The 56,090-nt window shown below is 72.3% G+C and carries 57 protein-coding genes and 1 tRNA gene (2 of these 58 only partly in view); 33 read left to right on the forward strand and 25 right to left on the reverse strand.

Features of this window, described 5'->3' with window-relative positions:
• Positions 1-619: the 5' portion of a glycosyltransferase family 4 protein gene (locus tag FHS29_RS26480; protein WP_184695046.1), read on the reverse strand. 1,862 nt of this gene lie to the left of the window's left edge; 619 of the gene's 2,481 nt are visible here — the first part of the coding sequence; its start codon is at positions 617-619; its stop codon lies off the left edge, out of view.
• Positions 612-1,772, reverse strand: a complete 1,161-nt coding sequence (locus FHS29_RS26485; protein ID WP_184695048.1) for a flagellar basal body-associated FliL family protein — start codon at positions 1,770-1,772, stop codon at positions 612-614. Before FHS29_RS26485 ends, FHS29_RS26480 begins: the two co-directional genes overlap by 8 nt.
• Positions 1,773-2,049: 277 nt before the next feature.
• Here FHS29_RS26485 and FHS29_RS26490 point away from each other — a divergent pair, with 277 nt between their 5' ends.
• A complete protein-coding gene (locus FHS29_RS26490; RefSeq protein ID WP_184695050.1) occupies positions 2,050-3,756 on the forward strand; it encodes a hypothetical protein in 1,707 nt (568 codons plus the stop codon).
• A gap of 146 nt (positions 3,757-3,902) precedes the next feature.
• Complete coding sequence (locus FHS29_RS26495; RefSeq protein ID WP_184695052.1) at positions 3,903-5,015, forward strand: hypothetical protein; 1,113 nt, start codon at positions 3,903-3,905, stop codon at positions 5,013-5,015.
• Here FHS29_RS26495 and FHS29_RS26500 read toward each other — a convergent pair.
• From FHS29_RS26500 to FHS29_RS26515, 4 genes are all read right to left on the reverse strand, one after another.
• Complete coding sequence (locus FHS29_RS26500; RefSeq protein WP_184695054.1) at positions 5,002-5,412, reverse strand: hypothetical protein; 411 nt, start codon at positions 5,410-5,412, stop codon at positions 5,002-5,004. The genes FHS29_RS26495 and FHS29_RS26500 overlap by 14 nt on opposite strands.
• A 106-nt stretch (positions 5,413-5,518) precedes the next feature.
• Entirely contained in the window at positions 5,519-5,947 is a 429-nt protein-coding gene (locus FHS29_RS26505) for an OsmC family protein (RefSeq protein WP_184695506.1), read from the reverse strand.
• Positions 5,948-6,022: 75 nt separating this feature from the next.
• Positions 6,023-6,095, reverse strand: a tRNA-Gly gene (locus tag FHS29_RS26510).
• A gap of 27 nt (positions 6,096-6,122) precedes the next feature.
• The gene (locus tag FHS29_RS26515; RefSeq protein ID WP_184695056.1) at positions 6,123-6,521 is read right to left on the reverse strand and encodes a DUF7674 family protein; all 399 of its coding nucleotides are present in this window, start codon (positions 6,519-6,521) and stop codon (positions 6,123-6,125) included.
• Positions 6,522-6,769: 248 nt separating this feature from the next.
• Between FHS29_RS26515 and FHS29_RS26520 the strand changes: the two genes are divergently transcribed.
• The 4 genes from FHS29_RS26520 to FHS29_RS26535 all read left to right on the forward strand — a co-directional run bounded on the left by FHS29_RS26520 (position 6,770) and on the right by FHS29_RS26535 (position 11,026).
• Complete coding sequence (locus FHS29_RS26520; RefSeq protein WP_184695058.1) at positions 6,770-8,104, forward strand: sigma-70 family RNA polymerase sigma factor; 1,335 nt, start codon at positions 6,770-6,772, stop codon at positions 8,102-8,104.
• A gap of 99 nt (positions 8,105-8,203) precedes the next feature.
• Positions 8,204-8,638: a DUF983 domain-containing protein gene (locus tag FHS29_RS26525; protein WP_184695060.1), complete on the forward strand. Its 435-nt coding sequence runs from the start codon at positions 8,204-8,206 to the stop codon at positions 8,636-8,638.
• Between the two features lie 58 nt (positions 8,639-8,696).
• Positions 8,697-9,560, forward strand: coding sequence for an Fpg/Nei family DNA glycosylase (locus tag FHS29_RS26530; RefSeq protein ID WP_184695062.1), 864 nt, complete (start codon positions 8,697-8,699; stop codon positions 9,558-9,560).
• 206 nt (positions 9,561-9,766) lie between these two features.
• On the forward strand, positions 9,767-11,026 hold the full coding sequence (locus FHS29_RS26535) for a sensor histidine kinase (protein ID WP_184695064.1): 1,260 nt from the start codon (positions 9,767-9,769) through the stop codon (positions 11,024-11,026).
• 496 nt (positions 11,027-11,522) lie between these two features.
• Here the strand turns inward: FHS29_RS26535 and FHS29_RS26540 are convergent, their stop codons facing one another.
• Complete coding sequence (locus FHS29_RS26540; RefSeq protein WP_184695066.1) at positions 11,523-11,690, reverse strand: hypothetical protein; 168 nt, start codon at positions 11,688-11,690, stop codon at positions 11,523-11,525.
• Positions 11,691-11,743: 53 nt separating this feature from the next.
• On the opposite strand from FHS29_RS26540, the gene FHS29_RS26545 reads away from it, so the two are divergent.
• The 8 genes from FHS29_RS26545 (at position 11,744) to FHS29_RS26580 (ending at position 19,503) form a co-directional block, all read left to right on the forward strand.
• The gene (locus tag FHS29_RS26545; protein ID WP_184695069.1) at positions 11,744-12,610 is read left to right on the forward strand and encodes a S49 family peptidase; all 867 of its coding nucleotides are present in this window, start codon (positions 11,744-11,746) and stop codon (positions 12,608-12,610) included.
• Between the two features lie 64 nt (positions 12,611-12,674).
• On the forward strand, positions 12,675-13,529 hold the full coding sequence (locus FHS29_RS26550) for a LytR/AlgR family response regulator transcription factor (RefSeq protein ID WP_184695071.1): 855 nt from the start codon (positions 12,675-12,677) through the stop codon (positions 13,527-13,529).
• Positions 13,526-13,966 carry a hypothetical protein gene (locus FHS29_RS26555; protein ID WP_184695073.1) on the forward strand — a complete coding sequence of 147 codons (441 nt, stop codon included), beginning with the start codon at positions 13,526-13,528 and terminating at the stop codon, positions 13,964-13,966. The genes FHS29_RS26550 and FHS29_RS26555 overlap by 4 nt, the downstream gene beginning before the upstream one ends.
• Positions 13,963-15,762, forward strand: coding sequence for a sodium/solute symporter (locus FHS29_RS26560; RefSeq protein WP_184695075.1), 1,800 nt, complete (start codon positions 13,963-13,965; stop codon positions 15,760-15,762). Before FHS29_RS26555 ends, FHS29_RS26560 begins: the two co-directional genes overlap by 4 nt.
• A gap of 444 nt (positions 15,763-16,206) precedes the next feature.
• On the forward strand, positions 16,207-16,563 hold the full coding sequence (locus tag FHS29_RS26565; protein WP_184695077.1) for a DUF485 domain-containing protein: 357 nt from the start codon (positions 16,207-16,209) through the stop codon (positions 16,561-16,563).
• On the forward strand, positions 16,560-18,149 hold the full coding sequence (locus FHS29_RS26570; RefSeq protein ID WP_184695080.1) for a monocarboxylic acid transporter: 1,590 nt from the start codon (positions 16,560-16,562) through the stop codon (positions 18,147-18,149). Before FHS29_RS26565 ends, FHS29_RS26570 begins: the two co-directional genes overlap by 4 nt.
• Positions 18,150-18,290: 141 nt before the next feature.
• A complete protein-coding gene (locus tag FHS29_RS26575) occupies positions 18,291-18,599 on the forward strand; it encodes a rhodanese-like domain-containing protein (protein ID WP_312865110.1) in 309 nt (102 codons plus the stop codon).
• 1 nt (position 18,600) lies between these two features.
• Positions 18,601-19,503 (forward strand): DUF4328 domain-containing protein, encoded by a 903-nt coding sequence (locus tag FHS29_RS26580; RefSeq protein WP_184695084.1) that lies wholly within the window; start codon positions 18,601-18,603, stop codon positions 19,501-19,503.
• A 130-nt stretch (positions 19,504-19,633) separates the two neighbouring features.
• Here the strand turns inward: FHS29_RS26580 and FHS29_RS26585 are convergent, their stop codons facing one another.
• From FHS29_RS26585 to FHS29_RS26600, 4 genes are all read right to left on the reverse strand, one after another.
• Positions 19,634-20,041, reverse strand: coding sequence for a hypothetical protein (locus FHS29_RS26585; RefSeq protein ID WP_184695086.1), 408 nt, complete (start codon positions 20,039-20,041; stop codon positions 19,634-19,636).
• Positions 20,042-20,136: 95 nt separating this feature from the next.
• A complete protein-coding gene (locus tag FHS29_RS26590; protein WP_184695088.1) occupies positions 20,137-20,595 on the reverse strand; it encodes a hypothetical protein in 459 nt (152 codons plus the stop codon).
• On the reverse strand, positions 20,588-21,097 hold the full coding sequence (locus tag FHS29_RS26595) for a SigE family RNA polymerase sigma factor (protein ID WP_184695090.1): 510 nt from the start codon (positions 21,095-21,097) through the stop codon (positions 20,588-20,590). Before FHS29_RS26595 ends, FHS29_RS26590 begins: the two co-directional genes overlap by 8 nt.
• 65 nt (positions 21,098-21,162) lie before the next feature.
• Entirely contained in the window at positions 21,163-21,405 is a 243-nt protein-coding gene (locus tag FHS29_RS26600) for a hypothetical protein (RefSeq protein ID WP_184695092.1), read from the reverse strand.
• 90 nt (positions 21,406-21,495) lie between these two features.
• Between FHS29_RS26600 and FHS29_RS26605 the strand changes: the two genes are divergently transcribed.
• The 3 genes from FHS29_RS26605 to FHS29_RS26615 all read left to right on the forward strand — a co-directional run bounded on the left by FHS29_RS26605 (position 21,496) and on the right by FHS29_RS26615 (position 23,682).
• On the forward strand, positions 21,496-22,323 hold the full coding sequence (locus tag FHS29_RS26605; protein ID WP_184695094.1) for a helix-turn-helix domain-containing protein: 828 nt from the start codon (positions 21,496-21,498) through the stop codon (positions 22,321-22,323).
• The gene (locus FHS29_RS26610) at positions 22,320-22,532 is read left to right on the forward strand and encodes a DUF397 domain-containing protein (protein WP_376774472.1); all 213 of its coding nucleotides are present in this window, start codon (positions 22,320-22,322) and stop codon (positions 22,530-22,532) included. Before FHS29_RS26605 ends, FHS29_RS26610 begins: the two co-directional genes overlap by 4 nt.
• A gap of 136 nt (positions 22,533-22,668) precedes the next feature.
• A complete protein-coding gene (locus FHS29_RS26615; RefSeq protein ID WP_184695096.1) occupies positions 22,669-23,682 on the forward strand; it encodes a glycerophosphodiester phosphodiesterase in 1,014 nt (337 codons plus the stop codon).
• 89 nt (positions 23,683-23,771) lie between these two features.
• On the opposite strand, the gene FHS29_RS26620 is transcribed toward FHS29_RS26615, so the two are convergent.
• A complete protein-coding gene (locus FHS29_RS26620) occupies positions 23,772-25,001 on the reverse strand; it encodes a cytochrome P450 (protein WP_184695098.1) in 1,230 nt (409 codons plus the stop codon).
• Between the two features lie 93 nt (positions 25,002-25,094).
• Between FHS29_RS26620 and FHS29_RS26625 the strand changes: the two genes are divergently transcribed.
• The 6 genes from FHS29_RS26625 (at position 25,095) to FHS29_RS26650 (ending at position 28,929) form a co-directional block, all read left to right on the forward strand.
• Positions 25,095-25,802 carry a glycerophosphodiester phosphodiesterase gene (locus FHS29_RS26625; RefSeq protein WP_184695100.1) on the forward strand — a complete coding sequence of 236 codons (708 nt, stop codon included), beginning with the start codon at positions 25,095-25,097 and terminating at the stop codon, positions 25,800-25,802.
• Positions 25,803-25,818: 16 nt separating this feature from the next.
• Positions 25,819-26,763 (forward strand): DUF5926 family protein, encoded by a 945-nt coding sequence (locus FHS29_RS26630; protein WP_184695102.1) that lies wholly within the window; start codon positions 25,819-25,821, stop codon positions 26,761-26,763.
• A gap of 66 nt (positions 26,764-26,829) precedes the next feature.
• Complete coding sequence (locus FHS29_RS26635; protein ID WP_184695104.1) at positions 26,830-27,156, forward strand: DUF952 domain-containing protein; 327 nt, start codon at positions 26,830-26,832, stop codon at positions 27,154-27,156.
• 81 nt (positions 27,157-27,237) lie between these two features.
• Positions 27,238-27,777, forward strand: a complete 540-nt coding sequence (locus FHS29_RS26640) for a SigE family RNA polymerase sigma factor (protein WP_184695106.1) — start codon at positions 27,238-27,240, stop codon at positions 27,775-27,777.
• Positions 27,764-28,408, forward strand: a complete 645-nt coding sequence (locus FHS29_RS26645) for a hypothetical protein (RefSeq protein WP_184695108.1) — start codon at positions 27,764-27,766, stop codon at positions 28,406-28,408. Before FHS29_RS26640 ends, FHS29_RS26645 begins: the two co-directional genes overlap by 14 nt.
• Entirely contained in the window at positions 28,405-28,929 is a 525-nt protein-coding gene (locus FHS29_RS26650; protein WP_184695109.1) for a hypothetical protein, read from the forward strand. The genes FHS29_RS26645 and FHS29_RS26650 overlap by 4 nt, the downstream gene beginning before the upstream one ends.
• 66 nt (positions 28,930-28,995) lie before the next feature.
• Here FHS29_RS26650 and FHS29_RS26655 read toward each other — a convergent pair whose 3' ends face one another.
• Both FHS29_RS26655 and FHS29_RS26660 read right to left on the reverse strand, forming a co-directional pair.
• The gene (locus FHS29_RS26655; RefSeq protein ID WP_184695111.1) at positions 28,996-29,553 is read right to left on the reverse strand and encodes a ferritin; all 558 of its coding nucleotides are present in this window, start codon (positions 29,551-29,553) and stop codon (positions 28,996-28,998) included.
• Positions 29,554-29,647: 94 nt separating this feature from the next.
• On the reverse strand, positions 29,648-30,895 hold the full coding sequence (locus FHS29_RS26660) for an arginine deiminase (RefSeq protein ID WP_312865111.1): 1,248 nt from the start codon (positions 30,893-30,895) through the stop codon (positions 29,648-29,650).
• Between the two features lie 214 nt (positions 30,896-31,109).
• On the opposite strand from FHS29_RS26660, the gene FHS29_RS26665 reads away from it, so the two are divergent.
• Together FHS29_RS26665 and FHS29_RS26670 are read left to right on the forward strand one after the other, a co-directional pair.
• A complete protein-coding gene (locus FHS29_RS26665; RefSeq protein WP_184695113.1) occupies positions 31,110-31,472 on the forward strand; it encodes a hypothetical protein in 363 nt (120 codons plus the stop codon).
• Between the two features lies 1 nt (position 31,473).
• Complete coding sequence (locus FHS29_RS26670) at positions 31,474-33,543, forward strand: caspase, EACC1-associated type (RefSeq protein WP_184695115.1); 2,070 nt, start codon at positions 31,474-31,476, stop codon at positions 33,541-33,543.
• A gap of 4 nt (positions 33,544-33,547) precedes the next feature.
• On the opposite strand, the gene FHS29_RS26675 is transcribed toward FHS29_RS26670, so the two are convergent.
• The 4 genes from FHS29_RS26675 to FHS29_RS26690 form a co-directional block, all read right to left on the reverse strand.
• Positions 33,548-34,207, reverse strand: a complete 660-nt coding sequence (locus FHS29_RS26675) for a GOLPH3/VPS74 family protein (RefSeq protein WP_184695118.1) — start codon at positions 34,205-34,207, stop codon at positions 33,548-33,550.
• A 25-nt stretch (positions 34,208-34,232) separates the two neighbouring features.
• On the reverse strand, positions 34,233-35,486 hold the full coding sequence (locus FHS29_RS26680; protein WP_184695120.1) for an alpha/beta hydrolase family protein: 1,254 nt from the start codon (positions 35,484-35,486) through the stop codon (positions 34,233-34,235).
• 106 nt (positions 35,487-35,592) lie between these two features.
• Positions 35,593-36,351, reverse strand: coding sequence for a CPBP family intramembrane glutamic endopeptidase (locus FHS29_RS26685; protein ID WP_184695122.1), 759 nt, complete (start codon positions 36,349-36,351; stop codon positions 35,593-35,595).
• A 9-nt stretch (positions 36,352-36,360) separates the two neighbouring features.
• Entirely contained in the window at positions 36,361-37,119 is a 759-nt protein-coding gene (locus FHS29_RS26690; RefSeq protein ID WP_184695124.1) for a DUF2470 domain-containing protein, read from the reverse strand.
• A 154-nt stretch (positions 37,120-37,273) separates the two neighbouring features.
• Between FHS29_RS26690 and FHS29_RS26695 the strand changes: the two genes are divergently transcribed.
• Complete coding sequence (locus tag FHS29_RS26695; RefSeq protein ID WP_312865126.1) at positions 37,274-37,753, forward strand: hypothetical protein; 480 nt, start codon at positions 37,274-37,276, stop codon at positions 37,751-37,753.
• 138 nt (positions 37,754-37,891) lie between these two features.
• Entirely contained in the window at positions 37,892-38,368 is a 477-nt protein-coding gene (locus tag FHS29_RS26700; RefSeq protein WP_184695126.1) for a hypothetical protein, read from the forward strand.
• A gap of 31 nt (positions 38,369-38,399) precedes the next feature.
• Here the strand turns inward: FHS29_RS26700 and FHS29_RS26705 are convergent, their stop codons facing one another.
• The 6 genes from FHS29_RS26705 to FHS29_RS26730 form a co-directional block, all read right to left on the reverse strand.
• Positions 38,400-39,575: a VWA domain-containing protein gene (locus tag FHS29_RS26705; protein WP_184695128.1), complete on the reverse strand. Its 1,176-nt coding sequence runs from the start codon at positions 39,573-39,575 to the stop codon at positions 38,400-38,402.
• A gap of 289 nt (positions 39,576-39,864) precedes the next feature.
• The gene (locus FHS29_RS26710; protein WP_184695129.1) at positions 39,865-42,048 is read right to left on the reverse strand and encodes a DUF5682 family protein; all 2,184 of its coding nucleotides are present in this window, start codon (positions 42,046-42,048) and stop codon (positions 39,865-39,867) included.
• Positions 42,048-43,130 (reverse strand): ATP-binding protein, encoded by a 1,083-nt coding sequence (locus FHS29_RS26715; RefSeq protein ID WP_184695131.1) that lies wholly within the window; start codon positions 43,128-43,130, stop codon positions 42,048-42,050. The genes FHS29_RS26710 and FHS29_RS26715 overlap by 1 nt, the downstream gene beginning before the upstream one ends.
• On the reverse strand, positions 43,127-44,797 hold the full coding sequence (locus FHS29_RS26720; RefSeq protein WP_184695133.1) for a DUF5691 domain-containing protein: 1,671 nt from the start codon (positions 44,795-44,797) through the stop codon (positions 43,127-43,129). Before FHS29_RS26720 ends, FHS29_RS26715 begins: the two co-directional genes overlap by 4 nt.
• Positions 44,798-44,858: 61 nt before the next feature.
• Entirely contained in the window at positions 44,859-46,127 is a 1,269-nt protein-coding gene (locus FHS29_RS26725) for an SWIM zinc finger family protein (RefSeq protein WP_184695135.1), read from the reverse strand.
• A 39-nt stretch (positions 46,128-46,166) separates the two neighbouring features.
• Entirely contained in the window at positions 46,167-47,342 is a 1,176-nt protein-coding gene (locus tag FHS29_RS26730) for a homogentisate 1,2-dioxygenase (RefSeq protein ID WP_184695137.1), read from the reverse strand.
• A 69-nt stretch (positions 47,343-47,411) separates the two neighbouring features.
• Here FHS29_RS26730 and FHS29_RS26735 point away from each other — a divergent pair, with 69 nt between their 5' ends.
• The 3 genes from FHS29_RS26735 to FHS29_RS26745 are packed head-to-tail and all read left to right on the forward strand — an operon-like array spanning position 47,412 to position 50,134.
• Positions 47,412-48,278, forward strand: a complete 867-nt coding sequence (locus FHS29_RS26735; protein WP_184695139.1) for a hypothetical protein — start codon at positions 47,412-47,414, stop codon at positions 48,276-48,278.
• Entirely contained in the window at positions 48,275-49,453 is a 1,179-nt protein-coding gene (locus FHS29_RS26740) for a fumarylacetoacetate hydrolase family protein (RefSeq protein WP_184695141.1), read from the forward strand. The genes FHS29_RS26735 and FHS29_RS26740 overlap by 4 nt, the downstream gene beginning before the upstream one ends.
• A 9-nt stretch (positions 49,454-49,462) precedes the next feature.
• Positions 49,463-50,134: an IclR family transcriptional regulator gene (locus tag FHS29_RS26745; protein ID WP_184695143.1), complete on the forward strand. Its 672-nt coding sequence runs from the start codon at positions 49,463-49,465 to the stop codon at positions 50,132-50,134.
• A 136-nt stretch (positions 50,135-50,270) separates the two neighbouring features.
• On the opposite strand, the gene FHS29_RS26750 is transcribed toward FHS29_RS26745, so the two are convergent.
• Entirely contained in the window at positions 50,271-50,867 is a 597-nt protein-coding gene (locus FHS29_RS26750) for a TMEM165/GDT1 family protein (RefSeq protein ID WP_184695145.1), read from the reverse strand.
• A 327-nt stretch (positions 50,868-51,194) separates the two neighbouring features.
• Between FHS29_RS26750 and FHS29_RS26755 the strand changes: the two genes are divergently transcribed.
• The 3 genes from FHS29_RS26755 to cydD all read left to right on the forward strand — a co-directional run.
• Positions 51,195-52,802, forward strand: a complete 1,608-nt coding sequence (locus FHS29_RS26755) for a cytochrome ubiquinol oxidase subunit I (protein WP_312865112.1) — start codon at positions 51,195-51,197, stop codon at positions 52,800-52,802.
• A 9-nt stretch (positions 52,803-52,811) separates the two neighbouring features.
• Complete coding sequence (cydB, locus tag FHS29_RS26760; RefSeq protein ID WP_184695147.1) at positions 52,812-53,813, forward strand: cytochrome d ubiquinol oxidase subunit II; 1,002 nt, start codon at positions 52,812-52,814, stop codon at positions 53,811-53,813.
• 159 nt (positions 53,814-53,972) lie between these two features.
• Positions 53,973-56,090, forward strand: the 5' portion of a protein-coding gene (gene cydD / locus FHS29_RS26765) for a thiol reductant ABC exporter subunit CydD (RefSeq protein WP_184695149.1). Its footprint extends 1,320 nt past the window's final position; only the first 2,118 of its 3,438 coding nucleotides appear in the window; it begins with the start codon at positions 53,973-53,975; the stop codon falls past the right edge of the window.

A 56,090-nucleotide genomic window follows, 5' to 3' on the forward strand; every position in this document is an offset into this window, starting at 1 on the left:
AGAGGGCGGCGGCATCGGCGGCCCAGCCCTCCGGCGACCCGGCGAGCAGGTCGGCGCGGGTGCGGTCGGCCCAGAAGTCGACGAAGGCCTCGGTGTCGAAGGATTCGCCGCTGCGGCCGACCGCGACGAAGTTCTCGGTGAACCCGCCCACGCGCGCCGGGTGCCTGCCGTCGTCGGGGAGGGGGTGGAGCAGTTTCGGGACGAGGGTGAGGCCGTCGCCGAAGTCGGGCAGCGGGGCGAGCACGACGGAGTCCGCGCCCAGGTGCACGACCAGGTCGTGGGTGGCCAGCAGGCGGCGGACGAGCAGCGGGGCGGCGGCCTGGACGAGCTGTTCGGACGTGCCGCAGGTGGCCAGGCGCAGGTAGTCGTCCGCCGGCAGGCCGAGATCGCGTGCGGACAACACGGTGACCGCACCCGGCTCGAAGCTCCCCGTGAGCCCCGCACTCGCCGTGGGTTCGGAATCGCCCGCGGTTCCCGCGGCGAGATCCCAGACGTCCGCGACCAGGACGACGAAGGCGTGGTCGGGGTGGTGCCGCAAGTAGGAGCGGGCCAGGACGCTCGCCGCGTCCGGCCCGCCGCCGACTACTGCTGTGCTGCCCGCGGTCCGCCGGTCAGGCATCCGCGGGGAGTTGTTCGAGCTGGGCCAGCATGATCTCGTCGAACGCCTTCGTCAGCTGCGCCATGTCCTTGCCCGCCACCTGCACGCGGACCACGACGTCCTTCGTCACGTAGTGCCCGCGCACCGCGCCGAGGCTCTCGCCGGCCGGCGCCACCTGGAACGCCGTCACGCCCGCCGGCGTGGTGCCGGTGTAGGGCTGCATCGCGTACTTCGCCTGGAGCACGCCCAACGCGTCGCGGGCGGTCTTCGCCTCGACCACGCCGTTCGTCTTCACGGTCAGGATCTGGGTGTACATCGCGCCGCCCGACACCACGGAGCCGGCCAGCCTGCTGCGGCCCGCGCCGGCCGCCAGGTACGCCTGGTTCTCCTCTTCGGTGAGCAGCTTGCCGGACACCACGTCGGCGAAGTTCTTCACGCCGGACTGGTCCTGCGCGACGCCCGGCAGCTTGGCGACCTCCAGCCCGTCCTTCGGCTTGGTGGTCGTCGTGGTCGGAGCCGTCGAGCTGGTCGTCTGACCGCCCGTCTGCCCCGTCTGGTCGGCCGGCCGCGTGGTGAAGAACCAGATGGCGCCGCCGATCAGGGCCAGCACGACGATGATGCCGACGATCGCCAGCCACTTCTTGCCGCCGCCGCCACCGCTCTCGTCGAACACCTCGGGGCCCTGGGCGATCCAGCTCGGCGTCTGCTCGCCGACCACGCCGAAGCCCTGATCGTTGCCCCACGGCGGGGTGTTCACCGGCGCGCCGCCGGCACCGCCCCAGGCGCCCTGCGGGGGCTGCTGGTGGGGTGGCGGCAGCTGGTTCGGCGGGGGCGCGACCGGGCGCACGTACTGCGTGCGGTCGGCGTCGGCCGGGCGCTGGCCGGTGACCACCTGGGTCGCGTCCGGGTTCGGGTTGTGCGGCACCGGCGGCACCGGCGGCTGGCCGGTGTTCACCACCTGCGTGGCGTCCGGGTTCGGGTTCTGCTGGTTGGGCGGCGACGCCTCCCAGCGGAACGGCGCGCCGAAGGGGCCACCGCCCTGCTGGGGCTGCTGCGGGCCGGCGCCCGAGGCGGAAGCCAAGAGCTCGTCACGACGCCTGCGGTACTCGTCGGCACTGATCCGACCCTCCGCCAACGTCCTGTCCAGCTCCGCCAGGTCCTCTTGCCAGGCCATCCGCCCCTCCAAAGTCGCGCGCGGTGGCCATTGTGTCCTATGGGCCCGAGCGGCCTCCCGGCATCCGGCACTTGTGATGCGGTCGTTGCCGTCGATGAGCGGTGTCCACCCCGCCGTCACCGGCCCGACCGGTCCGCGTGGTGCTCCCGCAGCGTCCCCGGTCGGCGCATTACCGCTGGTCGGGACCGGGTATCGTGCCGCACCGCAGCGTCGGTCGATCGGCGCCATCCGCCCGGGGGGAATGTTGGTCACCGAATCCGTCGACGAGGGATCGGCCGTGTCCGCACGGCGTGGTCCCGGCTTCCTCGCGCGGTGGTTCGGGCGGGAGGGCACGCTGGTCGTCCTCCTCGGGTTCGCGCTCTCCGCGGCGTTCAACTGGCCGGTGGTCCGCAATCCCAAGTCGGTGGTGGCGGGCGACCTCGGCGACCCGCTGCTGCAAGCCTGGGAACTCGCCTGGCACCGCCGTTTCCTCACCGAGGGCGGCGACCTGTGGACGACGAACATGTTCTTCCCGTCGGAGGACAACTTCGCGTTCTCCGATTCGCTGCTCGGCTACTTCCCGCTGGCGGTCTTCGGTGACGGCCAGTACGCGGCGGTGATGCGGTACAACGTCGCCTACATCATCGCGTTCGCGCTGGCGTTCATCGGCGGGTACTTCCTCGCCCGGCAGCTGGGCGGCAACTGGCAGGCAGCGCTGCTGGCCGGCGCGGTGTTCGCGTGGGCGCCGTGGCGGCTGCTGCACAGCAGCCACCTCAACATCCTGTCTTCCGGCGGCATCGCGCTGGCGCTGTACGCGTTGGCGCGCGGGCACGGGTACTCGTTCCGGTCCGGTGCACGCCCCGGACTGGCGCGGCCCGGCTGGGTGGTGGCGGGCTGGCTGCTCGCCGCGTGGCAGATCACCATCGGGTTCGCGACCGGCATCCCGTTCTTCTACCTGATGGCCGGCGTCGGCGTGGTGACCCTGGTGGTCGTGCTGCGCCGCCGGGCGGAATTCGGCGACCGGGTCCTCGTCGCGAACGGTGTCGGCGGGGCGGTGTTCGTCGCCGTGACGCTGATGATGGCGATTCCTTATCTCCAGGTGGTCGAGCGCTACGGTTTCACCAGGGCGTGGAAGGAGATCGCCGAGCTGTCCGCGCCGCCCGCAGGGCTTCTCACCGTGTCGGACATGTCGTGGCTGTGGCGCGGTTCCGTCTTCGACAGCGCCGCGAACCTGCCGCTGCCCGCGCCGTGGGAGAAGATGCTGTTCCCCGGCTTGGCGCTGGTCGTGCCGGCGGTCGTCGGGCTGTTCGTCAGCGTGTGGTCGAAGCGGCTGCGGACGTGGCTGGCCGTGGCGGCGGTCGTGGTGGCCGTGCTCGCGCTCGGCTCGGGCTTCTTCGACGGCGCGGTCTACCGCCTGCTGTGGGAGTTCCTGCCCGGCTGGAACTCGATGCGCACCCCCGGCCGCCTCGTCATGTGGGTGGTGCTGCTGCTGTCCCTGCTCGCGGTCGGCGCGGTGACCAGGCTGGGGCAACTGCTCGCGGAACGGGTGCGGAACCGCAGGCTGGTCGCGCTGGCCCTGGTCGTGCCCGCGGTGTTCGCGCTGCTCGAAGGTTTGCCGGTGCGGCAGTACCCGCACGTGCCGGGCATCCCGTCGGGGCTGAAGACGGTGTTCGAGCAGGTCCGCGAGCCGATGGTGATCGTGCCGATGGACAACTCCAGCGAGGTCCGCTACCTGCTGTGGTCCACCGAGGGCTGGCCGACGATGGCGAACGGCAACTCCGGCAACTACCCGCTGCCGTACGTGGAGCTGCACGAGGTGACCAGGAACTTCCCGAACACCCACACCATCGACGTGCTCGACAAGCACGGCATCCGCGCCGTCGTGGTGATGAAGTCGACCGTCGTGGACACCCCGTGGGCCGACATCCTGAGCCGCCCCACCGCCGGCTACCCCATCACCCGCACGGAAACCACCGACGCGGTCCTGTTCACCATCAAACCCTGACCGCTCACGTTGCGTTCGAAGGACTCCCACGGACCTGCCCGGTGTGGAATCCCGACGGTCCTGGAGACGAGCAGGGTGGCCCCCGGCGTGGGGCCACCCTTCAGTTCCTCTTGGTGAGGAGCGTCGGTCCGACGATCCGTCGTGCGATGCGGCGCAGCTTGCTGCGGGACGTGGGCTGCGCGGGTTCCGGTTTCGCCGGTGCGGCTGCGGTGGGCTCGGCCGGCGGGGCCGGGGTGACGGGTTCGGCCGCTGGTGCCGGGGCGATCGTCGGTGCTGCCGGGGTGATCGCGGTCGTCGGCGTGGGTGCTGCCGATGGGGCTTCGGTGACCGGTTCGGGTTCGACGGTCGGGGCGAACATGTCGATGGGGGTGGCGACCGGCGCGGGGATGGGTGGTGCTGATGCGGCAGGCCCGGACATGGCCGGCTTGGACGCAGTTGCGGAGGCAATTGCGGAGGCGGCAGGTGCGGGTGCGGGTGCGGAGGCGGCAGGTGTGGCGGCCGTCGACACAGCGATAGCCGTCGACACAGCGGGTGCGGGCGATGCGGCGTCGGTGGGTGTGGCCGCGGTGTCCGGCGCCTTCGGTGCGAGCGCGGGGGCCGGTGCGGTGGTCGTCGCCGGGGCGAAGGTGATCGTCGGAGCAGCAGCAGCAGCGACGTCGGCGCGTGCGACGGCTGCGGCGGTGGATCCGTTGGACGTGGCGGTGGATTGCTTCGGGACCTCGGGCGCCGCCGTGGGCGGTGCGGTCGGCTTGGTCTGGGTCGGCTTGGCCTGGGTGAGACTGCCTTGGGCGGTCTTGGCCTGGGTCGGCTTGCCCTGGGTGAGATTGCCCTGGGTGGGCTTCGGCTGGCCGGGTGCCACCGTCGTGGCGCCTGATGCTGCGGTGTTCCGCACCTCGGTGCGCTTCGCGGGAGCGCGTTCGGTGGTCACCGAAGCGGCGGTCCTGGCGGCGGGTGCGGTGGCGAGGACGCCGGACATCGTGCCCGGCTTCGTCGCGGTCGCGGTCGCGGATACCGCGGCCGGCGCGGTCGCGGTGAGGACCGGCATGGCGGCGGTCGTCAGGAAGCCGGACAGGGCGGTCGGTTTCGCGCTCGCGGAGGCGATCACGGTGGCCGGTACGGGCTTGATGCGGAGGGTGGCTGCGTCGTTGCTCGGCTGGAACTTGCTCTGCGGGGGCTGGTCAGGCTCCTGGCTGAACGTCACGCGGCGATCTTGCCAAACCACGCACGGTGATTCCAGGCGGGGAATCAGCAAAAGATGAGACCGCACGACCTCGTCGTCGTGGTGGTCGTCGTCCTGCGGGTCGTCGTGGTGGTGGTCGGCCTGGTAGTGGTGGTCGTCGGCCGGGCCGTGGTGGTGGTCGTCACCGTGGTGGTGGTGCTCGTCACGTCGGACGCCGTGGTGGTCGTGGTCGACGTCGTCGTGCCCGACGTGGTGCCGGAGCGGGAGGAAGGCGAACCGGCCGCGGTCGTCGCGGTCGTCGTGGTGGCGCGGCCGGGCTGGGAGCTGCCGGTCACGACGACCACGTCCGCGCCGCCCGCCGGCTGGATCGCTTGGGGCGCTTCGACCAACGTCCCGTGGAGGAACAGCGCGGCGATGGCGGCGCCGATCAGGGCACCCACGGCGAGTCGCGCCGCGCCGCCCCCTGCGGTGAGCATTGGCACTGACTACCGGCCCCCGCTCGACCGGGTCAAATCGTTCTGGCGAGTCGGTACCGGCTCGTCACCCGCGGCAGCGAGCCGGTACCGCGTCAAGCGCTCCCGCTCACTCCGCGAGTTCCGCCGTGAGCGTGATCGTGGTGCCGGCCAACGCCTGGCTGACCGGGCAGTTCTGCTTCGCGTTCTCGGCGGCCTCGGCGAACGCCGCGGCGTCCAGGCCGGGCACCGCCGCCCGCACGGTCAGGTGGATGCCGGTGATACCGGTACCCGGCTGGAAGGTGACCTCGGCCGAGGTGTCGACCCGCGTCGGCGGGGTGCCCGCCTGCGCCAGGCCGTGCGACAGCGCCATCGAGTAGCACGACGAGTGCGCCGCCGCGATGAGCTCCTCGGGGCTGGTCTTGCCGTTCGCCTCTTCGGCGCGGGACGGCCAGGACACCGCGTAGGAACCGATGCCGGACGACTCCAGCGTCACGGTTCCGCTGCCCTGGAGCAGGTTGCCTTCCCAGTGCGTGGTCGCCTTGCGCGTGGTGGCCATGTGCGAAGTCTCCATGTCGACGTGGGATCCCTGACATGCGAAAAGGCCCCGGCGTGAACCGAGGCCTTCTCACCGAGCGGATGACGAGACTCGAACTCGCGACCCTCACCTTGGCAAGGTGATGCGCTACCAACTGCGCTACATCCGCCTGACACCGACAACTATAGCGGACGGCTCAAACCGCATTCCGATCGGGGGGTGGTGCTGTCGCCAACAACCGGTCGACCTCGGACAACCGCTCGGCCGGCCAGCGCCACTCCCACAGCGGCCGCACCTTCGCCACCACCTCCGGCGGCAGCCAGGGCGCCACCTCGTCGCGCAGCTCCCACTCGTCGAACACGTGCTCGTAGAAGCTGACCACGGACGCGTTGGACAGGAACTGCTCGGGCTGCCGGAAGCACCAGTGCGCGAAGCCGTAGACCCGGCGCAGCACGTCGTCGTCGCCGGCCCGGTGCGCCTCCGCGGCCAGCTGCCACAGCTCCGACAGGAACACGTGGCACGACCAGGATTCGCGCTCGACGACCGCGCTCAGTTCGGGAAGAAGGGCGGAAGCCCTTGTGCGCCAATCGCCCACGCGGCAGGACACTACCGGTCGAACGGACCAGTGTGACGGGGCCGCCCATCACCTGACGCCTACCCGTGACCGGTCCGTCACCGGCTGCTAGCGGTGCGCCTTGCGATACCCAGCGTGGTCCGCTGAGCCGAACAGCCCACGTCGAACGTAGGTTCTTCGGTCTCGGGTCGCTATCACTTCGGGGCGGTTCGATCCAGCTGTGGCATCTTGACCTCGGAACACGAGCGGGGCGGGAGGTGCCGGGCGGGATGGCCGGAGATGCCGATTTCGACCGGGAACTGCTCGCCAGGGTCAGGTCCGGTGACGACTCGGCGTTCGGTGAGCTGTTCTCCCGGCACGCGGACGCGGTGCGCCGGTTCGCCCTCCGGCACGTCCGTGAACACGCCGAGGCCGACGACCTGACCGCCGAGGCGTTCTTCCGCGTGCTCCAGGCGATCCGCCGGGGCACCGGGCCCACCGACCACGTCCGCACCTACCTGCTGACCGTCGCGCGCCGGGTGGCGTGGGAGTGGAGCGGGCGGCGGCGGGACGTGCCGGTGGAGGACGAGGAGCTCTCGCGCCGGGTCGAGCCGTTCCCCGACGTCACCGCCTCGCGCCCCGAGCAGGCGCTGATCTCGCGGGCGTTCACCAGCCTCCCGGAGCGCTGGCGGACCGTGCTGTGGCAGGTGGAGGTGGAGGGTGAGCGACCCGCCGCCGTGGCACCGAGCTTCGGCCTGAGCCCGAACGCGATGGCCGCGCTGGCCCGGCGGGCCCGCGAAGGCCTGCGTGCCGCCTACCTCCAGGCGCACCTGTCGGAGGACGCCGGGCCGCGCGCGTGCAGTTCCGTGGTGGCCAAGCTGGGCACCTACACGGCGGGCGGCGTGCAGGGCGCGGAGCAGCGGCGGATCCGCAAGCACCTGCAGACCTGCTCGTCCTGCAACTCCCTGCACGCGGAGCTGACCGAGGTGTGCTCGACGCTGCGGGCCCACGCGGCGAGCGTCGCGGTGCCGGTGGCCGCGACCGCGCTGCTGGGTCCGGCTGTGCTCGGCAAGGCCGCGTGGCTGACCGGGCGGGTGAAGCTGGTGCTGGCGGCCTCCGCTTCGGCTGCCGCCGTGGGCCTGTTCGGGGTGTTGGCGGGCGCGTTCACCGGGGGACCGGGTCCGGGGCTGATCCAGCCCGGTCCGAACGGGTCGAACGGCGACAACGTGCTGGCGCTGTGCTCCACGGGCGTGACCGTCACCGGCACGGCGACCAGCGAGACGTCGCCGGCCGCGCCGCCCGTGCAGCAGGTCCACCACCCCAAGCCGGTGACCCCGGTGGTCACGCAGCCCGGCCGGACGGTCGTCGTGACGCCGTCCCAGGTGCCGGTGCAGGCCGCGCCGCCGCCCGTGGAAACGACCCGCACCAGCGAGTTCCGGATGCTCGAAGAGCCGACGGGCGAGCCCTCGACCACCACCACGACGATCACCACCACGACCACCACGACGGCCACGACCGTCACCGAGCCGCCGCGGACCGTGCTGATCAGCACCACGACGACGCCGGTCGTCACGCCCACCACCGTGACGCTGCACCCGACCGCCGCCGCCATGGAAGCGGTCTGATCACGGCCCGCTACCGCCGGGTTCACCCCCTGGTCGCAGGGATTTGCCGGTAGCGTTGTGGTCGCGGAAGTGATCACACGACGTCTTGAGGAGACGGTGATGACGCGGCTGGTGCGCGGTGCGGACGGCCGGATGTGGACGGTGCGCAGCCAGATCGAGTGGCGCAACCCGTCCGCCGATGCCGACTTCGAACACGATGTGAGCGGCGGACACGGTCCGGGCGTGCTGATGCTCGCGATCGTCGTCGTCATGTCGGTGATCCTGGTGGCCTGGACACCCGAGGAAGTCGTGGTGCCCGGCTGGCTGATCTTCGCGCTCGTCCTGGTGTTCCTGTTCTTCCCGGCCCGCTGGGCGGTGCGCCGGCCGTGGCTGGTGGCGGCCGAGTCCAAGAAGACCGACGAACTGCCGCCGGAGCGCTGGGTCGGCTCGGTGCGCGGGGTCCTGACCGTGCGCAACGAGGTGGCCAACGTGGCGCGCAAGATCGAGATGTACTCGCTGCCGGACCTGGACGGGCCGTTGCAGCCGGTGGACTGAGGGCCGGCCGAGGGCGGTCGAGGTCGACTGATCGGGGTTTCCGGGTGACACTGTCCGGGTGCCGGAACTACCCGAGGTCGAGGCGCTGGCCGACCACCTGCGCGAGCACGCCGTCGGCCGTGCCGTGCACCGCGTCGACGTGGCGTCGTTGCAGGTCCTGAAGACGTTCACGCCGCCGTGGACCGACCTGCAAGGCCGTCCGGTGACGGCCGCGGGCCGGTTCGGCAAGCACCTGGATCTGGACTGCGACGGGCTGCACCTGGTCGTGCACCTCGCGCGCGCCGGTTGGCTGCGCTGGTCGGACACGCTGTCGGCGGCGCCGCTGAAGCCCGGCAAGGGGCCGCTGGCGCTGCGCGTCCACCTCGGACCGCCGGGGCAGGGACCGGGGTTCGACCTGACCGAGGCGGGCACCAAGAAGGGGCTCGCGGCGTGGATCACCCCCGACCCGCAGACCGTGCCGGGGATCGCCCGGCTCGGACCGGACGCGCTGAGCGTGTCCCGGGCGCGGCTGGGTGAGCTGTTCGCGGGGCGGACCGAACGGCTGAAGACCGCGTTGACCGACCAGACGCTGATGGCGGGCGTCGGCAACGCGTACTCCGACGAGATCATGCACACCGCCAGGCTGTCGCCCTACGCGACGGCCGGGAAGCTGACCGACGAGGCCCTGGACCGGCTGCACGAGGCGCTGGTCGGCGTGCTGACCGACGCGGTGGCGCGGTCGGTGGGCCAGTCGGCGGCGCGGCTCAAGGGCGAGAAGCGGTCCGGGCTGCGCGTGCACGCCCGCACCGGCCTGCCGTGCCCGGTGTGCGGCGACACCGTGCGCGAGGTGTCGTTCGCGGACAAGGCGTTCCAGTACTGCCCGACCTGCCAGACCGGCGGCAAACCGCTGGCCGACCGGCGGATGTCCCGGCTGCTCAAGTAGCTCACCTGCGCGGAGAGTGACACATCGGGTGGAAAGTCACCCGATGGGGGAAGTGTGCGCACACATTGGTGACGTTGAGTGCGAACAGGTCGGTGGCGAACAGCTTCTCGCTGACAGCGCGCACCGCTTGATGCGGCTCGAATTCATCGGATGTCTACCTGTTCCGGTAGACCACCCCTTGCCGAGAGAGCACCGGACGGCACAGCATGGACGCCGTGCGTGACCTCCTGAGCCAGCGCGCGGTGCTCGGTGTCATCGCGACCTTGGCCGTACTGGGCCTCTTCGTGATGCTGTGCCGCGCCCGCCGGGTGAGCACGTCGGTCGAAGACGCGGTGATGGACATGCTGCACAGGATGTCCAAAGCGTCTGCTGACCTGCGGGAAGGGCTCACCCAAGACGCGGCGGACAAAGCCACCCCGCACCTGCGCGAGATGCTGCGGTGCGTCGCGGTCGGCATCACCGACCACGACGGCACCCTGCTGTCGTGGGACGGCGGGGCCAACGACCACTACGAATTCCTGCGCCCCTACATAGAAAGGGCGATCGGCGAGTGCCACAAGGAGCACGTCGAACATCGGAAGCTTGACTGCGAGCTACCCGGACCTTGCTCGCTGCACTCGGCGGTCATCGTGCCGCTCATCGTGGAGTCCGAGGTCGCCGGGACGCTCATCGTGGTGAGCGGCGTGGCGAACAAGCGGCAGATCCGGATGGCCGAGGAGACCGCGCGGTTCGTCTCGACGCAGTTGGAGCTGGAGGTGTTGCAGAAGTCCCGGCAGGCGTTGGCGCAAGCGGAGGTCCGGGCGCTGCGGGCGCAGATCTCGCCGCACTTCGTGTACAACGCGCTGAACACGATCTCGTCGCTGATCCGGACCGACCCGTCGCACGCGCGGGAGCTGCTGCAGGAGTTCGCCGAGTTCACCCGCTACTCGTTCCGGACCGACGGCTTCTTCACCACGTTGGCCGACGAGCTCACCAACATCCACCGCTACCTGACGATCGAACAGGCGCGGTACGGGCCGAGGCTCAACGTCCGGCTGAAGATCGCGCCCGAGGTGCTCCAGGTCGTCCTGCCGTTCCTGGTGCTGCAACCGCTGGTGGAGAACGCCGTCCGGCACGGGCTGGCGAAGAAGCCGGGCGGCGGGCTGCTGACGATCATCGCGGAGGACAACGGGGCCGAGGCGCTGATCTCGGTCGAGGACGACGGCCTGGGCATGGACCCGGACAGGCTGTTCGAGGACCTCAAGGACGCCCACCAGACCGGCGCGCACGTCGGCCTGGGCAACATCAACCACCGCATGAGGGCCGTCTTCGGCGACGACTACGCCCTGGTGGTCGAGACCGCGCCCGACGCCGGCATGAAGATCATCCTCAAGGTGCCGAAGTACTCGCCGGGTGTCCGCACCAACCTCCCACTGCTGCCGCCCAGGTTGGAGGAGACTTCGGAGCAGCCGGTGGTGCGCGCCTGAGGGTCGGGTCCGAGGGCTCGCGCCTGAGGTCTGGGCGGAGGGTTCGTGCCTGAGGTCTTCACCGGCACCCCCGGAAGCACCTCCTGGAACGCACCCCCTGGAACGCACCCCTGAAAGTGCCCTTGGAAAGCGCCCAAGATGATCACCCGATCGAGCGAAGGATTTCGGGCACTTTCACGGCGCGGATTTCGTTGCCGTAAACGTAAGGAAGCGGCCCCCACGGCGAGGCACTACCCGGCGGCCGGCGAAGTGGCTTTGGCGCGCCCCCTCGATCCAGCAAGGTCCGAATGGCGTCGGGCACCGGCCGGCGATCGGGAGGCACCGGCCGGCAACCGGAAGGCCTGGATGGCGTCGGGCACCGGCCGGCCCGGATGGCACCAAGCGGCCGGAGGGCGTGCGAGCGGCGGATGGCGTGCGAGCAGCGGAAGGCAGCGGGTCTGCCGGGTCTGCGGGAAAAGGCGCCCGGTCTGCGGCGGAGGGCGTCGGGCCCGGAGAGTCAGGCGGCGGCCACGGCCAGAGCGGTGACGATCATGACGGCGCAGACCGACCAGATGATCCACATCCAGTAGATGTGCATGGAGGTGGGGCCGTCCGCGTTCTGCCGGCCTCGGTCGTCCCACCACTCGACGTAGCGTTCCAGCCACCGGATCGGGTTGAACGTCACCGGCCGATGTTAGCTCCGCCTCCTCCTCCCCGGAGCACACGTAAGGTCGGTGCATGAGCGTCTCGGACAAGATCGCGGCCCGGCTGCCCAGGATCGTCAGTGACCGCGCCGAGCGTGGACCGGTGGTGGCCGCGGTCCGGCTGCACGGCGTGATCACGCCGACCCCCACCCCGATGGCTCGCAACACGATCAACATGCAGACCGTCGAGACCGCCCTGACCCGTGCGTTCGACCACGACCGCCTGGTCGCGGTCGCGCTGCTGATCAACTCGCCGGGTGGCGCGCCGACGCAGTCCGCGCTGGTCGCGGAGCGGATCCGGGAGTTGGCCGGCAAGAAGAAGGTGCCGGTCCTCGCCTTCTGCGAAGACCTGGCCGCGTCCGGCGGCTACTGGCTGGCCTGCGCCGCCGACGAGATCTACGCGCACGGCACGTCCCTGGTCGGCTCGATCGGCGTGGTCAGCGCCGGGTTCGGGCTCAACGGGTTGCTGGAGCGCCACGGTGTCGAGCGCCGCGTCTACACCGCCGGCGAGCACAAGGTGCGGCTCGACCCGTTCCGGCCGGAGAAGCCCGAGGACGTCGAGTGGCTGAAGGGCCTGCACACCGACCTGCACGCCCAGTTCGCCGCGTGGGTGAAGCAGCGGCGCGGGCCGAAGTTGCAGGGGGACGACGAGACGCTGTTCACCGGCGAGATCTGGACCGGGGCGAAGGCGCACGAACTGGGTCTGGTGGACGGGCTGGGCACGCTCCGCTCGGTCGTCGCCAAGCGGTACCCGGACGCGGACATCGCGATCGCGGAGCCGCGCCGGCCGCTGTTGGCGCGGCTCGGGCTGGCCGGTAGCACCACCCGATCGGGGGACTTCCTGCCGGCCGCGCTGGCGGCGCTGGAGGAGCGGGCGCGCTGGTCGCGATTCGGCTTGTGACCCCGGGCGTGAGGTCACGGTCGCGTCGACTCCGGGGAGTCCACGTAGACACGGGCCCGCGTGGATGGGCAAGATGCGCGGCACAGTGAGTACCCAGGACAACACCGGCCTCCTCGTTCTGGCGGTGGACGACGAGGCACCCGGTTTGAGCGAGATCAAGTACCTGCTCGAGAGCAGCCCGCACATTCGGCGTGTGCTCACCGCCTTCGACGCGGCCGAGGCCCTGCGCATCCTCCGGGGTGACTACGACCCCGAGGTGATGGACCGCACCCGCGCCGGGCTGCCGCCGGTCGACGCGGTGTTCGCCGACATCAACATGCCCGGCTTGTCCGGCACGGACCTGGCCCGCGTGCTCGGCGCGTTCCGCGCGCCGCCCGCCCTGGTCTTCGTGACCGGTGTCGAGCACTCCGAGGCGGTGGTGGCGTTCGAAGTGGGTGCGCTGGACTTCGTGACCAAGCCGATCAACGAGGACCGCATCAACAAGGCGATCTCGCGGGTCGTCGAACGGGTCGCGGTGACGCCCGCGGTCACGCCGGAGCCGGCTCCGCAGGAACCCACCGACGACGAGGTCATCCCGGTGGAGCTGGGTGGCACCATCAAGCTCGTGCCCCGGGCCAGCGTCCGGTACGTCGAGGCGCAGGGCGACTACGCGCGCCTGCACACCAACGACGGCCAGAGCCACCTGGTGCGCATCCCGCTCGCCCAGCTCGAAGAGCGCTGGGAGAACGCCGGGTTCGTGCGCATCCACCGCTCGTTCCTGGTGGCGCTGCCGCTGGTGACCGAGCTGCGGATGACGTCGAACGGCTACGCGGTGGTGATCGGCTCGGGCGAGGGCGCCAAGGAGCTGCCGGTGAGCCGGCGGCACACCCGCGAGCTGAAGGAGCGGATCGTCCGGCCGCCCAAGAGCAGCTGGGGATGAGCAAGCACTCCGGCCCGCCGGGGCAGCCCGACCAGCCGCAGCCAGGGGAGCGGGATGCCTGGCTGTCGGTCGCGGCGCGGAAGAACCGCCGGCGCCGGGTGGTGCTGGCCGACCCGCGCGGCCGGGGCCGGGTGTTGCGCACGATCATCGAGCTGGAGGAGCAGACCAGCGTCGGCGAGAAGCTGATCCGCGACCTGATCAGGCAGCAGCTGAGGGCGGCGTTCCTGTTGGGCGGCGGCACGTTGACGCTGCTCGCCCTGCTGCCGCTGGTGTTCTACCTGGTGCCCGCGCTGGGTGACGTCGAGCTGGCCGGGGTGCGGCTGCCGTGGCTGCTGCTGGGCGTCCTGCCGTTCCCGCTCTGCTACGGCGCGGGCTACGCGTACCGAAGACTCGCGGAATCCCACGAGCACGACTTCGTGAGCTCGGTGGACCGGTGATCCAGAACCTGTGGAGCCTGGGGTTGGTCGTGGTCGTCGCGGCGATCACGTTCCTGCTGGGCTACGTGGGTTCCCGGCGGGCCAACACCACGCCGGACTTCCTGGTGGCACGTCGGGCGATCCCGGCGACCCGCAACGCGGCGGCCATCTCCGGCGAGTACCTGTCCGCCGCGTCGTTCCTCGGTGTCGCGGGCCTGGTGCTCAAGGACGGCATCGACGCGCTCTGGTACCCGATCGGCTTCACCGCCGGCTACCTGGCGCTGATGCTGTTCGTGGCCGCGCCGCTGCGCCGGTCCGGGGCGTACACGCTGCCGGACTTCGCCGAGGCCCGGCTGGGGTCGACGAACCTGCGCCGGTTCTGCACGTTCTTCGTGATCTGCATCGGCGTGCTGTACCTGGTGCCGCAGCTGCAGTCGGCCGGCCTGACGCTGAACACGATCACCGGGCTGCCCGCGTGGCTGGGTGGCGTGGTGGTGACGGTGATCGTCGTGGTGAACGTGCTGGGCGGCGGGATGCGGGCGATCACGCTGGTCCAGGCGTTCCAGTACTGGGGCAAGCTGTTCGCGATCGCCGCGCCGACGTTCGTGCTGTTCGCGGTGTTCCTGGCGGGGCCGGGCAACGGGGCGCAGGAGGTGGACGACGCCGGCGTGCTGCGGTTCCACAAGGAGGTGTCGGTGACCACCACCGAGCAGGTCCGGGTGCGGGTCGAGGTGCCGATGGAGCTGAAGGCGGTCGGCCAGGTCAACGGGGGGCACGCGAACGGCGAGGTGTACTGGGGCACCGGCACGTACACCGTCGGCAAGGGCACCGAGCTGTGGTTCGAGAAGGGTTCGCCGGTGCCGGTGGTGGAGGACGCGCCGACCGACAACGCGCACTGGCTCAAGCCGCAGACCGGTGGCCTGGGCGGGCTGTTCGAGACGTACTCGCTGATCTTCGCCACGTTCCTGGGCACCATGGGCCTGCCGCACGTGCTGGTGCGGTTCTACACGAACCCGGACGGGAAGGCGGCCCGCCGCACGGCGCTGCACGTGCTGTACCTGCTGGGCCTGTTCTACATCTTCCCGACGGTGCTGGGCGTCATCTCCCGGCAGTACCTGCCGCACCTGCTGGTGACGGGCCAGACGGACGCGGCGGTGCTGCTGCTGCCGAGCACGATGCAGCCCAACGTGCTGGGGCAGGTGCTGGGCGCGATCGTGGCGGCGGGCGCGTTCGCGGCGTTCCTGTCCACGTCCTCGGGGTTGGTGGTGAGCGTCGCCGGGGTGGTGTCGACGGACATCCTGCCGGGGAAGGTGCGGGACTTCCGGTGGGCGACGGTGCTGACCGGCGCGGTGGCGATCGGCCTGGCGCTGGTGCTGCCCCGCTCGGACGCCTCGCTCACGGTGGCGATGTCGTTCGCGCTGGCCGCGTCCACGTTCTGCCCGCTGCTGGTGCTCGGGATCTGGTGGCGCGGCCTGACGTGGATGGGCGCCATCGCCGGGCTGGTGGTGGGCGGCGGCCTGGTCATCGGATCCCAGGTGGTGACCGTGGTCAGCTCCTACACCGGGGACTGGGCGCCTTCGGTGTTCTCGATGCCCGCCCTGATCACCGTGCCGGTGGCGTTCCTGACCATGGTGGCGATCAGCAAGCTGACCAGCCGGCAGCGCCCGGACGACGTGAGCCGGATCCTGCTCCGGTTCCACGCCCCCGACCCGCTGGGGTTCATGCGCGACCGGGACGTGCAGCGGTTCGGCACGGCCGAGGAGAAGGCCCGGCTGGCGGACGGCACGCGCCGCGACCCGCCCCAGCCGTGGAGCTAGCCCGCGTGGCGGTCGGCCCCGCGCGGGCCTCGTCGGGCCGAGGACGTCCCGGGACCGGTCGCCGTCATGGTCGACAGCGGTGTGTTCTTCGCCACGGGGCGTCGCGCCCCGCCGGGCGGGCGGTCGCGCCACCGGCTCCGGTCGGTAACCCGGCGGGGAGGCCGCGCCACCCGTTCAGCCCTGGCGATTGATCGGCGTTCAGTAGGGGGTGTCCCGATCGAGTGGTGGAAATCCAACCTATCGGGTCAAGGGTGATGTCAATCACCACCTGACTGCTCGTCTCAGCATTCCTACCGCTCATCGCATCACTCGACTGTTGAGCGCAAGTCCACGGTCGGGGTCTTTCAGGGGTGACCCACGTCTCCCTACGGTGCAGCGCGTATCGGAACGCACCAGGAGGGGTTACGTGGCGTTCACACCGTCGACAAGTGCGAGGAGGGGATCGTGAGCACCACCGAAGACGCCTCAGGCGGGGCCACCCCCGGCGGAGCGGCCCACGACTGGGCCGAGGTGCAGGCCAGTCCCGACTTCGTCGAACTCCGCCGCAGGCTGCGCAGCTTCGTGTTCCCCATGGCGGGGCTGTTCCTCGCCTGGTACCTGCTCTACGTCCTGCTCGCCGACTACGCCCACGACTTCATGTCGACCAAGGTGGTCGGCAACATCAACATCGGCCTGATCCTGGGGCTGCTCCAGTTCGTGTCGACGTTCCTGATCACCACCCTGTACGTGCGGCACGCCAACAAGCACCTCGACCCCCGGGCGGAAGCGATCCGCGAGAAGCTCGAAGGGGGTCCGGCGTGAACAACAGCAACGCCCTGCTCAACATCGGCATCTTCGGCGTCTTCGTGATCGCCACCCTGTTCGTGGTGGTGCGCGCCAGCCGGAACACCAAGACCGCCGCCGACTACCTCGCCGCCGGCCGCGCGTTCACCGGACCGCAGAACGGCATCGCGATCGCGGGCGACTACCTGTCCGCCGCGTCGTTCCTCGGCATCGCGGGCGCCATCGCGGTCAACGGCTACGACGGCTTCCTGTACTCGATCGGCTTCCTGGTCGCGTGGCTGGTGGCGCTGCTGCTGGTCGCCGAACTGCTGCGGAACACCGGCAAGTACACGATGGGCGACGTGCTGAGCTTCCGGATGCGGCAGCGCCCGGTGCGCGCGGCAGCGGCCACGTCGACCATGGTGGTGTCGTTCTTCTACCTGCTCGCGCAGATGGCCGGCGCGGGTGGCCTGGTGGCGCTGCTGCTGGGCATCTCCGACGGGCGCGGCCAGGCGCTGGTGATCGCCGTGGTCGGCGCGCTGATGATCGCCTACGTGCTGATCGGCGGCATGAAGGGCACCACGTGGGTGCAGATCATCAAGGCTGTGCTGCTGATCATCGGCGCGGGCGTGATGACCCTGTGGGTGCTGGCCAAGTTCGGCCTGAACGTGTCCGGGCTGCTCGGCGCGGCGGTGGAGAACGCGCCCAAGGCGGGCGAGAAGCTGCTCGGCCCCGGTCTCCAGTACGGCAAGACCGGCACCACGCAGCTCGACTTCCTGTCGCTGGCGCTGGCCCTCGTGCTGGGCACGGCCGGCCTGCCGCACATCCTGATGCGCTTCTACACCGTGCCCACCGCCAAGGAGGCCCGCCGCTCGGTGGTCTGGGCGATCTGGGTGATCGGCGTCTTCTACCTGTTCACGCTGATCCTCGGGTACGGCGCGGCGGCGCTGGTCGGCCCGGACAGGATCAACGCCGCGCCCGGTGGCGTGAACTCGGCGGCCCCGCTGCTGGCCGAGGCGCTGGGCGGCCCGCTGCTGCTGGGCCTGATCGCGGCGGTCGCGTTCGCCACCATCCTGGCCGTGGTGGCCGGTCTGACGATCACCGCGTCGGCGTCGTTCGCGCACGACATCTACGCCAACATCATCAAGAAGGGCGCGGCGGACGACAAGGACGCCGAGGTCAAGGTGGCGCGGCGGACCGCGGTCGTGATCGGCGTCGTGTCCATCCTCGGCGGCATCGCCGCGAACGGGCAGAACATCGCGTTCCTGGTGGCGCTGGCGTTCGCGGTGGCCGCGTCGGCGAACCTGCCGACCATCCTGTACTCGCTGTTCTGGAAGAAGTTCAACACCTCCGGCGCGCTGTGGTCGATCTACGGCGGCCTGACCGTGACGATCACGCTGATCGTCCTGTCGCCCGCGGTGTCCGGCAACGCCAAGGCGATGTTCCCGAACGCCGACTTCGACCTGTTCCCGCTGTCCAACCCCGGCATCGTGTCGATCCCGGTGGCGTTCTTCCTCGGCTGGCTCGGCACCGTGCTGTCCAAGGAGGACGACAAGGCGAAGTACGCCGAGATGGAGGTCCGCGCGCTGACCGGCGTGGGCGCGGAGAAGGCGGTCCCGCACTAGCGGTCGCGCACCGGTCGTGCCGTTCTCCGGCCGGACCTCCCCCTCGTGGTCACGGAGGGGGAGGCCCGGCCTTATCCCCCGCTTACCAGGTCGCATGGCAGCATTGGCACCGTGACCGTGCCAAGCGTTGAAGTGTCATCGGTGCCGCAGGAGCTCCCGCCCGGGAAAGTCCTGCTCGACGTGCGTGAAGCCGACGAGTGGGCGGCGGGCCACGCCCCCGGGGCGCTGCACATCCCGATGAGCGAGCTGGCGGGGCGGCTGGAGGAGCTGCCCGGCGACGGCGAGCTGTACGTGGTGTGCCGGGCGGGCAGCCGGTCCGCGCGGGTGACGCAGTACCTCAACGCCAACGGCTGGGACGCGACGAACGTGGACGGCGGGATGCTGGTGTGGGCCTCGGCCGGCAGGCCGCTGGTCGGGGAGATCGACGGCGCGGAGCCGGAGGTCGTCTGACATGACGCTCCAGCCGATGCGCGTGGACTGGGTGGCGACCCCGCCGCCCGGCGCCTACCCGCGCCGTCGGCCGGGAGCGCCGGCCCGCCCGTACACCGGCCCGCCGGCGTACCCGGTGCCGCCGAGGTGGGGCTTCCCGCTGCTGGCGTGGCGCTGGCCGACGTCCGTGGCGACGGACGGCGCGCCCACCGACTCGGTCGACCAGGCCCAGCGGCTGGCCCGCACCGCGTCGCACGCCCTCGGACTGGCCGGGCTGACCGCGCTGTGGGCGGCCGGCAGCGAGGTGTGGCGTTACGTCCTGCTGCTGCTCAGCCGCTACGGGGCGCTGTCGTCGACCACCGTGGACGTCTCGGACGCCATGGTGCGGGCCTCGTCGCTGGTGGCCGTCGTCGCCGGGATCGCGGGCCTGGTGCTCACGCTGCTGTGGCTGCGCCGGGCGCGCAGCGCGGCCGCGTCCGCCGCCGGCTACCGGCCGTCCCGATCGGACACCGAGGTCCTGGTGGGTGTCCTGGTGCCGGGGGTGAACCTCGTCGTGCCGGGTGCGGTCGCGGCGGAGTTGGAGCACGCGGCGTTGCGGCTGCCCGCCTCGGCCCGGCCGGTGCCGTCCCGGCTGGTGCGGTGGTGGTGGGGGCTGTGGGCGTTCACCGTGCTGTTCGTGACCTTCACCGTGGTGTGGTCGTTCCGGTCGAGTGTCCAGGCGTTGGCGGACGGGGTGCTGCTGCACGCCGTGTCCGACCTGCTGGGCGCCGCGGTGGCGTTCGTGACCGCCGTGGTGGTGCGCAGGCTCACCAACCTGCTGCTGCCGGTGCCCACGGAGGCGCTGAGGCGGATGCGGGTGGTGGACGTGAAGGACGCGCCCGAACCCGCCCTCCGCGCGATCCGGGCCAGCGGCTCGCCGCGCTAGGGACCGCGGCGAAGGGCTGTGGTGTCGGCCCCCAAGCCACGTCGCGACGGGACGCGCGCCACTCGGATCGCTGTCCGTACTGAAAGCGCCCCCGGCGAGCTGCCGGGGGCGTTTCCGCGTCGAGCCGGGACTACGGCGTGGACGCCTTGGTCGTGGTGAGCGTGGTGGCCGGGGACTCCGGCTTGATCGTGGTCTGGCCCGGGGTCGGGCTGGTGGTGGCGCTGCTGCTCGGACCGTCGTCCGGGCCGGTCGTCGTGGTCGGCTGCGGTTCGGCCGGGTACGAGTTGCCCGGGGTGTCCGGCTTCGTCGTGGTCCGGCTTACGGGCGGCGCGTCGGTGACGGTGCTGCTCGGACCGTCGTCCGGGCTGGTGGTGGCGCTGCTGACGACCGGTTCGGTGGTGGTGCTGATCGGCGGCTGCACCGTGGGGGACGTGTCGGCGATCGCCGTCATCGTGATGCCGCCGGCGGTCAGCACGCCGATGGCGACAGCGGCTGCGACGAGCGCGCGCCGGGAACGCAGCGCGTTGGGGAAACGCATGGGGAGTCCTCCTCGTTGGTGCGCACCGGATTCGCCGGTGTTCTCACGCCATTCCCATGCGGCTCGGCCTCGATTTGTTGCACCGCACCGGGAAATCAGCGGTCGCCGGCCGGGAACGTGGTGGTCGCCCCGACCGTGCCGACCGGCCGGGACGTGGTCGTGGTGGCGGAGGTCGATCCCGGATCGGTGGTGCGCGACCCCGGATCGGTGGTGCGCGACCCAGGATCGGTGGCGCTCGACTCCGGCTTGGTGGTGCTCGACCACACCGAGGGCGGCGGGCTCTCCGTCACCGCGGATCTCGGCGTCTGCGTCACGCTCGACGGGGGACGGGCCGGGTCGGACCGGTCGGGGCTGCCGTGCGGGATCAGGAACAGGCTCACCGCCACGACCGCCAGCACCGCAGCGGCCGAGGCCAGCGGGGCGTACCGGCGCAGCGCGCCGCGGCGTGGTCGGGCGCCCGCCCGTGCCCGGATCGCCGGGCCGGACAGGTGGGAGCGGACGCGGTCCGCGCGCCGGGCGAGCAGGCGGCGCAGCTCTTCCTCGGTGTCAGTCATGGCCCCTCCACGCGCGTTCCGGCACACCGATCGCCGACCTCAGCGCGGCCAGTCCGCGACTGACGTGGGACCGCACGGTGGGCAGGCGGCAGCTGAGGACCTCGGCGATCTCCGCGTCGGTGAGGTCCTCGTAGTAGCGCAGCACGACCGCCGCGCGCTGCTGCCGGGGCAGTTCCCGCAGCAGCCGCCACAGCCGTTCGTCCGGCTGGTCCCGGTGACGGTCGAAGTGCTCGCCCTCGGGCAGCTCCGGCACCGTCCGGATGTGCCGGGTGCTCCACCGCCGCCGCCACGACAGGTACTCGTTGGTGACGGCCCGCCGGACGTAGGCGTACGGCGACGCGGTGGAGCCGGCCAACTCGCCCCACCGCTGGTAGATCCGCACCAGCACCTCCTGGACCAGGTCCTCCGCGTCGGCTCTGCTGCCGGACAGCAGCACCGCGTACCGGACCAGCGCCTGCTGGTGCTCGTGGACGAACTGGTCGAACGACGCCGTGTCGTCCAATACCGGTCTCCGCTCGTTGTCGTGCGTGCGCACTCACTACACGCGGCCCGCCGGCGTTCTGTTGCTCAAGTGGTGAGCGACACGTCGTCGCTGTCGAACTCCCAGACCAGGAGGAGCGGCACCCGCCGGCCCCACCGCCGGAGCGCGGCTTCGGCCGACTCGTGCTGACCGACGAAACCGCGACCGGTGTCGGGGTCACGCCGGTAGACGACGGCGGAGGTGCGCTCGTCGTCCATGATTTCCATGCCCCACGCGAAGATGCGCGTCGGGTCGGCCTCCGAGACCAGTGAGAACAGATTCGCTTCCATGCGGCCCACTGTGCGGCCGGAAAATACACACTTTGCGGTGAACAGCCTCGGAAATCCCACATCGGCGTTTTCCGCCGGCATCATGGTGTTGTGCCCACGCAACCACCGTTCCGCCGACGCCGCCTCGGGCGGAAGCTGGCGCGGCTGCGCGCCGATGCCGGCCTGACGCTGGACGCCGCAGCCGAAGCGCTGTTCAAGACCAGGTCCGCCCTCCACCGGATGGAGAAGGGCGAGACGCTGGTCGACGTCCACCTGGTCAAGTCGATGATGGACCTCTACGACCACTTCGACCCCGACCTGGTCGGGCAGACGGTCCGGGCGCGGCAGAAGGGTTGGTGGACGACCTTCAGGATCGAGAACCAGGGGTACGTAGACGTGGAGACCGAAGCGACCGAGGTGCGGGACCTGTCGCTGCTCATTGTCCCCGGCCTGCTGCAGACGGTCGGCTACATGCGTGCGCTGTTCGAGGGGCACCGCCTCAAGCGGAGTGCGAAGTGGCTGGAGAACGACATCGAGGTGCGGCGCATACGCCAGCGGAGGCTCACCGACCCGGACGACCCGCTGCGGCTGCACGCCATCGTCAACGAGGCCGCTCTGCGCACGGTGGTGGGCGGTCCGGCGGTGATGCGCGAGCAGTTGGAGCACCTCTGCCTGGTGGCCGAGCTGCCCAACGTGACCTTGCAGGTGGTGCCGAGTGCGGTGGGCATCCTGAACGGCCTGGCAAGTGGCTTCATCCTGCTGGGCTTCGGGGAACCGCGTGAACCGGACGTGCTCTTCATCGAGTACGTAACAGGTGCGATGCACGTCGAGGCCGAGGATGAGCTTCGCGAGGCTAGACTGACGTTCGCCGACATGGCTGCCAAGGCGCTGGGCGCAGTGGAGTCGGTCGCCCTGATCGAGCGGATTCTGGCCGAGTGAAAGAGGCGATGGCGGTGTCCATTGTGGACTTCTCGGGTGTGACGTGGCGCAAGAGCAGCCGTAGCAACGGCGCCAGCAACACCGCGTGCGTGGAGGTGGCGTTCGCCGGGGCCGCGGTGGGGGTTCGGGACTCCAAGAACCCGGCGGCCGGCACCCTGGCGTTCCCGGCTGCCCGGTGGGCGTTCTTCCTGCGCGGCACGGGTTCCTGATCCTGCTCCCGCGCTTCCGTTACCTGCCTGGGAGATGGTGGCCACACTTCGCGGTGAACGCGCCGCTGCCGGTTGTTCAACTCGCGTACTCCTGATGGCCCTTGGGACCGGAAACCCGGTCTGACACGTTGGGGCCATGCGGGCGGTTGTCGTGGCTGTGGTGCTGTCGTTGCTGGTCCCGGGTGTCGCCGACGCGCACCCGAAGCGCGGGTTCGACCTGCAGGCCCACCGGGGTGGGATCGGGTTGACCGTGGAGAGCACGTTGGCGGCGTTCGCCAAGGCGCTCGAAGTGGGCGTGACCACCCTCGAACTCGACGTGCAGATCACCAGGGACGGCCGTGAGGTCGTCACGCACGACCGCAGGACGAACCCGGCCAAGTGCGCCGACACGGCTCCGGCGACGCCCGGCGACCCGGCTTTCCCCTACGCGGGCAAGTACGTGAAGGACCTGACGTTCGCGCAGGTCCGCACGCTGGACTGCGGGTCGCGCCGGTGGGCGCAGTACCCCGGCCAGGCGCTGTCCCCCGGCGCGCGGATGCCGACGCTCGCCGAGGTCTTCGCGCTGGCCCGCAGGTACCGCGCGTACGGCGTGAAGTTCAACATCGAGACCAAGGTCGAAGCCGCCGCACCGCACGAGACCGCGCCGCGCGAGCAGTTCGTGGAGGTCACCGCGCGGGAGATCCGCCGGTCCGGCTTCTACCGCAACGTCACCATCCAGTCGTTCGACTGGGGCACGCTGATGCTCTGGCACCGGAAGGAGCCGCGCCTGCCGCTGGTCGCGCTGACCCAGCCCGAGTTCCTGCGCCCCGGCTCACCGTGGACGGGCGGGCTGGAGCTGGCGGACTTCGGCGGCAGCGTCGTGAAGGCCGTGCGGAGCTTCGGCGCGTCGGCCCTGTCCCCGGTGCACGGCAACCCGCAGAACGGTGAGGTCGGCGATCCGGACTACGTCCCGTTCACCACGAAAGCCCTGGTGGACGAGGCGCACGCGCACGGCCTGAAGGTCGTGCCGTGGACGGTCAACGACCCCGCCACCATGCACAAGCTCGTCGACGACGGCGTGGACGGCATCATCACCGACTACCCGGACCGGCTGCGGACCGTGCTGGCCGAGCGCGGGTTCAAGCTGCCCAAGCAGTACCGGCGCCGCTGAGCGGTCCGGACTGAGCGATCCCGACTGAGCGATCGGTGCTGAACGGCCTGTGCTGAACGGTCCGGACCGAGCCGTCAGGACGTGAGCGGTCAGGACGTGAGAGGCAGTTCGTGCAGGCCCCGGAGGACGAACTCGGCCCGGCGGCGGGGTTCGGCGGCGAGCCGCGCGGTCGGCAGCTTGCGGGTCAGCGCCGACAGCGCGGCCTGGACCTCGATGCGGGCCAGGGGTGCGCCCAGGCAGTAGTGGATGCCCATGCCGAAGCCCAGGTGCGGGTTCGAGGTCCGGCTCACGTCCAGCGCGTCCGGGTCCGCGAAGACCTCCGGGTCGCGCGCCGCCGCACCCAGCAGGGCGGCGATCTTCTGCCCTGGTTCCACGTGGAACCCCGCGATCTCCACCGGGGCGGTCGCGGTGCGCTCGAACAGCTGCAAGGGGGAGTCGTAGCGGATCAGTTCCTCGACCGCCGTGGAGAGGAGGGACTGATCCGCTACGAGGCGTTGCCACTGCTCGCGGTGGGCCATGAGGGCGTTCACGCCGTTGCCGATGACGTTGACCGTCGCCTCGTGGCCGGCCATGAGCAGCAGGACCGCGGTGGCGACCAGCTCGTCCTCGGTGAGCTTCGCGCCGTCCGTGCCGGTGACCGCGACCAGGTCCGACACCAGGTCGTCGCCGGGCGTCTCGCGCCGCAGCGACACCAGGTCGCGCAGGTAGCCGACGAACTCCGCCGCCGCGCGCTCGGCCGCCGCCTTCTTCTCCGGCGCGAGGTCGTACTCGTACATCTTCACGATGGCGTTCGACCACGGCTGGAGCAGCGGCCGGTCGGCGGCGGGCACGCCGAGCAGTTCCGCGATGACCTCCACCGGCAGCGGGGCGGCCACGTGGGACAGCAGGTCGGCCTGGCCCTCCGCCTCGATCGCGGCCACCAGCCCGTCCACCAGGCGGTCGGCCAGCTCGGTGATCCACGGCCGCAGCCGCTCCACGTGGCCGCGGCCGAACGCGGCGGCCACCAGGCGGCGCAGCCTGCCGTGGGTGGGCGGCTCGTTCTCCAGCAGCGAGTTGCGGTGCAGCAGGTTGAAGCTGGTGAACTGCTCGACCGGCTTCGCGTCGGTCCACAGCCGGCCCAGCGAGCGGTGCCTGAGGACGGCGGACGACGCCGCGTGCGACACCGCCAGCGCGACGCCCATCTCCTCGTGCCAGTGCACCTCGGCTTCGGCGCGCAGCGCGGCGAAGACGGGGTACGGATCCGCGATGAAGGCCGGATCGTGCTGGTCGAAGGGCGCCACGATCACGGACGGTAGGTGGTGAGCCCGACTCGCGTCCATTGGTGCGTGGTTGTTCGGTCAAACATTCAGCGAGCTGTGACCACAGGTAGCCGGGTTGACCCGTTCGGTACTCCACCAGGACCATTCCTGCTCGTGCCACCGGAACTCGTCGCCCACCGCGGGGCCTCCCACGCCCGTCCCGAACACACCCTCGCCGCCTACGAGTTGGCGATCGCCCAAGGCGCGGACGGGGTGGAGTGCGACGTCCGGCTGACCAGGGACGGGCACCTGGTGTGCGTCCACGACCGCACCATCGACCGGACCAGCGGCGGCAGCGGGGTGGTCAGCGCGATGACGCTGGACGAGCTGCGCCGGCACGACTTCGGCACCTGGCACGGCGGGGAGCCCGCGCCGGTGCTCACCTTCGACGAGCTGCTGGGGCTGGTCGCGGACAGCGGCGTGCGGCTGTTCGCGGAGACCAAGCACCCGGTGCGGTACCGGGGCGAGGTGGAGCGGAAGGTCGCCGAGGCGCTGGACGGTCACCGGGTGGACGCGGTGATGATGTCGTTCTCGGTGGCGGCGGTCCGGCGGTTCAAGGCGCTGCGGCCGGACGTGCCCACCGTGCTGCTGTTCGGCCGGGCCTGGCCGCAGCGGCTGCCGCCGTTCGCGGACATCGCCGGGCCGGGCGTGCACCTGCTCAGGCGGTACCCCGCGCGCGGGGCGGGCAGCTACTGCTGGACGGTCGACGAGGCCGATGACATCGCGTTGTGCGTCGAACGCGGTGTGCGGTTCCTCGCCACCAACAACCCGGCGCAGACGCGCGGCGTGCTGGGGGCTAACTTGACGCCCGACCAGCTCTGACCCGAAGGAGGCGGCGGTGGCGAAGCGGACGGCCGTGAAGAGCAAGCCCGCCGACGGCATCAACCCGCGCCAGCCGTGCCCGTGTGGCTCCGGCAAGCGCTACAAGGCCTGCCACGGCGGGGCCGGTGGTGCCGCGGACGTCATCGTGGCCCGCCCGTTCCAGGGGCTCGCCGCCGAGACCGAACTGATCGCGCTGCGCGAGTTCGTGCCGTCGGCGACGGTGCGGCTGCCGTTGCAGGACGCCCCGCGCGAGGTCGTGCTGGCCTCGGTGCTGCCGATGGCCGCCGCCGCGCTGATCCGGGCGGACGGCACCGCGTTCGTCGGGCTCCAGGTGCAGACACGTTCGGGTGATCTGAGCCGGGACCTGGCCCGGGCGGTGCGGTGGGCGCTGACCGCCGAGACCGGGGACGCGCTGCCCGTGGTGGGCCCGGACGACGGTGCCGAACCCGGCCGGCTCCAGGACCTGCTGGACGTGGACGCGGTGGTCGAGCCGGAGCTGCACACCGACTTCGCGTGGTGGATGCCGCCGGACGACGAGCCGACCGGCGACGTCGCCCTGTCGCTGGAGCGGGCGAACGCCGCGATCCTGCCGACCGAGCGGGTGGCCGCGCCGGGCGTGCGCGCCGCGTACTGGGTGGACGCCGGCGACAAGGCGCACCTGCGCTGGGTCCGGCCCGAGCCCGAGGAGCAGCTGCTGGCCGCGCTCGCCCGGCTGTCCGTGCGCGGTGAGCTGGACCTGGGCGAGGGCTCCCGGTACGCCGGGTCGTTCCGGGCGCACGGCCTGCTGGTGCCGGTGTGGGACCTGGACCGGGAACTGCACTCCAGCGAGTGGGCCGGCCCGGCGGAAGCCCTGGGCAAGCGTTTGCAGGAGGCGTTGAGCAGCCTGGACGCCGAGCAGCTGACCGAGGCCGAGCGGCGGGCCCGGGACGGGCTGCGGGGGCGGCAGATCACCCTGAGGTGAGTTGTCCACAGGTATTCCTGTGGTTGTCCACAGGCTGCTGTGGACAAGTCCGGAGAAGGTGGATGGATGCTGCTGCGGATCGCGTCACGGGAAGAGTGGGCACGCGCCCGGGACTCGGGCGCGATCCCGCTCGACCCGGACGGCTTCGTGCACTGCTCGGACCCGGGCACCGTGCACCTGCCCGCGAACCGGCTGTACCGCGGCCGGCACGACCTGGTGCTGCTGATGATCGACCCCGAGGGGCTTCCCGTGCTGTGGGAGCCGGGCGACGGTGACGAGGCCGGCCCGTGGTTCCCGCACGTCTACGGGCCGGTGCCGGCCGACGCGGTGGTCGGCGTGCAGGAGTTCACGCCGGACACCGACGGGGAGTTCCGGCCGTTGCCCGTTTTGTGACCTGAGGAGGGCAACCTGCCGCCCTCCTCAAGCGTGAACCCACCGACGGCGTACGGGGAGGTCGTCGGAAAGGGGAGCGAGGTGACGGCGGTCCTGCCGGCCGACCGGGCACGGGCTCAGGCCGACTTCGGGGAGTTCGTCCGGATGTCGCTGCCCGGTCTGCTGCGGTACGGGCACGCGCTCACCGGCAACCCGCACGACGCGGCCGACCTGGTCCAGTCCGTCCTGGAGAAGGTCGGCGCGCGGTGGGGTCCGCTGCTGCGCAAGGACGTCGAACCGATCGCGTACGCGCGGCGGGCGATGGCCAACGCGCACATCAGCCGGTGGCGGCGGCACCGCCGGGAGCACCTCGTCGCCGACCTCCCCGACGTCGTCGCGAGCGCCGGCGTGGACCGGCTCGACCACGAGCCGCTGTGGCAGGCCCTGCGCGAGCTGCCGCCGCGGCAGCGCGCGGTGGTCGTGCTGCGCTTCTACGAGGGGCTGTCCGAGCAGGAGATCGCGGACTCGCTCGGCATCTCGCCCGGCACGGTGAAGAGCCAGAACAGCAAGGCGATGGCCTCGCTGCGGCGACGGCTGGGCGAGCCCGGGAGCGAGGGAGGTGAGTCGGGTGGAGCTGGATGAGCGGTTGCGGGAGCTGTTCCAGGACGATCGCCTCGATCTCCCGGTCCGGCCCGGTGCGGAGCACGTGATCGTGGTCGGGGCGCGGCGTCGGCGGCGGGCCCGGGTCGCGGTGGCCGGTGCGCTGGCCGGGGTGGTGGTGCTCGGCGGTGCCTTCGGTGCGGCCGGGCTGCGCGACCTCGGGGGCACGACCGTGGGCGCTCCACCGGGCGTGGAGACGATGACGGTCACCGTGCCGGCCCGGGCGTTGGAACCGCCGGCGTACGCCAACTTCCGGCTGGGGATGACCGACGCCGAGGCCCGCGCCACCAAAGCGTTGCTGCTGCCGGGGCGTGAAGGCGTGTGCACCGCCTACTCGACGTCGGTGGACAGCGGGGACGCCGTCGTCGTGTCCCGCCGGCACGGGGTGGTGCGCATCTCGCTGCCGCCGAAAGGCGTCACGCCGTCGGGCGTGGGGGACGGGGCTTCGCTGGAAGGGGTGCGCGAGGCGTACCCGTCGGTGTCCGTCCAGGGGGACCGGGCCCACGTGGCCATGGCCCCGGAGTGGCGGTACGTGTTCCTGCTGGACCAGGGGAAGGTGTCCGCCACGCGGATCGAGCGGGTGGGCAGCGAGTGCGATCTGGGGGGCTCGTGAGGGCGTTGGTGTCGGCGGCCTGCTCGGTGCTGTCGGCCGGGCTGTTGGCCGGGTGCGCGTCGGCGGAGGTGGTGGAGAACCGGCCGCGCGGGGCCGCGTCCACGGTGGTGCAGACGGTCGTGGTGGACGACGTGCCCGTGCTGCGGCCCGAGGGGTTCGGCGCGGTCCGGCTGGGCATGACCACGGCGGAACTGCAGCGGACCGGGGAGGTCGGGGAGGTCGCCGACATGCCCGAGGCGTCCTGCGTGATGCACGAGTTGAAGCGCGCCAAGGGCTGGGTCGGGGTGGACGCCGGCGTGGCCGTCGAAATCTGGCTGGAAGGCGGGGCGCGGACCGCGGACGGGTTGCGGTTCGGGGATTCCCGGGAGCGGATGCGGGCCGTTTATCCCCAGGTCGTGATGGACCAGCACGGGTTCACGCTCGCGGCCGGGAGTGACGTGCGCTACTTCTTCTACTTCGTGAGCGCCGGTGACACGTTGACCGGCATGGGAATCAACCGGCCGACCACCGGGTGTCGGTGAGCGCGGTCGCGGAAACGGCGCCGGGGCATTCCGCTGCGGAATGTCCCGGCGCCGTCGCGAAGGTCGTCAGACCGCGCCGCCGGCCACCCTGGGAGCGGTCGGGTCGGCCGTTTCGCCGACCGACTCGCGGGTGAGGAAAGCCTCCACGTGGAACAGGTTGCCGTCCGCCCGGTCCATCACGGTGAGCAGCGTGCTCATCGCCGAGACCTCCTCCACCTGCTCCTTGAGGAACCACTGGAGGAACTGCTCGCCGAGGTAGTCGCCCTCGTCGCGGGCGGTCTTGGCGAGCTGAACGACCTGGTCGGTGACCGCCTTCTCCTGCTGGAGCGCCAGCTCCACCGGCTCGCGGGCGGTGCTGAAGTCGTTGCGCACCTCGTCCACGCCGGGAACGCCCACCTGGAGATCGCTGTCCATCAGGTACTGGATGATCATCATGGCGTGGTTGCGCTCTTCCAGCGCCTGCTGGTAGAAGTGCGACGCCAGGCGCGGCAGGTCGTTGTGGTCGTACCACACCGCGATGGCCACGTACTGCTGGGACGCGGTGAACTCATTCCGGACCTGGGCCTGGAGCAGGTCGTGGAACTTCGACGTGCGGGATGAAATCTTCTTCAGGTTCACGGCCATGCCGGGACATTAACCCAATCCGCCGCCCGATGCATTGCAGGTAAGGCTAATAACGGTATGGCTCGCCTAAGCTTTGTTCGGTCAGCCTTTCCTATTATTTCAACGCTGCGCGATCGATCGGGCACGACATGCAACGGGGCCCGCCCCGGCCGGAGCCGAGTTCCGAACCGCTGATCCGCAGCACCTCCACTCCGGCGTCCTCGAGCCGGGCGTTGGTCTCCACGTTGCGCTCGTAGGCGACCACCAGACCGGGGCCCACGGCGAGCGTGTTGTTCCCGTCGTCCCACTGCTCGCGTTCGGCGGTCACCGCGTCCAGGCCGGTGTCGATGACGCGCAGCTTCTCGATGCCCATGGCCTCGGCCGCCGCGTCCAGGAAGGGGGTGCGGTCGTGCACCACGACACCGCCGTCGCCGTCCGAGCGCACCGGGTAGGCGAACAGGTTGTCGCGCACCGCCGGGTACATCACCACGGCGTCCCGGTCGACCATCGTGCAGACCGTGTCCAGGTGCATGGTGGCGCGTTCCTGGGTGATCGGCACGGCCAGCACGGTGTGCGCGAGACCGTCGCGCAGCGCGGAACGGGCGAACGACTCCGCGCCGGCCGGGGTGGTCCGCTCGCCCACGCCGATCGCCAGCACGCCGGGTGCCAGCAGCAGCACGTCGCCGCCCTCCACCGGGGCCGAGTGGGCACCGTAGGCGCGGCCGGTCTTGCGGAACCTCGGGTGGTAGGCGTAGATCAGGTCGGTCAGCGCCGTCTCGCGGTCGCGGGCGGGCAGCGCGAGGGACGTGATGGCCACCCGGTCGCCCACCCAGACCGACGAGTCGCGGGTGAACAGCAGGTTGGGCAGCGGGTCCACGGCGAAGTCGATCGGGTGGTGCATCTTGCGCACCAGGGACGCGCCCTCGGCGGCCGGCAGCTCCTCGAAGGTCATCCCGGTCATCAGCGCGGTGGCCAGCTGTTCCGGGCTGATCGACGTCAGGTGCGAGCGCAGCGCGTCGGCCAGGTCGATGCCCAGCCGGCGTTCGTTGACCGCGCTGTGGATGCCCGCGATCCGCGCCCGGTCGTCGTGCAGCGCCGCCACCAGCAGGTCCGACAGCAGCAGGACCTCGGTGCCCCGGCCCCGCAGGACCTCGGCGAACGCGTCGTGCTCCTCCTGCGCCCGGTCCACCCACGGCACGCCGTCGAACAGCAGCTGGTCGTTGTTGCGGGGCGTCAGCCGCTTGAGCTCGGCGCCGGGCCGGTGCAGCAGCACCGTGCGCAGCGGGCCTACCTCGCTGTCGACGCGGGGCGCCGGGTTCGGCGTGCCGTCCAAGTGCTCCGTCCGGGCGATGTGCGCAGTCACGTAGCCGAGGGTAACCCGACGTCGGCGAATCGTGCAGCTCTGAGTGGCCTACTCCGGTGAAGCTCGATCGTATGAACGGCTGAACGTAGCGAATCGTTAAGTCTTGTGCGGCTTCCGGGGTGTAAACGTTGCGTGGTCGAGTGGACTGGCGGTGGCATCCGCCGGCGGCCCTTGCGGGGCTTGGGATGATCGTGGCCTACCGGGGAGGGGTTCCTTGTTCCACTTGACGATCGACGCGCCCGGCGGTGCCGCGTCCGCCACGAACATGCTGCTGGAAGAGCTGCTCAGGGGCGCTCGGGTGGACGTGCGGCACGCGCCCGCGACGCTGCCCGACGGTGCCAAGAGCGGCACCGGCATGGCGATCTCCGAACTGCTGCTCAACGGCGCGGTGCCCGCCGCGGTGGCGGCGGCCGTCGCGTCCGTAATCACCGCATTCGTGCAACGGGGCAGCGCGCGCAAGGTGGTGATCAGGTCCGGCGACGAGTCGATCACCGTGCAGGGCGGCGACGCCCGCACCCAGCGGGCCCTGGTGGAGGACTGGCTGAAGAAGCACGAGTCGCCCGCCGTCGAGGAGTGAGGTGGGCCGGTACGCGCTGCTCGTCGCGACCGGCGAGTACGCCGACGCCCGGCTGAGCAGGCTGCGGGCGCCGTCGCAGGACGTGGAGCGGCTGGCGGCGCTGCTGGAGGACCCGGAGGTCGGCGGGTTCGCCGGGGTGAAGGTGCTGCGGGACGCCGCCGACCACGAGATCCGGCGGGCCGTGGAGGACGTCCTGGCGTCGCGGGCACCGGACGACCTCGTGCTGCTCTACTTCTCGTGCCACGGGCTGACCACGGCGGCGCGGCGGCTGTACTTCGCGGCGGCGAACACCGTGCAGGACCGGCCCGCCGGGACGGCGATCCCCCGGACGTTCCTCAACGAGCAGTTGGAGGACTGCCGGGCGGCGGGGCGGATCCTGGTGCTGGACTGCTGCTTCAGCGGGGCCTACGTCGAGGGGTTCAAGGACGCGTCCTCCGCCGTGCTGGACGACGGTGGCGAGGGGTACGTGGTGCTGACCGCGTCCAACGCCTACGAGTACGCGTTCGAAGAGGACACGCTGTCGTTGGAGGCCCCGCGGGCTTCGCTGTTCACCGACGTGGTGATCGAAGGGCTGTCCAGCGGGGCGGCCGATCTCGACGGCGACGGGTGGATCGACGTCAACGAGCTGTTCTCGTACGCGTACCGGGAGGTGCGCGGCCGGCGGTCCGACCAGACGCCGCAGTTCTTCGCGCAGTCCGCCGGACCTCCGTTGCGGGTCGCCCGCGCCGGCGGGTCCGTGCCTTCCGCGGTGCGGCGCTCGGCGTCGTACACGTCCGGGCAGCTGCTGGTGGCGCGGGGTTTCCGGGCGGCGGCCGAGCCGGTGTGCCGGACGTTGGGGCCGTTGGGGCGGCGGTCCGTCGTGTTCGTGGACGGCCGGCCGGTGGAGTTGGCCGACGCCGCCGCGATCGCCGCGGCCTTCCAGCCCGACGACCCGCGGGACGCGTTGGGCGCTTCCTACGTGCGGGAGCTGATTTCGGAGGTGCACCTGGCCTGCGGGGACGGCGGGGCTTCGGCGGTGGCCGTGGCGCAGGGTGCGATCGGGCGGCTCATCGAGGCCATGCGGGACGGGCACAACCCCGTCCGGCTGCTGCGCGGCGTGCGGGCGGCGGCTGCTCGGACGGACGACCTGCTCGACGGCATGGCGGTGCCGCTGGGCACGGCCGACGTGGCGCGGCTGGCGTCCGCCGCGTCGGGCAGTCCGTACATCGGGGGCATGGTCGAGCACGTGGTCGGGGTGACCGGGCGGCAGGGCGCGGTGCTGGTGGAGGAGGGCATCCGGCCGGCGATCGACTACGAGATCACCCGAGGGCTCCGGTTCGACCGGGGGTACGCCTCCGCGCTGTTCGTGACGGACGTCGGTCGGCGTGCGGCGGTGTTGGCTGACGCCCACGTCCTGCTGTTCTCCGGTGGGCTCACCGACCAGGCGCTGTCCTTGGTGGCCAAGAGCGAGCGCGGTCCCCTGCTGGTGGTGTGCGAGTCGTTGTCGGACGTGCTCCTGTCGGCGCTGCTGCGGCGCGGTGAAGCCCTTGTGGTGATCGCGGAGAACGCCACGCTGTCGCGATTGCAGGCCGTGGTCGGCGGCCTGGTGCTGGACGCCGACCTGGTACTGGCGGCGGACTCGAAGGCGTTCGGGCACGCGGCCAAGGTGGTGGCGACCGAACGGGACACCACCGTGGTGGGCAGCTGGCCGTTGGCCCTCGGACCGGACACCGCGATCGTCGGAGGTGACGCGGCGGCGCGCATCCGGGCCGGTGCGGAGGACGTCCTGCGGATCGACCGGGCTGTGCGGTCGGTGCGCAGTGCCGCGCACGACGGGGTGTTGCGCGGCGGCGGCATGGGGTTGCGGGCGCTCGGGGAGCGGTTGGCGGCCGAGGCGGGAGGGCCGCCGACCGAGGTCGCGGGGTGGCGGGCGTTGGCCGGCGCGTTGGCCGAGCCGTCGCGGCGGATCGCCGAGAACGCGGCGGTGGAGGTGCACGAACTGGACCCGTCGCTGATCGACTCCGTCGGCACGGCGCGAGCCGTGGTGGCGGCCGCCGCGCGCACCGCGGCCCGGTTCCTGCTGGTGGCCTGAGGCGCTAGCTGGTCGCGGCCGGGACGACCACCGCGACCATGACCGCCGTGAGGGCGGCCTGGACCTGTTCGATCGCCTTGCGGGTGGCGTCGGACGCCCAGTCGCCCTCGGTGATGGCCTTCAGCCGGGCCTTGACCCGGTCGCGGGGCAGGTCGGTGAAGACCTTGCGGTCGAACTGGACGGCTTTGATCAGGCCGCAGAGGGCTGCCGTGCGGGGGTCGACCGGGTCGTCGGTGGCGACGGCGGCGGTCAGCCGTTGGCGCACCTCGGTCTCCAGCGGCGGTTCCACGCCACCCGGCGACGGGAAGCGGGTGCGCGGGATGACCCAGAGGACCCGGTCCTGCTCGCGGCGCAGGACGCCGGCCTCGGCCAGGCCGTCCAGCACCTGGTCGGTGAGTCCCTTGGCGAGCTTCTCCACCCAGTACTGGGGTTTGCGCAGCTTGTCGTCGGCGATCCGGGTCAGCGCCTCGTCCAGGGCCGGGTGTCCGATCGGGGCGGTGCTCAGCGCTGCCACCCGCTTGTCGACCACGTCGACCCGGCCCGCGATGGCGAGTTCGACCAGCACCGCGCCGGCCAGGCCGTAGCCCAGGGAGGGCTGGCCGAGCCGGCGGGTGCCGTCGTCGTCGTAGGCCAACAGGGCCAGTTCGTCGGCGAGAGTCAACATGCGTCCACCATAGGCGGACCGCAGGTCAGGCGATGAACCTCGTGTCCGGGTGGCACGCCGGGCCGTGGTCGAACAGGTAGCCGTTGCGGCGCTTCAAGTGCAGGTCGAAGAAGTCCGCGAAGTAGTCGTGCTGCGCGGCCAGCGAGCGGTTCGCGTCGATCGCGCCGACCAGCTCCTCCTTCTTACCGGGCTTGAGGATGGGGGCCAGCTGCGGCGCGACGAACTGGAGGTCGGTGAAGCTGTAGTGGGTGCTGCGGTCGAAGTGCAGGTCGCGCTTCCAGCCGCGCTGGTTCTGCCAGAACCGGTACCAGGTCGGGTCGAACTCGGTCTCGGTGTGCGAGTGCACGATGACCTTGCCGGTCCCCGGGTCCACGAAGTCGCCGCCCACCAGCATGAACGGCCGGTCCAGGCCGTGCTTCACGACCTCGCCGTCCTCGCCCCAGGCCATCGAGCCGTCGATGTTGATGCCCGCGTCGACGCGGCGGTCGTGGTACATCGTCTCGCCCGCCGTGTAGCCGCCGTACGAGTGGCCGAACATGCCGACCTTCGACAGGTCCAGCGAGCCCGCCAGGCCGCGCGGCAGCGGGTCGCGCTCGGCGTCCGGGTTGTCGCCCCGGTCCAGCCTGGTCAGCTGGTCCAGCACGAACCGGCTGTCCGCCACGCGGGTGTCGATCGCGGTCTTGCGGGCCGCCGGGTCCTCCTGGTCGACGCTGCCGGTGAGGACGCGCCCGTCCGGGAACTCGACGCCCGCCGCCTCGTGGGTGTGCGAGATCGACGCGACGACGTAACCCCGGCCGGCCAGGTCGTCGGTCAGGGCGACGTTGAGCTCCCTGGCCCCGCCGAAGCCGTGCGAGAACAGCACGACCGGCCAGTCGCCGCGCGAGCGGTCGACGCCGGCACCGGCGCGGGCCCGCCGCTCGGCCGAGCCCCAGTCGACCGAGCCGGGTGGCAGGTCCAGCAGGTACGGGCCGGTCGCGAGGGCGTCGATCACGCTGCGGACGCCCGGTGTCATCCAGGTGGCGCGGTCCCCGTTGCGGTGTGCGGGGTAGCTGACGGTGACCATCAGCTCGCGCTTGTCGGCGGGGTGCCACGGGTCCTGGCGGGTGTCCACCAGGTGCAGGTCGATGGTGCCGACCGGATAACGGCCGCTCAGTGGCGGTATGCCGAGCTCCGCGCCCGCCCCGGTCGCGGTCTGGGCGGAGGCCGGTGGGGCGAGCAGGGTCGCGGCGATCGCGATGCCGGCGGTCAGGCCGAACGCGCGTTTGAGCAGTGTGGACACAGGAAAGTCCCCTCCTTGCCGGTGGCGGCAGGGCTCATGCTGGCAAGGGCCGCTCCACTCGCGCGTCAGCCTGACGGCGGAGGTGGAATACCCCGAAAGGGTGTCGTCACGGCAGCCACGACACGGTTCCCCGCAACAGCGTGTAGCCGACGAAGGCCACCACGTCGAGCAGGGTGTGCGCGACGATCAGGACCCACAGCCGGTTGGTGCGCTGCCACACCTTGCCGAACACCAGGCCCATGACGACGTTGCCGACGAACCCGCCGAAGCCCTGGTACAGGTGGTACGAGCCGCGCAGCACCGCACTGGCCAGCAGCGCGGTGTTGTCGCGCCACCCGAGCTGCTTCAGGCGCGTGATGAGGAAGCCGACGACCAGCACTTCCTCGGCCCACGCGTTGCCCGCCGCCGACAGCACGAGCACCACGCTGCGCCACCACGACTCGTCCAGGGTGGACGGCTGCACGGCGAGGTTGAAGCCCAGCTTCCAGGCGATCAGGTAGAAGACCAGCCCGGGGATGCCGATGACGGCCGCCAGGCCGAGGCTGCCCAGCGCGTCCGGCCCGACCCTGGTCCGGTCCAGCCCCAGGGCCTTGAGCCGGATGCCGCTGCGCCACAGCAGGTACAGGCCGAGCCCGCCCCACGCGGCCAGCTGCACCACGCTCAGCAGCTGCGCGATCAGGTCCAGCAGGTCGAACCGCGCCTGCGGCACGTTGATCGCCACCGACTGCTGGTTCAGCGGCTTCGGCTGGAGCAGGCTGTCCAGCAGCCGCACCAGGCTGCGCAGGCCGGACAGGCCGAGCGTGACCGCGAAGACCAGCAGGATCTCGACCTGGTAGCCGCGGCGTTCGGCGCGTTCCTCGATCACCCGGGCAGGTTAGCCGCGCTGTGCCAGGAACGGGCAGCCCATCAGCCTGCGCAGCTCGCCGGCCAGTTCGTTCGACGTCGCGACCGGCTGGGAGAACGCGATCCGCACGTCGTGGTCCTCGGCGTCGGTCTCCACCCGCAGCCGCAGCCCGAACCGGTCCAGGCCCAGCGGCCGGACGTGCCCGCCGCGCAGCTCGTCCGGCAGGTGCCTGCCGAGCAGGCCGACGACGTCGCGGTGGGACAGCTCCAGGTGCCGCAGCCAGTGGTCCTCGTGCCGGTGGAACGGGTCCGGGTCGGCCTGCGCGAACAGCTCCGGGCGCAGCGACGTGGTGCCCTCGGCGTCCGCGACCACCAGCGAGGCCGGGCTGAGCCGGAGCACGGACGCGCCGTGGCCGACGTCCAGCAGACGCGGGTCGGGGCGTTCGTCGGCCACGTCCAGGCTCGCCGTGCGGGCCTCTTGCGGGTCCAGCGTGCGCAGCCAGCCGGTGATCCAGAGCAGTCCGCGCACCGGCTCGCGCAGCTGCACGGCCGCGTGGTCGGCGATCTCCAGCATGGCGGTGATCTCGGTGCCCCGCGCCGCCTCGGTGAGGGGGTGGTCGTCGGGCAGCAGGAGCGTGGCGTCGCCGCGGGCGTGCACGTGGTGCAGCACCGGGACCACCCGGTTGTCCGTGCCGTCCGACGGCAACAGGGCCGCGCGCCCACCCCTGGCGGCGATGGTGCGCGCTCGCTCCGCCGGGTGCGGGGCGGGCGGTCGACGGTTCTCGGTCACCGCTCACCTCCAGACTTAGGGCAGCCTAACTTGGAGTCGGGCGTGCGCGGTAGTCCCTCGGTCGGCGGATCGCCGCGGGATCGTCCGCCACTTCGTGGTTGCCCGCTGACGGGAAGGGTCTCATGGCCCTAGCCTGGGCACCGCCTTGGCGGAGGTGGCCGTGGTCGTGCCGAACAAGCCGTCCACCGAAGGTGCGGCGCTCGATGACCGGTGGACCCGGCACTGCCTGGAGATCGCAAGTCGCCGGGCGTTCTGCTGGGTCGTCCTCGGCGTGCTCGCGTTCGTCGGGCAGTTGGTGCTGGTGCTGGTCGCCGAGGTGTCGTCCGACCTGCCGGTGACGCTGCTGATGTTCTCGGTCGTGGTGCTCGGCCTGGCGCTGACCCGACGACAACCGCTCGCCCGCGTGATGGCCGACCGCACCTGGCAGTACGTGCGGGTGCACTGGCGCAACGGCCTGCTGGTCGTGCACGGCCCCCGGCCGGTGGTGCTGGACGTCAGCGCCGGACCGCTGGCCCGCGGCCGGATCAGCAGGCACCGGCGGGCGTGGCTGGTGGCGCCGGACCGGGAGGGCAACACCGTCGTGACGTTCCGGGGGGTGCCCCGGCTGTTCCCCGCGCGGGTGCGCCGGCGGTGAGCGCGGCCGGTGCCTCCAGGGGTGTCTCAGGGGTGCTTTCGGGTGACTTCGGGTGACTTCGGGTGGTGAGTTTCGTCTCGGCGGTTTTGATGATCATCTTTTCGGCAAACCGGGCCGTTGACGGGTATCTCTGGTTTGGTGGGAGCAGTGGTGGGCGAGGAGTGGACGAAGCGGTGCCTGACCCGCGCGGATCAGCGCGCGGTGGGGTTCATCGGGCTCGCGCTGCTGTCGTTCGTCGTGCTGTGGCTCGTGTCGCTGTGGATCGGCTCCCGCTGGGTGTTCGTGCTGACCCCGCTGTGCATCGAGTTCGCGGTGCCCGGCCTCCGGCACTTCTTCAGCCGCCACGTCGTGCGCCGGCTCGCCGACCGGTTCCAGTGGCACCAGGTCGCGGTCTCGTTCGTGCCCGGCCGGGCACGGGTGGGGCGGCAGGCGTACCTGGAGACCGCCGGTTCGGACCGGACGTTCCTGCGGCTGCCCGAGATGCCCGAACGCGTCCGCGAACAGGTGCGCCGCACCGGACGGCTGTGGCTGGCCGGCCCGGACGACCGCGGCCGGACCGCCGTGCTGACCCGCGACACCCCGTTCCTGACCCTCGGCCGGGTCGTCATCCGCTAGCGCTCCCCGGGCTCCACCGGCGACACGGTGGTCAGCGGCCGACCGGGATGTCGTTCCGCTCCGCCCAGGCCGCCACGTCCTCCTTGCGCAGCGCGGTGGCCAGCAGGTCCGGGAAGCGGTCCGGGGTGCAGGCGAACGCGGGCGCGCCCAGGTCGGACAGCTTCGCCGCCAGTTCGTGGTCGTAGGCGGGCGTACCGCTGTCCGACAGGGCGAGCAGCACCACGACCGTGACGCCGCTCTGCACCAGCTCCCGCACCCGGCGTTCCAGCTCGCGCGCCACACCGCCCTCGAACAGGTCGCTGATCAGCACCATCACCGTGTCCGTCGGTCGCCGCACCAGCGACTGCCCGTACGCGACCGCGCGGTTGATGTCGGTGCCGCCGCCGAGCTGGGTGGAGAACAGCAGGTCCACCGGGTCCTTCAGGTCGTCGGTCAGGTCGACCACCTCGGTGTCGAAGACGACCAGCCTGGTGTCGATCGCGCGCAGCGACGCGAGGCTCGCGCCCAGCACCGCCGAGTAGACGACCGACTCGGCCATCGACCCGGACTGGTCGACCAGCAGGATCACGTCCTTGAGCGCGGCGGACCGGCTGCGCCGGGTGTTGCCGACCAGGTTCTGCACGACGACCGTGCGCTGGTCCGGCTGGTAGTGCCGCAGGTTGGCCCGGATCGTGCGCGACCAGTCGACGTCGGTCAGGCGGGGGCGGCTGGTGCGCTTGGAGTGGTCGACGGCGCCGTGGACGGCGGCCAGCAGGCGGTCGGCGAGCTTGCGCTCGATGTCCTCCACGACCTTGCGGACCACGGCGCGGGCCGTCTCCCTGGTCCGGGCCGGGATGGCGGAGGACAGCGAGACCAGCGTGCCGACCAGGCTGACGTCGGGCTCGACCCCGGCCAGCAGCTCGGGTTCCAGGAGCAGTTGGCGCAGCCCCAGGCGGTCCACGGCGTCGCGTTGCATGACCTGGACGACCGAGGCCGGGAAGTAGGTGCGGATGTCGCCGAGCCAGCGGTGCAGGACCGGGGACGAGCCGCCGAGGCCCGCGCTGCGCTTGCCCCCGGTGTCCGGGGCGTCGGTGGTCGCGCCGCCGCCGTAGAGCCCGGTGAGGGCGGAGTCGCGGCGGCGGTCGTCCTCGCCGAGCGCGCCGAGGTCGCCCGCCGCGCCGCCGAGCAGGAGCCGCCACCGGCGCAGGCGTTCGAGGTCTTCGGTCACGGCGTCTCCTCGGGGCGTGCGAGGTCGGTGGCGGGCGGGGTCGGCGGCCTGTGCGGCCGGCGGGAGCGGGGTCGGCGGGAGTGGGGTCGGTCGGGTGTGCGGCCGGTGAGGGTGGGTCCGGTGGGGGTGGGTCCGGTAGGAGCCCGGTCGGTGGGCGTGTGGCAGGTAGAGGTGGGTTCGGTGGGAGCGCTGCCGGTGGGAGCGCCGCCGGTGGGGGTGAGGCCGGTGGGGGTGAGGCCGGTGGGGGTGAGGCCGGTGGGGGCGCGGTCTGGGCGGGTCGTGGCGACGGTCATGGGGCGGCTTCGGCGAGCAGAGAGCGGACGTGGGTGGCCAGCCGGGTGGCGAGGGCTTCGTCCCAGTCGGCGGCGGTGGCCGTGGCGCCCCTGGTGGAGCCCTTCACCCGGTCGCCGAGCATCCGGCGTTCGGCGGGGCTGAACTCGGCGACGGCCCGGCGCAGCAGGGGCAGGGCGGCCTCGAAGTCCGCGGTGGTCAGGCCGGACAGCCAGTCGTCGACCACGCCGAACAGCCTCGGGTCGGCGGTGAGCAGGGCGGCCGAGCCCCGCAGGAAGCCGGCCACGAAAGCGGTCGCGCCGGCCGCCAGGGAGACCGCCCGGTGCAGCCTGGCCGCCACGGCGTCGGAGTCGAGCGCACCGGACTCCCAGAGCAGCCTGGTCGCCCGGCCGGTCGGCAGGCCGTGGGCGTCGGGCATGGCCACCAGCGACCGGAGGGCTTGCCGCCAGGTGTCCCTGTGGTCGTCGTCGGCCGCCAGGCGCACGGCGTCGTCGGCACCGTCCACGGCGGCGATGGCGCGTTCCGCCGTGTCGTCGTCCACGCCCCGGCACGCCAGGGGCAGGCCCACCGCGCCCCGTGCGAGCAGGCCGTGCAGCGCCACCCGCAGGAGTTCCGGGTCGGTGCCGCGGACCGAGCCGTAGCGGACGGTCGTCGCCAGGTCGGGTAGCGCCGCGAGGAGTTCCAGCGCGTCCGTCGCCGCCGCCGCGCAGCGGTCCAGGGCGGTGCGGGCCGCCGTGACGGCGGTGGGGATCTCGCAGCCGACGGACCGGCTCAGGGTTTCCGCGGCGTCGACCACGCGGGTCGCGTCGGCCGCCCGGCCGGTCAGCACCTGGTCGGCCGCCGCCGCCACCGTCGTGCCGTGCCGGGCGGCGGTGGCCAGGGCCACCGCGAACTCCGGTTTCCAGTGCAGCTGCCAGGCCTCGGCGAACGTGCCGAGGGTCCTGGTGGTGTCCGGGGTGCCCCAGGGCACGTCCAGGACCTCCAGCCGGCGCAGCAGTTTCGAGCGCTCGCGGTCGGTGTCCTTGCGGAGGTCCAGCCGGATCTGCTTCGGGGTCGCGTTCAGGGGCAGGCGCAGGCGTCTGGTGAGGCGGTCGAGGTCGGCGGCCAGCGGGGACGTGGGGACGTCCGCGCCGACCTCGCCGAGCCGTTCGCCGACCACGAGCCGGTCGTGGATCAGGTCCAGCGGCACCTGGTCGCCGTTGCACAGCACCGCTTTCGCGGCCTCCATGACCTCCGACAGCCCCGGCGACGGCCGACCGCGCAGGGCGGCCAGCGTGTCGGCCAGCCGCACGGCCTCCACGGCGCTCGCGGTGGACGCCGGCAGGTCCTCGGCGCGCAGCACGGTGCAGGCGCGGGCGAACCAACGGGCCACCGTGTCGCCTCGGGGGGCGCACTCCCACAGGTGCGCGTACCAGCCGGGCGAGTCGATGCCCGCGCCGTAGCCGGACGCGGTGGCCAGCTTGCCGTGGCTCCACGGAACCCAGGTGCCGGAGACCTTCTTCTTCGGCAGGCCTTTGAGCATCGCCGCGTCGGTCGACGCGGGCGGCAGCGTGCGCAGCGCGGGCACGTGCCACGCCCCGCAGACGACCGCGACCGGGCCGTCGGTGTCCTTCAAGGCCTGCCGCAGGTTCTGGCGCATCGCGGCCTCGCGGCGCAGGGTGCGGTCGTCCACCTCGTCGGCGAACTCCTCGCGCAGCGCGGTCATCGCCTCCGCGACCGCCTCGGCCAGGTCCGCCGGGTCGGTGTGGTGCTCGACCACGTCCTCCCACCAGCGCTCCGGGTCGTCGAAGCCGGCCGCCTCGGCGAGCGTGCCCAGCGGGTCCAGCGACGCCTTGCGGGCCCCGGACGGCTCCTCGGCCAGGGACGCGGCGGCGGCCAGGTCGAAGAACCGCACCGGCACGCCGCGGGCGTTCGCCCACACCATCGCCCGCCACTCCGGGGAGAACGCGGCGAACGGCCAGAACGCCGCGCTCGCGGGCTCCGCCTCGTCGTGCAGCAGCAGCGCCACCGGCGGGGTCAGGTCCGGGACGTGGCCGAGCAGCGCGTCACCCTCCGGCGGGCCCTCGATGAGCACGATCTCCGGCTCGGTGCGCTCCAGGGCGGCCTCGACCATCCGGGCCGAGCCGGGGCCGTGGTGTCGGATGCCGAGCAGCGTCACCCGCTCGGGCAGGTCCTTGGCCATCAGCGGTCCTGGCACGCCCGGTAGAGGTCACGCCAGTCGGCGCGTTCCTTCACCACGGCTTCCAGGTACTCCTGCCACGCGGCGGTGTCCGACACCCGGTCCTTCACGACCGCGCCGAGCAGGCCGGACGCCAGTTCGTCCGCGGTGATGGTGCCGTCGCCGAAGTGCCCGGCCAACGCCATGCCGCTGGTGACCACCGAGATCGCCTCGGCGGTGGACAGGCTGCCGCTGGGGCGCTTGAGCTGGGTTCGTCCGTCCACTGTGGACCCGTTGCGCAGCTCGCGGAAGATCCGCACCACGCGGCGCACCTCCTCCAGCGCGGGCGGCTCGGCGGGCAGCTCCAGCGCCCGACCCAGCTGCGCGGCGCGGGCGGAGACGATCCGCACCTCGTCGTCCTCGCTGGCGGGCGGCGGCAGCACGACCGTGTTGAACCGGCGGGCCAGCGCGGACGACATCTGGTTGACGCCCCGGTCGCGGTCGTTGGCGGTCGCGATGACCGTGAAGCCCGGCACCGCCTGCACCTGGATGCCCAGCTCCGGCACCGGCAGCGTCTTCTCGGACAGGATCGTGATGAACGAGTCCTGCACCTCGGCGGGCATCCGGGTCAGCTCCTCGATGCGCGCCACCGCGCCCAGCCGCATCGCGGTCATCACCGGGCTCGGCACGATCGCCGCCTCGCTCGGGCCCTCCGCGATGAGCCGGGCGTAGTTCCAGCCGTAGCGGACCGCGTCCTCCCCGGTGCCCGCCGTGCCCTGGACGACCCGGGTCGAGTCGCCGCTCACCGCCGCCGCGATGTGCTCCGACAGCCACGACTTCGCGGTGCCCGGCACGCCCACCAGCAGCAGCGCCCGGTCGGTCACCAGGGTGCCGACGGCGATCTCCACCAGCCGGCGGTCGCCCACGTACTTCGGGCTGATCACGGTGCCGTCCGGCAGGGTGCCGCCCAGCACGTACCGGACCACCGCCTGCGGCGACATGCGCCAGCGCGGCGGACGCGGCCGGTCGTCCGCCTTCGCCAGCGCGTCCAGCTCGGCGGCGTACTGCTGCTCCGCGGCGGGGCGCAGCACGGTCTCGGTGGTCATCGGGGTCCTTCCGGTCGGGGGGTGAAGGCGTCGCGGAGCTGCATCCGCAGGCGGAGCACGTCCAGGTCGGAGGTGCGCTCGGGCCACCGCTCGGTGATCCGGGCCCAGTGCGCGCCCAGCACCTCGGCGTCGCCGCGCACCAGCAGCACGGCCGGCGGCCGGCCCGCCCGCCACCTCGGGTCGCGGGTCCGCGCGTAGCGGTCCAGCAGGTCCTCCGTGGCCCGCGCGGACCACGGCGCGGGCAGCTGCGAGCAGGCGTGGTCGAGCAGGTCGTAGTTCCAGTTCCGGGAGACCTCGGCGATGGTCCGCGCGGCCAGCTCCGGCGGCAGCGTGGCCAGCATCTCCAGCTGCTCCATGCCGGTCAGCGTCCGGGTCGCGGCCACCGCCCACGGCGCGGCGTCCACGGCCAGCCGCAGCCGCTGCGCGACACCCCGCAGCAGGGCGGCGGCCCACGGGCCCCGTTCCAACTCGCCCGCCGCGCCCCGGTCGTCGGTGTCCAGCCGGTTCGTCCAGTGGCTGGGCGGCACACTGGCCGCCGCGCCGCGCAGCCGACCGGCCACGCCGGTTTCCGAGCCGTCGCGCAGCAGGTCGCGGGCCTCGTCCGGCTCCGGTTCCGGCTCGGACCACAGCTCGTCGCTCTGCACGTCGAAGCCGTCCGCGGTCAGCCACAGGCCGCGGTGCAGGCGTTCGGCGGCCCGTTCGGCGAGGCGGGAGGTCGGCAGCGCGCGCAGCAGGCGCAGGGCCTCGTCGTGGACGCCGATCGCGCGGTCGTCCAGGGCTTGTTCCAGCAGCGGTTCGTCGGCGGCGGACAGGCGCGCTTCGAGGGCGCCGACCAGGGCTTGCCGGTCGGTGGCGCGGCGCTGGGCGCCGAACTGCGCGGCGAGGAACTCCCGGGTGCCGTCCGGGTCCGCGATCCTGGCCCGGCGCAGCGCGGTGAGCCTGGCCGCGCCGGGGAGGTCGAGGGCTTCCAGCAGGTCCACCTCGTCGGTGGGGGAGGCGTCGGTCGCCCACGACCAGCCGGGGCGCACGGAGGCCAGCCAGCGGCCACGGGTGCCGAGGACCTTCGCGACGGCTTGGCGCAGACCGGGGTGGGCGGTGGCCAGGCCGAGCAGGGTGGGCAGCTCCCCGGCGGCGGCGACCACCCCCGCGCCGGCGGCCGTGCCGCACCACTCGGTGAGCAGGATCTGGTCGTCCAGGGCCAGGATCTGCGCCAGCACGGCCCGCGCCGGTCGGTCGGCCACCCGGTCCGCGGAGGCGGGCGCGGCGGGCAGCGGCGGGGTGTCGACCACGGGTGGCAGCCGGGCGCCGTGGGCGGCCACGCCGAGGGCGGCACAGCGGTCCAGCAGCTCGGTCGGCGTGGTGCCCGCCCGGTGCGCGCCGAGCAGCAGGGCCTGCACGGTCTCGTCCCAGGCGGCCTTGGTGCTCGCGGTGCCGGCTGGAGGCGTTTCGGTGTTCGCCGCGCCGCTTGTGGACGTTCGGGTGTTCATCGCGCGGTCGGTGGACGTTCGGGTGTGCGCCGGGCGGTCGGTGGACGTTCGGGTGTTCGTCGGGCGGTCGGTGGACGTTTCGGTGTTCGCCGCGCCTTCGACGGGCGTTCGGGTGCTCATCACGTGGTCGGCGGGCGTTCGGGTGTCCGCCGTCCGGTCGGCGGGCGTCTCGGTGCTCATCGCGCCACCTCCGGTGCGGTCGCGGGTGCGGCGGTCGGGTGGCCGGTCGGCGGCGCGGCGTTCATCCCAGCACCTCCGGAGCCCGGCCGGGCTCGGCGACCGCGCCCAGGCGCAGTTCGCGGCCGTTCCACAGCCCCCAGGCGTCGAACGGCTCGCCGCCGGTCACCGCGATGGCCTGGTCGAGCGCGAGGTCACCCCGTACCGGCAACCCCCGGCCGGACACGTCGAGCAGGTGCTTCGCGTCGGCGGTCAACCGCACCCCGGCGCACCCCAGCGGGTGCAGGCGCAGCCACGGATCGGCGACCAGGTACTCCTCCAGCCCCGCCAACGCCGCCCGCCAGTCCGCGGGCGCCGGCACCGGCGAAGCCGGGCGTTCGGCCTCCACCTCGCCCAGCGCCACCCGCCGGGGCGCGGAACCGGGGTACGGGTGCAGCACCCCCTGCACCTCCACCCCGTGCGGCAGCACCGGGACCGGGCGCGCACCGCCGCCCGCGTGCCGGATCGCGGTGACCCAGCCGTGCGCGCGGCCCCACACCCACTGCCGGACGGTGCGCACCAGACCGTCGTCGGACTCCAGCCGCAGCAGCGGCAGCCAGCGGTCCGACCAGCCCTCGCCGGCCCGCACGTCATCCTCCGCGACGGCGAACCCGAGCCGCCGCCGCACCACCTCCGAGGGCGTGTCCGCCAGCCGCACCAGCAGGTGCATCCCGCCCAGCCGGTCGGCCGCCTCGTGCGCCCACTCCGGACCACCCGCGGCGACCGCCGAGCGCAGCCCGTCCACCGCCGACGCCAGGCCCTTCGCCTGCGCGTCCACCATGCGCGCCCCGATGGCGTGCCACCAGGCCGCGTCCCGCGACGGCAGGCCCGCGATGCCCGCGCCCGCCACGTCGGCCAGCCAGTCGCCCAGCCCGGCCACGCCGCCGCGCACCGCCTCGGCCCGGTTGCGGGCGGTCTTCTCCTTGGCGCGGGCGCGCCGCTCCTCGGCCTCCGGGGACGTGTCGACCGGTGTCACGGCCTGCTGCCGGCGCGCCAGCCACTCGGCCACCCAGTCGGGCGGCTCCGCCGGGGCGAACGGCTCCCGGGCGTCACGCAGTTGCAGCGCCAGCGCGTGCTTGCAGGGGAACTTGCGGGACGGGCACGAGCACTTCGTCGCCCGGTCGGTCAGGTCGACGCACACCCGGTAGGGGTTCCGGCCGCTGCCCTTGCACAGCCCCCACAGGGCCTCGGCACTGCGGCCGGACCCGGTCCAGCCGGACGACCCCGCCAGCCGGGTGGCGCTGCTCGCCACCTGGCTGTCCGGGGCCAGTGCCAGAACCGCTTGTGCGTCCATGGTTGCCGAAGGTAGCGGCGACCACCGACAAAGAGTCGATCACCCCAGGTCGGGGCCCCGGCGCGCCCAGGACCAGGCGTACCCGCGGTCCTCCGCGGCCAGCGCCGCCTCGCCCAGGTCCAGCGGGCGGAACGTGTCGACCATCACGGCCGTCTCGTCGAAGAAGTCCGCGCCCAGCGACGCCTCCACCGCGCCCGGCTGCGGGCCGTGCGTGCAGCCCGAGGGGTGCAGCGACAGCGACCCGACGCCGATCCCGGAGCCCTTGCGCGCCTCGTAGTTGCCGCCGACGTAGAACATCAGCTCGTCGGAGTCGACGTTGGCGTGGTTGTACGGCACCGGGACGGCCAGCGGGTGGTAGTCGACCTTGCGCGGCATGAACGAGCACACCACGAAGTTGGGGCCCTCGAACGTCTGGTGCACCGGCGGCGGCTGGTGCACGCGGCCGGTGATGGGCTCGAAGTCGCGGATGTGGAACACCCACGGGTACAGGCAGCCGTCCCAGCCCACCACGTCGAACGGGTGGTCGGCGTAGGTGAACTTCGTCAGGCCCGCGCGGTGCCGCACGAGGACCTCGACGTCCTCGCCGTCGACCAGCAGCGGCTCCGACGGGCCGCGGATGTCGCGTTCGCAGTACGGCGAGTGCTCCAGGAACTGGCCCTTGGCCGACAGGTACCGCTTCGGGGGCCCGATGTGTCCGGTGGCCTCCAGGACGAGGATGTTCATCGGCTTGTTCGGCACCACGCGGTACGTGCACGACGTCGGTAGCACTACGTAGTCGCCCTCGCCGACCGTCAGAGCCCCGTAGATGGTCTCCACGACCCCTTCGCCGGTCTGCACGTAGAGCAGCTCGTCGCCGGCGGCGTTGCGGTACAGCGGGCTGGGTGCGTTCGCGGTGACGAAGCCGATCGTCACGTCCGCGTTGCCGAACAGGCGCCGCCGTCCGGTCACCGCGTCCACGTCACCCGACCAGGTCAAATCCTGTGTCTTGAAGGCGCGCGGCTTCAGCGGGAGGTTCGGCGTGAGCGTGCCGCGGGTGTCCTCGACGGTCTCCGCGTTCACGATCGCGGTGGGCAGGTGGCGGTGGTAGAGCAGCGCCGAATCGGCCGAGAAGCCCTCGACGCCCATCAGCTCTTCCGCGTACAGCCCGCCCTCCGGTGTGCGGAACTGCGTGTGGCGCTTTCGGGGGATCTCACCCACCTGGCGGTAGTACGCCATCCTTCACTCCGGGCGTTCGACAGTCGGACATCTTTGTTCATTGACCGGTACGCCACTAGCGTGTCAGCCGTGTCAAGCGCCTTCGAACTCCGTGCGCCCGGTCCACGCGGCACTCCGCCCCTGCTCGCGAGGCTCGTCGACGACGCCGCGCTGTTCCCACCGGGCAACGCGACGATGCCCGACGCGGTTCGCGGTCACCTCGACGCACGCGTCGGGGACTGGGCTGGTGCGGTGGGACTCTTCCTGTGTCCCGCGTCACGTCTCGCCGAGCTGATCACCGAGTTGATCAAGGTGAAGCCGGTCAAGCCGATCGCCCTCTCGCTGGTCATCGACACCGGCTTGGGCGGCGTGCCCAAAGCGGTGTCGATCGTCGAATCGCGCAGCGAGCTCCTCGCGCTGCGCATGGTCGAGATGCCCGCCCCGTCCGACGTGGACGAGGTGTGGCTGGAACGCGTCTCCGAGTTCGTGCCCGAGGACGTGATCCGCGTCGTGGAGCCCCGCCGGGGCGCCCCCGAGTGGCTGGACGGCGTCCGCCGGGTCATCGAGCACGGCAGCTGGCCCAAGCTGCGCTGCGGGGGCCTGTCCAGGGAGAACTTCCCGAGCGTGGACGAGGTCGCCGACTTCCTGTCGGTGGTCGCGGCGGGCGGCGTGGCGTTCAAGGCCACCGCCGGGCTCCACCACGCCGTCCGCTACACCGACGGCGAGACCGGGTTCACCCACCACGGGTTCCTGAACCTGCTCGTCGCCACCGGCCGCGCCCTGTCCGGCGGTGACGTGCGCGAGGCGCTGTCGTCGTCGGACGCCGAGGCGCTGTCGGCGGAAGCCGGCGGGCTGTCCGACCAGGCCGCGCACGCCGTGCGCGGGGTGTTCGCCTCCTACGGCTCGTGCTCGCTCGACGACCCCATCACCGACCTGGAAGAACTGGGCCTGCTGTGACCTGGATCGACGACCCGGCGTTCAGCGCCGACGCGCCCTTCGGGCCGCAGACCCTGCCCTACGGCGTGCTCCCGTCCGGTATCGCCGTGCGGGTGGGCGACCGGGCGCTGCCGCTGCGCCCCATCGCGGACCACTTCGGCCGGCTGGCCGACCTGGTGTCGACGCCGACGCTGAACCCGCTGCTGGCGGCGGGACGGCCCGCGTGGAGCGAGCTCAGGGCCCGGCTGATGGACCTCGTGACGGCCGCCGCGGCGCCGCGGGGGGCGGAGCTGGTGGCGCTGGACGGCGCGGTGCTGCCGTTCGAGGTCGCCGACTACGTGGACTTCTACTCGTCGCGCCACCACGCGGAGAACGTCGGCCGCATCTTCCGCCCGGACGGCGAGCCGCTGCTGCCGAACTGGACCCACATCCCGATCGGCTACCACGGCCGCGCGGGCACGGTCGTCGTCTCCGGCACGCCGGTCGTGCGCCCGCACGGGCAGCGCCGGACCTCCGAGGGGCCGGTGTTCGGACCGTCCGGCCGGCTCGACATCGAGGCCGAGGTGGGCTTCGTGTGCGGCGGGCCGGTGGCGTCCCGGCTGACCCCGTCGCAGGCGGTGGACCACGTGTTCGGCGTGGCACTGGTGAACGACTGGTCGGCGCGCGACATCCAGGCGTGGGAGTACCAGCCGCTCGGGCCGTTCCTGGGCAAGTCGTTCGCGACGTCGATCTCGGCCTGGATCACGCCCCTGGAGGCGTTCGCGGTGGCCCGGGTGGCCCCGCCGCCGCTGGGCAACCCCGTGCTGCCCTACCTGGCCGAGGAGCGGCCGTGGGGGCTGGACGTCCGGATCGAGGTCGAGTGGAACGGCGAGGTCGTGTCCCGGCCGCCGTTCCGCGAGATGTCGTGGACGTTCGCGCAGCAACTCGCGCACCTGTCGGCGAACGGCGCTACCGTTCGGCCGGGCGACCTGATCGCGTCGGGCACCGTGTCCGGCCCTTCCCGCGACGAGCGCGGCTCCTTCCTGGAGCTGAGCTGGGGCGGCAAGGAGCCGCAGCGGGTGGCCGGCGAGGAGCGGACGTTCCTCGAGGACGGCGACACGGTCCGCATCACCGCGACCGCGCCGGGGGAGCACGGCTCACTCGTCGGCCTGGCCGAGGTGGTCGGCACGGTCGCACCCGCCGACACGGAGAGGTAGGAACAGCCGGTGGCCAGACCTGACCCGCGCGGCCGACTCCCGCTGCCCGCCGGGTCGAAGGAGAGCTCGCTGACCCTGGAGCGGGGCCTGGCCCTGCTCCAGGCGGTGGCCGACGCCGAGTCGGAGGCGCCGTCGATCAGCGAGCTGGCCGCGGCCATCGGAGCGTCCCGGGCCGCGGTGTACCGGCTGCTGGTGCCGTTGCAGTCGCGCGGGCTGGTGCGGCGCGAGGGGTCGAAGGTGCGACTGGGGCTGGGCGTGCTGCGGCTGGCCTCCAACGTGCTGCCGCAGTTGCGGCTGGCGGCGCAGCCCTCGCTGCGGGTCCTGGCCGAGCACGTCGGGGCGACCGCGCACCTGACCGTCGCGGACGGGACCGAGGCGCAGGCCGTCGCCGTGGTCGAGCCGTCGTGGACGGCCTACCACGTGGCCTACCGGGTCGGGTCGCGCCACCCCGTGCACCGCGGGGCGGCCGGGAAGGCGATCGGGCTGCCCCTGGAGGGGCGGCAGTGGGTGCATTCGACCGGTGAGCTCCAGCCGGGCGCGTTCGGCGTGGCCGCGCCGGTGCGCGGCGTGCCCGGTTTGCGGGCCAGCGTGGGCGTGGTGGCCCTGGAGAAGCTCGACGGTGAGGTGGTGGGGCCGCAGGTCGTGAGGGCGGCTCAGGAGGTCGCTGAGGCCCTGCGCTAGCCGCCGCCGACGCCCCGGACCGGCCGGTGGTTCCCGACGCCTCGCGCAGGCGGGTGCCTGCCGACGCCTCGCGCAGGCCGGTGGCTGCAGACGCCTCGCGCAGGCCGGTGCTGCGACGTCCGGCCCGCCGCCGGTGTCAGCCCGTCACCGCCTGCCACACCGCGAAGACGGCGAACACGGCGAAGATCACGCCGCTGACCCGCTGGATCAGGTGGGTCGGTATGCGCCCGGCGATCCTGCGCCCCACCAGCACGGCGATCCCCGCGACCGTCACCAGGGCCAGGAACGCGCCCAGCCCGACGAACACCGGAGCGCCGTAGCGGGCGGAGAGCGCGGCGGTGGCCAGCTGCGAGGCGTCGCCCCACTCGGCCGCGAACAGCACGCCGAACGACGTCAGGGCCGCCCGCCGGAACGACACCGCGGGTGCCGTCGACCCGGCCGAGTCCTCCTCGTCGTCACCCGCGAAGCTCTCCTTCAGCAGCAGGAACGCCCCGACGCCGAACAGCACGGCGACCACGCCCGCCACCAGGCGGTCCGGCAGGAGGGTCAGCACGCCGCCGAACGTCGCCGCCACCACGCACTGGACCGCGAACGCGGCGGTGACCCCGGCGAACACCGGCCAGGCCCGGTAGCGGGTGGTCAGGACGAGGGTGGCGACCATCGTCTTGTCCGGCAGTTCGGCCAGGAAGATGATGCCGAAGGCGGTTGCCAGGGCGATGAGCTCCGCTGCCACGAGGTACCTCCACGTCCGTGATCCCGGACGGAGGCAGCACGACCCCGACCGGGCGTGATGCACTGCCCGGCCGGAGGTCTCGTTCGCCCGTCCGAAGACGGGTGAGGGACCGGATCCGCGCTGGGCGGACCAGTATGTCGATCACCTCGCCGGACCGCCCGGCACAGCAGCGGTCGCGGGAACTACTCCCCTCTGGCGCGACCGATCGTAGTCGACGCATCCGTGCAGGTCGACGTGATGCCGACCGCACCGGGGGACCTTGGTCCCGGGCCCGACGGGACCGTCGTACCTGATCGGGGCCGGGCTCGCCGACCTAGCGTCGTGGTCGTGGACGTCCTCGACCTGGCGCGGTGGCAGTTCGGCATCACCACCGTCTACCACTTCCTGATGGTGCCGCTGACGATCGGCCTGTCGCTGCTGGTCGCCGGGATGCAGACGGCCTGGGTGCGCACGGGTGACCGCAAGTACCTGGCGATGACCAAGTTCTGGGGCAAGCTGCTGCTGATCAACTTCGCCATGGGCGTGGTGACCGGCATCGTGCAGGAGTTCCAGTTCGGCATGACGTGGAGCGCCTACTCGCGCTTCGTCGGCGACGTGTTCGGTGCGCCGCTGGCGATGGAGGGCCTGGTCGCGTTCTTCGTGGAGTCGACGTTCCTCGGCCTGTGGATCTTCGGCTGGGACCGGCTGCCGCGCAAGGCGCACCTGGCCTGCGTGTGGGCGTTCTCGCTGGCCAGCATCGCGTCCGCGTACTTCATCCTGGCCGCCAACTCGTGGATGCAGCACCCGGTGGGCGTGGAGCTGGTGGACGGCAGGCCCCGGCTGAACTCGATCTGGGCCGTGCTGACCAACAACACCGTGCTGGCCGCGTTCCCGCACACGATCTTCGGCGCGTTCGCGGTGGCCGCCGCTTTCCTGGTCGGCATCGCGGCGTGGCAGCTGTGGCGCGGGAACGCCGACGAACCGGTGTGGCGGTCCTCGGTGAAGCTGGGCACGTGGGTCGGCGTGGTGGCGTTCACCGGCCTGGCCATCACCGGCGACCTCCAGGGGAAGCTGATGTTCGAGCAGCAGCCGATGAAGATGGCCGCCGCCGAAGCGCTGTGCCACACCGAGTCGCCGGCGAGCTTCTCGGTGTTCGCGGTGGGCGACGTGTCGCGGCCGGACTGCGAGGACGTCAAGAGCATCACCGTGCCCGCGCTGCTGTCGTTCCTGGCGCACAACGACTTCAGCACCGAGGTCAAGGGCATCGACGACCTCGTGCCGATGTACCAGGAGAAGTACGGCACCAACTACCCGGTGGACGAGCGGCTGGGCGAGCTGTCGGGCAAGCCGATCGACTACGTGCCGGTGCTGCCGGTCACCTACTGGGGGTTCCGGCTGATGATCGGGTTCGGCGCGATCTCGGCCGGCGTGGGCCTGCTGGTGCTGTGGCTGACCCGGGGCGGGCGGACGCCGCGCGGGCGGTGGTTCAGGTGGCTGGCGCTGGGGAGCATCGCGACCCCGTTCCTGGGCAACAGCTTCGGCTGGATCTTCACCGAGATGGGGCGGCAGCCGTTCGTGGTGGTGCCGAATCCGACCGGCGTCGACGGGGTGTGGATGTTCACCGCGCGGGCCGTGTCGAACTCGACGCCGGGCGAGGTGCTGACGTCGTTGGTCGCCTTGACGCTGGTCTACGGGGTGCTGGCCGGTGTCGAGGTGTTCCTGATCCGGCGGTACGTCCGCGGCGGTGTCGCGGGCGTGCTGCCGGGTTCGGACCCGGGCGGTCCGGGGTCCGGCGACGGTCCGGGGTCGGGTGGCGAGCCCGGGACCGGTGACCGGGCCGGGTCAGGTGACCGGGCCGGGTCAGGTGACGGGGTCGGGTCAGGTGACGGGGCTGGGCCTGGCGCCAAGGCCGGGTCCGGCGACGAGGCCGACGACGTCCTGTCGTTCGCGTACTGAGGGGGAGTCGTGGACACGTTCTGGTTCTGCGTGATCGCCCTGCTGTGGCTGGGCTACCTGTTCCTGGAGGGGTTCGACTTCGGCGTCGGCATGCTGCTGCCGGTGCTCGGCCGGGACGAGACCGAGCGCCGGGTCCTGATCAACACGATCGGGCCGGTGTGGGACGGCAACGAGGTGTGGCTGCTGGTCGCGGGCGGTGCCACCTTCGCGGCGTTCCCCGGCTGGTACGCTTCGCTGTTCAGCTCGGTCTACCTGCCGCTGGTGCTGTTCCTGCTGGCGCTGATCGGGCGCGGGGTGGCGTTCGAGTACCGGGGCAAGGTGGACTCGGTGCGGTGGCGCCGGGTGTGGGACGCGGTGATCGTGACCGGGTCGTGGGTGGCGGCGCTGGGTGTCGGGTTGCTGTTGACCACCAACGTGTTCGGGCTGCCCTTGGACGCGGCCGGGGACCGGGTCGGGTCGCCGTTCGCGTCGATCACGCTGGAGAGCCTGTTGGGGGCGTTGGCGATCGCCGGGTACGCCCTCGTGCACGGCGCGGTGTTCCTGTCGCTGAAGACCGAGGGTGAGGTGCGGGAACGGGCGCGTGCGTTGGCGTTGCGGATCGCGCCGTTCGCGCTGGCGCCGCTGGTGGTGCTGCTCCTGTTGGTGCAGTTGCGCTTCGGGTCGGTGTGGACGTACGCGGCGTCGATCGGCGTGGCTCTGGCGGCGTTCGGTGCCTTCGCGCGGCTGGCCCTGCGGCGCGAGGGGCAGGCGTTCGCGTTGATGGGTGTCGCGGTGGCCTGTGCGGTGGTGGCGCTGTTCGGCGCTCTGTACCCGAACGTCCTGCCGTCCACTTTGGACCCCGCTTTTACGCTCACCATCGAGAACGCGGCGTCGAGCCCGTACACGCTGACCGTGATGACGTGGGTGGCGGCGTTCGGCACGCCTGCCGTGCTGGCCTACCAGGGGTGGACCTACTGGGTGTTCCGCAAGCGCATCGGCACCCGGCACATCCCGTCGGTGCACGTTCCGTAGGGGAACGCGAAGTCGGCAGCAGGGTCGGAGGCCGGGTGGTGACCCCACCCGGCCTCTTCGCGCGTCCTGATGGCGGACGGCGGCGCGGGACCTAGGTCCTGCCGGGGACGGGACCGTCGTACCTGAACGGGACAGGTCGGTCGGACTTACGGTCGTCTCGTGAACGTCCCCGGAGCCCCTTCCGCCAAGAAGCCGGGGAGGGGTCCGCTCGGCGCGCTACCCGCTCTTTCACCTTCGGCGCGCCGGGCGTTGACCCTTTGTGGCGGGCTGGCGGTGCTGTCGGCGGGCGCACTGGTGTGGCAGGCCGTGGCGCTGGCGTCCGCGTTGGTTGCCGGCGGGTCGTTGTGGTCGCTGGCCCTCGCGGTGTGCGCACGGGCGGTGCTGGCCTGGGCCACGGAGACGGTCGCGGCGCGGGCGGCGGCCGGGGCGAAGGAAGAGCTGCGGGCCGCCGTGCTCGACCGGGCGCTGGGGCTGGGTCCGGCGTGGATCGTGTCGCGGGGTCCGGCCGAGCTGACCGCGTTGGCGACCAAGGGGTTGGACGCCCTGGACGCCTACTTCACCCGCTACCTGCCCGCCCTGGTGACGACGGCGGTCGTGCCGGTGCTGGTGGGTGCGTGGATCTTCTTCACCGATCCGACCTCGGCCGTGCTGATCGCGGTGACGTTGCCGCTGATCCCGGTGTTCGCGGTGCTGATCGGGAAGTTCACCTCGGCGCGGGTCGCGGCGGCGGCCTCGGCGTTGGAACGGCTGTCCGGCCGGCTCGCGGAGCTGGTGCGGGCGCTGCCGGTGCTGACCGCGTTCGGGCGGGCGGCGGCGCAGGCGAAGGCGGTCCGGGAGGTCGGCGAGCGGTACCGCGAGGCGACGATGGGGACGCTGCGGGTGGCGTTCCTGTCGGCGCTGGTGCTGGAGATCGCGGCGTCGCTGTCGGTGGCGCTGATCGCGGTGGGCATCGGCCTGCGGCTGGTGTCCGGCGAGCTGACCCTGCTGACCGGCCTGGTCGTGCTGATCCTCGCGCCCGAGTGCTACCTGCCGCTGCGCACCGCCGGGGCGGCGCACCACGCGTCCGAGGACGGCATGGAGGCCGTCCGGCGGGTCGCCGAGGTGCCGGAACCCGGTCCGTCCGCGGGTGCGCGAACCATCGGCGGCCGGACCGTAGGTGCGCGAATCGTCGACGGGCGGTCCGTTGACGAGCGAACCGTCGGCCGGCTGACGATCGGTCGGCGAACCGGGGGCGAAGTTGGCGCGCCGATCGTCGGTCCGTCGACGATCGACGGCAGGATCGTCGGTATCCAGGTGCGCAACCTGCGGGTGCGGCGGCGTGACCGGTACGCCCCGGACGGCGTCGGTTTCATCGTGCGGCCCGGCGAGGTGCACCGGCTCGACGCGCCCAGCGGAGCCGGCAAGTCCACCCTGTTCGACGTGCTGCTCGGGTTCGTGGAGCCGGACGGCGGCGAGGTCGTGGTCGACCGCGACGCCATCGCCTGGGTGCCGCAGCGGCCCGCGTTCGCCGGCCGGACCGTCGCCGACGAACTGGAACTGACCACCGGCCGGGTGGACCTCGACGTGCTGGCCGAGGTCGCCGCCGAGCGGCTGGCGCACCGGCCCATCGCCGAACTGTCCACCGGGGAGCGCCAGCGGATCGCCATCGCCCGCGCGCTCACCCGCGTGCGGGACGGGGCGACGATCCTCCTGCTGGACGAGCCCACCGCCCACCTGGACCCGGCCACCGCCGCCAAGGTGATGGCCGCCGTGCAGCGGGCCGCCGACCGGGGCGCGACCGTGCTGCTGGCCACGCACCGGATCGTCGGGCGAGCCGACACCGCTGTCGCGGCGGTGTCCGTGGACCACGAAGTCGGCCGGACGGCTCCACCACGGACGCCGAGGCCGACGACCCGAATGCTGGCCGGGGCGGCACTGGGGGTTGCCGCCTCGGCCGGCGGGGTCGCGCTGACCGCGCTCGCCGCGTACCTGATCGCCAAGGCCGCCACCCAGCCGCCGATCCTGACGCTGTCCGTGCTGGTGGTCGGGGTCCGGACGTTCGCGCTGGCCAAGGGCGTGTTCCGGTACCTGGAGCGCCTGGTGTCGCACGACGCGGCGTTCCGGTTCGCCGAGGACCTGCGCGTCCGGCTGTGGCGCAGCCTGCGACCGGGCCGCGCGGAGCTGACCCGCCTGGTGGACGACGTGGACACCGTGCGCGACCTGGTTCCGCGCGTCCTGCAACCACCGCTGGTCGCGGCCGGGGTCGGTGCGGCGGCGGTGGTGCTGTTCGCCTTGATC

The sequence above is a fragment of the Saccharothrix tamanrassetensis genome, assembly GCF_014203665.1.
Lineage (GTDB): Bacteria > Actinomycetota > Actinomycetes > Mycobacteriales > Pseudonocardiaceae > Actinosynnema > Actinosynnema tamanrassetense.

Bases quoted from the DNA above. Each gene is read 5' to 3' on its own strand.
- FHS29_RS26675 (WP_184695118.1), bottom strand. From the start codon at position 34,207: ATGTTGACTCTCGCCGACGAACTGGCCCTGTTGGCCTACGACGACGAC.
- FHS29_RS26635 (WP_184695104.1), top strand. From the start codon at position 26,830: ATGCTGCTGCGGATCGCGTCACGGGAAGAGTGGGCACGCGCCCGGGAC.
- FHS29_RS26585 (WP_184695086.1), bottom strand. From the start codon at position 20,041: ATGCGTTTCCCCAACGCGCTGCGTTCCCGGCGCGCGCTCGTCGCAGCC.
- FHS29_RS26485 (WP_184695048.1), bottom strand. From the start codon at position 1,772: ATGGCCTGGCAAGAGGACCTGGCGGAGCTGGACAGGACGTTGGCGGAG.
- FHS29_RS26555 (WP_184695073.1), top strand. From the start codon at position 13,526: ATGAGCAAGCACTCCGGCCCGCCGGGGCAGCCCGACCAGCCGCAGCCA.
- FHS29_RS26535 (WP_184695064.1), top strand. From the start codon at position 9,767: ATGGACGCCGTGCGTGACCTCCTGAGCCAGCGCGCGGTGCTCGGTGTC.
- FHS29_RS26710 (WP_184695129.1), bottom strand. From the start codon at position 42,048: ATGGCCAAGGACCTGCCCGAGCGGGTGACGCTGCTCGGCATCCGACAC.
- FHS29_RS26500 (WP_184695054.1), bottom strand. From the start codon at position 5,412: ATGCTCACCGCAGGGGGCGGCGCGGCGCGACTCGCCGTGGGTGCCCTG.
- FHS29_RS26495 (WP_184695052.1), top strand. From the start codon at position 3,903: ATGCGGCGCAGCTTGCTGCGGGACGTGGGCTGCGCGGGTTCCGGTTTC.
- FHS29_RS26655 (WP_184695111.1), bottom strand. From the start codon at position 29,553: ATGGCCGTGAACCTGAAGAAGATTTCATCCCGCACGTCGAAGTTCCAC.
- FHS29_RS26615 (WP_184695096.1), top strand. From the start codon at position 22,669: ATGCGGGCGGTTGTCGTGGCTGTGGTGCTGTCGTTGCTGGTCCCGGGT.
- FHS29_RS26620 (WP_184695098.1), bottom strand. From the start codon at position 25,001: ATGGACGCGAGTCGGGCTCACCACCTACCGTCCGTGATCGTGGCGCCC.
- FHS29_RS26730 (WP_184695137.1), bottom strand. From the start codon at position 47,342: ATGGCGTACTACCGCCAGGTGGGTGAGATCCCCCGAAAGCGCCACACG.
- FHS29_RS26725 (WP_184695135.1), bottom strand. From the start codon at position 46,127: ATGGACGCACAAGCGGTTCTGGCACTGGCCCCGGACAGCCAGGTGGCG.
- FHS29_RS26720 (WP_184695133.1), bottom strand. From the start codon at position 44,797: ATGAGCACCGAGACGCCCGCCGACCGGACGGCGGACACCCGAACGCCC.
- FHS29_RS26590 (WP_184695088.1), bottom strand. From the start codon at position 20,595: ATGACTGACACCGAGGAAGAGCTGCGCCGCCTGCTCGCCCGGCGCGCG.
- FHS29_RS26525 (WP_184695060.1), top strand. From the start codon at position 8,204: ATGACGCGGCTGGTGCGCGGTGCGGACGGCCGGATGTGGACGGTGCGC.
- FHS29_RS26505 (WP_184695506.1), bottom strand. From the start codon at position 5,947: ATGGCCACCACGCGCAAGGCGACCACGCACTGGGAAGGCAACCTGCTC.
- FHS29_RS26600 (WP_184695092.1), bottom strand. From the start codon at position 21,405: ATGGAAGCGAATCTGTTCTCACTGGTCTCGGAGGCCGACCCGACGCGC.
- FHS29_RS26520 (WP_184695058.1), top strand. From the start codon at position 6,770: ATGGCCGGAGATGCCGATTTCGACCGGGAACTGCTCGCCAGGGTCAGG.
- FHS29_RS26550 (WP_184695071.1), top strand. From the start codon at position 12,675: ATGGGCAAGATGCGCGGCACAGTGAGTACCCAGGACAACACCGGCCTC.
- FHS29_RS26545 (WP_184695069.1), top strand. From the start codon at position 11,744: ATGAGCGTCTCGGACAAGATCGCGGCCCGGCTGCCCAGGATCGTCAGT.
- FHS29_RS26715 (WP_184695131.1), bottom strand. From the start codon at position 43,130: ATGACCACCGAGACCGTGCTGCGCCCCGCCGCGGAGCAGCAGTACGCC.
- FHS29_RS26580 (WP_184695084.1), top strand. From the start codon at position 18,601: ATGACGCTCCAGCCGATGCGCGTGGACTGGGTGGCGACCCCGCCGCCC.